The 54,860-nt window shown below is 70.8% G+C and carries 55 protein-coding genes (1 of these 55 running past the window's edge); 20 read left to right on the plus strand and 35 right to left on the minus strand.

Annotated elements, in window-relative coordinates; genetic code table 11:
- Positions 1-159: 159 nt before the first annotated feature.
- The 3 genes from ACZ5CR_RS24380 to ACZ5CR_RS24390 all read right to left on the minus strand — a co-directional run bounded on the left by ACZ5CR_RS24380 (position 160) and on the right by ACZ5CR_RS24390 (position 2,617).
- The gene (locus ACZ5CR_RS24380) at positions 160-639 is read right to left on the minus strand and encodes a nucleoside deaminase (protein WP_468861262.1); all 480 of its coding nucleotides are present in this window, start codon (positions 637-639) and stop codon (positions 160-162) included.
- Between the two features lie 148 nt (positions 640-787).
- The gene (locus ACZ5CR_RS24385; protein ID WP_468860763.1) at positions 788-1,624 is read right to left on the minus strand and encodes an LLM class flavin-dependent oxidoreductase; all 837 of its coding nucleotides are present in this window, start codon (positions 1,622-1,624) and stop codon (positions 788-790) included.
- A gap of 66 nt (positions 1,625-1,690) precedes the next feature.
- Positions 1,691-2,617: a bacteriocin fulvocin C-related protein gene (locus tag ACZ5CR_RS24390; protein WP_468860766.1), complete on the minus strand. Its 927-nt coding sequence runs from the start codon at positions 2,615-2,617 to the stop codon at positions 1,691-1,693.
- Positions 2,618-2,841: 224 nt separating this feature from the next.
- Here ACZ5CR_RS24390 and ACZ5CR_RS24395 point away from each other — a divergent pair, with 224 nt between their 5' ends.
- Positions 2,842-3,576 carry a maleylpyruvate isomerase family mycothiol-dependent enzyme gene (locus ACZ5CR_RS24395; RefSeq protein WP_468860768.1) on the plus strand — a complete coding sequence of 245 codons (735 nt, stop codon included), beginning with the start codon at positions 2,842-2,844 and terminating at the stop codon, positions 3,574-3,576.
- Between the two features lie 9 nt (positions 3,577-3,585).
- On the opposite strand, the gene ACZ5CR_RS24400 is transcribed toward ACZ5CR_RS24395, so the two are convergent.
- The 4 genes from ACZ5CR_RS24400 to ACZ5CR_RS24415 all read right to left on the minus strand — a co-directional run bounded on the left by ACZ5CR_RS24400 (position 3,586) and on the right by ACZ5CR_RS24415 (position 8,292).
- Complete coding sequence (locus tag ACZ5CR_RS24400; RefSeq protein ID WP_468860771.1) at positions 3,586-3,996, minus strand: MarR family winged helix-turn-helix transcriptional regulator; 411 nt, start codon at positions 3,994-3,996, stop codon at positions 3,586-3,588.
- A 134-nt stretch (positions 3,997-4,130) separates the two neighbouring features.
- Entirely contained in the window at positions 4,131-4,796 is a 666-nt protein-coding gene (locus tag ACZ5CR_RS24405) for a response regulator (RefSeq protein ID WP_468860788.1), read from the minus strand.
- A complete protein-coding gene (locus tag ACZ5CR_RS24410) occupies positions 4,793-6,049 on the minus strand; it encodes a sensor histidine kinase (RefSeq protein ID WP_468860791.1) in 1,257 nt (418 codons plus the stop codon). Before ACZ5CR_RS24410 ends, ACZ5CR_RS24405 begins: the two co-directional genes overlap by 4 nt.
- 53 nt (positions 6,050-6,102) lie before the next feature.
- Positions 6,103-8,292, minus strand: coding sequence for an MMPL family transporter (locus ACZ5CR_RS24415; protein ID WP_468860794.1), 2,190 nt, complete (start codon positions 8,290-8,292; stop codon positions 6,103-6,105).
- A 147-nt stretch (positions 8,293-8,439) separates the two neighbouring features.
- Here ACZ5CR_RS24415 and ACZ5CR_RS24420 point away from each other — a divergent pair, with 147 nt between their 5' ends.
- Positions 8,440-9,276 (plus strand): AfsR/SARP family transcriptional regulator, encoded by an 837-nt coding sequence (locus tag ACZ5CR_RS24420; protein ID WP_468860797.1) that lies wholly within the window; start codon positions 8,440-8,442, stop codon positions 9,274-9,276.
- 9 nt (positions 9,277-9,285) lie between these two features.
- Here ACZ5CR_RS24420 and ACZ5CR_RS24425 read toward each other — a convergent pair whose 3' ends face one another.
- Positions 9,286-9,987: a TetR/AcrR family transcriptional regulator gene (locus ACZ5CR_RS24425; protein WP_468860798.1), complete on the minus strand. Its 702-nt coding sequence runs from the start codon at positions 9,985-9,987 to the stop codon at positions 9,286-9,288.
- A gap of 212 nt (positions 9,988-10,199) precedes the next feature.
- On the opposite strand from ACZ5CR_RS24425, the gene ACZ5CR_RS24430 reads away from it, so the two are divergent.
- Positions 10,200-10,667 carry a nitroreductase family deazaflavin-dependent oxidoreductase gene (locus ACZ5CR_RS24430; protein WP_468860800.1) on the plus strand — a complete coding sequence of 156 codons (468 nt, stop codon included), beginning with the start codon at positions 10,200-10,202 and terminating at the stop codon, positions 10,665-10,667.
- Between the two features lie 73 nt (positions 10,668-10,740).
- Here ACZ5CR_RS24430 and ACZ5CR_RS24435 read toward each other — a convergent pair whose 3' ends face one another.
- Positions 10,741-11,967 carry a geranylgeranyl reductase family protein gene (locus tag ACZ5CR_RS24435; protein WP_468860803.1) on the minus strand — a complete coding sequence of 409 codons (1,227 nt, stop codon included), beginning with the start codon at positions 11,965-11,967 and terminating at the stop codon, positions 10,741-10,743.
- Between the two features lie 135 nt (positions 11,968-12,102).
- Here ACZ5CR_RS24435 and ACZ5CR_RS24440 point away from each other — a divergent pair, with 135 nt between their 5' ends.
- Complete coding sequence (locus ACZ5CR_RS24440) at positions 12,103-13,458, plus strand: M20/M25/M40 family metallo-hydrolase (protein ID WP_468860805.1); 1,356 nt, start codon at positions 12,103-12,105, stop codon at positions 13,456-13,458.
- A 63-nt stretch (positions 13,459-13,521) separates the two neighbouring features.
- Here ACZ5CR_RS24440 and ACZ5CR_RS24445 read toward each other — a convergent pair whose 3' ends face one another.
- Positions 13,522-14,565, minus strand: a complete 1,044-nt coding sequence (locus ACZ5CR_RS24445) for an NUDIX hydrolase (protein ID WP_468860807.1) — start codon at positions 14,563-14,565, stop codon at positions 13,522-13,524.
- Positions 14,566-14,868: 303 nt separating this feature from the next.
- Here ACZ5CR_RS24445 and ACZ5CR_RS24450 point away from each other — a divergent pair, with 303 nt between their 5' ends.
- Positions 14,869-15,246 carry an STAS domain-containing protein gene (locus ACZ5CR_RS24450; RefSeq protein WP_468860810.1) on the plus strand — a complete coding sequence of 126 codons (378 nt, stop codon included), beginning with the start codon at positions 14,869-14,871 and terminating at the stop codon, positions 15,244-15,246.
- Positions 15,247-15,730: 484 nt separating this feature from the next.
- Here ACZ5CR_RS24450 and ACZ5CR_RS24455 read toward each other — a convergent pair whose 3' ends face one another.
- Positions 15,731-16,081, minus strand: a complete 351-nt coding sequence (locus tag ACZ5CR_RS24455; RefSeq protein ID WP_468860813.1) for a DUF6415 family natural product biosynthesis protein — start codon at positions 16,079-16,081, stop codon at positions 15,731-15,733.
- Between the two features lie 441 nt (positions 16,082-16,522).
- On the opposite strand from ACZ5CR_RS24455, the gene ACZ5CR_RS24460 reads away from it, so the two are divergent.
- Together ACZ5CR_RS24460 and ACZ5CR_RS24465 are read left to right on the plus strand one after the other, a co-directional pair.
- Positions 16,523-16,717: a hypothetical protein gene (locus ACZ5CR_RS24460; RefSeq protein ID WP_389905740.1), complete on the plus strand. Its 195-nt coding sequence runs from the start codon at positions 16,523-16,525 to the stop codon at positions 16,715-16,717.
- A 172-nt stretch (positions 16,718-16,889) separates the two neighbouring features.
- On the plus strand, positions 16,890-17,015 hold the full coding sequence (locus ACZ5CR_RS24465; protein ID WP_383275677.1) for a hypothetical protein: 126 nt from the start codon (positions 16,890-16,892) through the stop codon (positions 17,013-17,015).
- Positions 17,016-17,044: 29 nt separating this feature from the next.
- Here ACZ5CR_RS24465 and ACZ5CR_RS24470 read toward each other — a convergent pair whose 3' ends face one another.
- Together ACZ5CR_RS24470 and ACZ5CR_RS24475 are read right to left on the minus strand one after the other, a co-directional pair.
- Positions 17,045-17,656, minus strand: coding sequence for a VanZ family protein (locus ACZ5CR_RS24470; protein ID WP_468860817.1), 612 nt, complete (start codon positions 17,654-17,656; stop codon positions 17,045-17,047).
- 36 nt (positions 17,657-17,692) lie between these two features.
- Entirely contained in the window at positions 17,693-17,830 is a 138-nt protein-coding gene (locus ACZ5CR_RS24475) for a hypothetical protein (RefSeq protein WP_468860820.1), read from the minus strand.
- A 269-nt stretch (positions 17,831-18,099) separates the two neighbouring features.
- Between ACZ5CR_RS24475 and ACZ5CR_RS24480 the strand changes: the two genes are divergently transcribed.
- Positions 18,100-20,226: an NPCBM/NEW2 domain-containing protein gene (locus tag ACZ5CR_RS24480; RefSeq protein ID WP_468860823.1), complete on the plus strand. Its 2,127-nt coding sequence runs from the start codon at positions 18,100-18,102 to the stop codon at positions 20,224-20,226.
- A gap of 101 nt (positions 20,227-20,327) precedes the next feature.
- On the opposite strand, the gene ACZ5CR_RS24485 is transcribed toward ACZ5CR_RS24480, so the two are convergent.
- Positions 20,328-21,293 (minus strand): ROK family protein, encoded by a 966-nt coding sequence (locus tag ACZ5CR_RS24485; RefSeq protein WP_468860826.1) that lies wholly within the window; start codon positions 21,291-21,293, stop codon positions 20,328-20,330.
- A 229-nt stretch (positions 21,294-21,522) separates the two neighbouring features.
- Between ACZ5CR_RS24485 and ACZ5CR_RS24490 the strand changes: the two genes are divergently transcribed.
- A complete protein-coding gene (locus ACZ5CR_RS24490) occupies positions 21,523-22,509 on the plus strand; it encodes a LacI family DNA-binding transcriptional regulator (protein ID WP_468861264.1) in 987 nt (328 codons plus the stop codon).
- A gap of 30 nt (positions 22,510-22,539) precedes the next feature.
- On the opposite strand, the gene ACZ5CR_RS24495 is transcribed toward ACZ5CR_RS24490, so the two are convergent.
- Positions 22,540-23,832 carry a DUF6986 family protein gene (locus tag ACZ5CR_RS24495; RefSeq protein WP_468860828.1) on the minus strand — a complete coding sequence of 431 codons (1,293 nt, stop codon included), beginning with the start codon at positions 23,830-23,832 and terminating at the stop codon, positions 22,540-22,542.
- 219 nt (positions 23,833-24,051) lie between these two features.
- Between ACZ5CR_RS24495 and ACZ5CR_RS24500 the strand changes: the two genes are divergently transcribed.
- Positions 24,052-24,948, plus strand: coding sequence for an endonuclease/exonuclease/phosphatase family protein (locus ACZ5CR_RS24500; RefSeq protein WP_468860831.1), 897 nt, complete (start codon positions 24,052-24,054; stop codon positions 24,946-24,948).
- A 58-nt stretch (positions 24,949-25,006) separates the two neighbouring features.
- Here ACZ5CR_RS24500 and ACZ5CR_RS24505 read toward each other — a convergent pair whose 3' ends face one another.
- The 4 genes from ACZ5CR_RS24505 to ACZ5CR_RS24520 form a co-directional block, all read right to left on the minus strand.
- Positions 25,007-25,969 (minus strand): electron transfer flavoprotein subunit alpha/FixB family protein, encoded by a 963-nt coding sequence (locus tag ACZ5CR_RS24505; RefSeq protein ID WP_468860585.1) that lies wholly within the window; start codon positions 25,967-25,969, stop codon positions 25,007-25,009.
- Positions 25,970-26,029: 60 nt separating this feature from the next.
- Positions 26,030-26,815, minus strand: a complete 786-nt coding sequence (locus tag ACZ5CR_RS24510) for an electron transfer flavoprotein subunit beta/FixA family protein (protein ID WP_468860582.1) — start codon at positions 26,813-26,815, stop codon at positions 26,030-26,032.
- A 230-nt stretch (positions 26,816-27,045) separates the two neighbouring features.
- Positions 27,046-27,555, minus strand: coding sequence for a flavin reductase family protein (locus tag ACZ5CR_RS24515; RefSeq protein WP_468860833.1), 510 nt, complete (start codon positions 27,553-27,555; stop codon positions 27,046-27,048).
- Between the two features lie 239 nt (positions 27,556-27,794).
- Positions 27,795-28,157, minus strand: coding sequence for a thioredoxin family protein (locus tag ACZ5CR_RS24520; protein ID WP_468860836.1), 363 nt, complete (start codon positions 28,155-28,157; stop codon positions 27,795-27,797).
- Positions 28,158-28,357: 200 nt separating this feature from the next.
- Between ACZ5CR_RS24520 and ACZ5CR_RS24525 the strand changes: the two genes are divergently transcribed.
- The gene (locus tag ACZ5CR_RS24525; RefSeq protein WP_468860838.1) at positions 28,358-29,086 is read left to right on the plus strand and encodes a lysophospholipid acyltransferase family protein; all 729 of its coding nucleotides are present in this window, start codon (positions 28,358-28,360) and stop codon (positions 29,084-29,086) included.
- A 60-nt stretch (positions 29,087-29,146) separates the two neighbouring features.
- On the opposite strand, the gene ACZ5CR_RS24530 is transcribed toward ACZ5CR_RS24525, so the two are convergent.
- The 8 genes from ACZ5CR_RS24530 to ACZ5CR_RS24565 all read right to left on the minus strand — a co-directional run bounded on the left by ACZ5CR_RS24530 (position 29,147) and on the right by ACZ5CR_RS24565 (position 36,805).
- On the minus strand, positions 29,147-29,857 hold the full coding sequence (locus ACZ5CR_RS24530; protein WP_468860841.1) for a B3/B4 domain-containing protein: 711 nt from the start codon (positions 29,855-29,857) through the stop codon (positions 29,147-29,149).
- Between the two features lie 27 nt (positions 29,858-29,884).
- Positions 29,885-30,481 carry a transglutaminase-like domain-containing protein gene (locus ACZ5CR_RS24535; RefSeq protein ID WP_468860843.1) on the minus strand — a complete coding sequence of 199 codons (597 nt, stop codon included), beginning with the start codon at positions 30,479-30,481 and terminating at the stop codon, positions 29,885-29,887.
- 96 nt (positions 30,482-30,577) lie between these two features.
- Positions 30,578-31,648 (minus strand): threonine aldolase family protein, encoded by a 1,071-nt coding sequence (locus ACZ5CR_RS24540; protein WP_468860845.1) that lies wholly within the window; start codon positions 31,646-31,648, stop codon positions 30,578-30,580.
- Between the two features lie 29 nt (positions 31,649-31,677).
- Positions 31,678-32,427: an SDR family NAD(P)-dependent oxidoreductase gene (locus ACZ5CR_RS24545; RefSeq protein WP_468860848.1), complete on the minus strand. Its 750-nt coding sequence runs from the start codon at positions 32,425-32,427 to the stop codon at positions 31,678-31,680.
- A gap of 26 nt (positions 32,428-32,453) precedes the next feature.
- Positions 32,454-33,869 carry a DUF6421 family protein gene (locus ACZ5CR_RS24550; protein ID WP_468860850.1) on the minus strand — a complete coding sequence of 472 codons (1,416 nt, stop codon included), beginning with the start codon at positions 33,867-33,869 and terminating at the stop codon, positions 32,454-32,456.
- An 80-nt stretch (positions 33,870-33,949) separates the two neighbouring features.
- Positions 33,950-34,957 (minus strand): alpha/beta hydrolase, encoded by a 1,008-nt coding sequence (locus tag ACZ5CR_RS24555; RefSeq protein ID WP_468860852.1) that lies wholly within the window; start codon positions 34,955-34,957, stop codon positions 33,950-33,952.
- Entirely contained in the window at positions 34,954-36,084 is a 1,131-nt protein-coding gene (locus tag ACZ5CR_RS24560) for an LLM class flavin-dependent oxidoreductase (protein WP_468860855.1), read from the minus strand. The genes ACZ5CR_RS24555 and ACZ5CR_RS24560 overlap by 4 nt, the downstream gene beginning before the upstream one ends.
- Before the next feature lie 148 nt (positions 36,085-36,232).
- Entirely contained in the window at positions 36,233-36,805 is a 573-nt protein-coding gene (locus ACZ5CR_RS24565) for a CGNR zinc finger domain-containing protein (RefSeq protein WP_468860857.1), read from the minus strand.
- 55 nt (positions 36,806-36,860) lie between these two features.
- Between ACZ5CR_RS24565 and ACZ5CR_RS24570 the strand changes: the two genes are divergently transcribed.
- Positions 36,861-38,093 (plus strand): MFS transporter, encoded by a 1,233-nt coding sequence (locus ACZ5CR_RS24570; RefSeq protein ID WP_468860859.1) that lies wholly within the window; start codon positions 36,861-36,863, stop codon positions 38,091-38,093.
- Positions 38,094-38,182: 89 nt separating this feature from the next.
- Here the strand turns inward: ACZ5CR_RS24570 and ACZ5CR_RS24575 are convergent, their stop codons facing one another.
- On the minus strand, positions 38,183-38,734 hold the full coding sequence (locus ACZ5CR_RS24575; protein ID WP_468860861.1) for a tellurite resistance TerB family protein: 552 nt from the start codon (positions 38,732-38,734) through the stop codon (positions 38,183-38,185).
- A 143-nt stretch (positions 38,735-38,877) separates the two neighbouring features.
- On the minus strand, positions 38,878-39,417 hold the full coding sequence (locus tag ACZ5CR_RS24580; RefSeq protein ID WP_468860863.1) for a GNAT family N-acetyltransferase: 540 nt from the start codon (positions 39,415-39,417) through the stop codon (positions 38,878-38,880).
- A gap of 121 nt (positions 39,418-39,538) precedes the next feature.
- Here ACZ5CR_RS24580 and ACZ5CR_RS24585 point away from each other — a divergent pair, with 121 nt between their 5' ends.
- Both ACZ5CR_RS24585 and rox read left to right on the plus strand, forming a co-directional pair.
- Entirely contained in the window at positions 39,539-40,174 is a 636-nt protein-coding gene (locus ACZ5CR_RS24585; protein ID WP_468860866.1) for a glyoxalase, read from the plus strand.
- 288 nt (positions 40,175-40,462) lie between these two features.
- The gene (rox, locus tag ACZ5CR_RS24590) at positions 40,463-41,947 is read left to right on the plus strand and encodes a rifampin monooxygenase (protein WP_468860868.1); all 1,485 of its coding nucleotides are present in this window, start codon (positions 40,463-40,465) and stop codon (positions 41,945-41,947) included.
- A gap of 8 nt (positions 41,948-41,955) precedes the next feature.
- On the opposite strand, the gene ACZ5CR_RS24595 is transcribed toward rox, so the two are convergent.
- Positions 41,956-43,158 carry a hypothetical protein gene (locus ACZ5CR_RS24595; protein ID WP_468861266.1) on the minus strand — a complete coding sequence of 401 codons (1,203 nt, stop codon included), beginning with the start codon at positions 43,156-43,158 and terminating at the stop codon, positions 41,956-41,958.
- A gap of 726 nt (positions 43,159-43,884) precedes the next feature.
- Between ACZ5CR_RS24595 and ACZ5CR_RS24600 the strand changes: the two genes are divergently transcribed.
- Positions 43,885-44,457, plus strand: coding sequence for a dihydrofolate reductase family protein (locus tag ACZ5CR_RS24600; RefSeq protein ID WP_468860871.1), 573 nt, complete (start codon positions 43,885-43,887; stop codon positions 44,455-44,457).
- A gap of 50 nt (positions 44,458-44,507) precedes the next feature.
- On the opposite strand, the gene ACZ5CR_RS24605 is transcribed toward ACZ5CR_RS24600, so the two are convergent.
- Both ACZ5CR_RS24605 and ACZ5CR_RS24610 read right to left on the minus strand, forming a co-directional pair.
- Positions 44,508-46,145 carry an ABC transporter substrate-binding protein gene (locus ACZ5CR_RS24605; RefSeq protein WP_468860873.1) on the minus strand — a complete coding sequence of 546 codons (1,638 nt, stop codon included), beginning with the start codon at positions 46,143-46,145 and terminating at the stop codon, positions 44,508-44,510.
- Between the two features lie 4 nt (positions 46,146-46,149).
- Positions 46,150-48,288: a hypothetical protein gene (locus ACZ5CR_RS24610; RefSeq protein ID WP_468860876.1), complete on the minus strand. Its 2,139-nt coding sequence runs from the start codon at positions 48,286-48,288 to the stop codon at positions 46,150-46,152.
- Positions 48,289-48,542: 254 nt separating this feature from the next.
- Here ACZ5CR_RS24610 and ACZ5CR_RS24615 point away from each other — a divergent pair, with 254 nt between their 5' ends.
- Positions 48,543-49,808: an amidohydrolase gene (locus ACZ5CR_RS24615; protein WP_468860878.1), complete on the plus strand. Its 1,266-nt coding sequence runs from the start codon at positions 48,543-48,545 to the stop codon at positions 49,806-49,808.
- Positions 49,809-49,875: 67 nt separating this feature from the next.
- Entirely contained in the window at positions 49,876-51,096 is a 1,221-nt protein-coding gene (locus ACZ5CR_RS24620) for a metallophosphoesterase (RefSeq protein WP_468860879.1), read from the plus strand.
- Here ACZ5CR_RS24620 and ACZ5CR_RS24625 read toward each other — a convergent pair.
- The 3 genes from ACZ5CR_RS24625 to ACZ5CR_RS24635 form a co-directional block, all read right to left on the minus strand.
- A complete protein-coding gene (locus tag ACZ5CR_RS24625; protein WP_468860882.1) occupies positions 51,093-51,482 on the minus strand; it encodes a DoxX family protein in 390 nt (129 codons plus the stop codon). The genes ACZ5CR_RS24620 and ACZ5CR_RS24625 overlap by 4 nt on opposite strands.
- A gap of 75 nt (positions 51,483-51,557) precedes the next feature.
- The gene (locus ACZ5CR_RS24630) at positions 51,558-52,241 is read right to left on the minus strand and encodes a M23 family metallopeptidase (RefSeq protein ID WP_468860884.1); all 684 of its coding nucleotides are present in this window, start codon (positions 52,239-52,241) and stop codon (positions 51,558-51,560) included.
- Positions 52,242-52,289: 48 nt separating this feature from the next.
- A complete protein-coding gene (locus tag ACZ5CR_RS24635) occupies positions 52,290-53,813 on the minus strand; it encodes a phosphatase PAP2 family protein (protein ID WP_468860887.1) in 1,524 nt (507 codons plus the stop codon).
- 79 nt (positions 53,814-53,892) lie between these two features.
- On the opposite strand from ACZ5CR_RS24635, the gene ACZ5CR_RS24640 reads away from it, so the two are divergent.
- The 3 genes from ACZ5CR_RS24640 to ACZ5CR_RS24650 all read left to right on the plus strand — a co-directional run.
- A complete protein-coding gene (locus ACZ5CR_RS24640; protein WP_468860889.1) occupies positions 53,893-54,528 on the plus strand; it encodes a helix-turn-helix transcriptional regulator in 636 nt (211 codons plus the stop codon).
- 77 nt (positions 54,529-54,605) lie between these two features.
- Positions 54,606-54,740 carry a hypothetical protein gene (locus tag ACZ5CR_RS24645; RefSeq protein ID WP_453541481.1) on the plus strand — a complete coding sequence of 45 codons (135 nt, stop codon included), beginning with the start codon at positions 54,606-54,608 and terminating at the stop codon, positions 54,738-54,740.
- 76 nt (positions 54,741-54,816) lie between these two features.
- On the plus strand, positions 54,817-54,860 hold the 5' portion of the coding sequence (locus tag ACZ5CR_RS24650; RefSeq protein ID WP_389905678.1) for a glycerophosphodiester phosphodiesterase. It continues 640 nt past the right edge of the window; 44 of the gene's 684 nt are visible here — the first part of the coding sequence; it begins with the start codon at positions 54,817-54,819; the stop codon falls past the right edge of the window.

The following is a 54,860-nucleotide window of genomic DNA, read 5'->3' on the forward strand; positions in this document are numbered from 1 at the left end:
AGCGTTTGTTGGGGGGGGGGGGGAGAAGTGGGGGGGGCGGGGCGGGTAGCGGGTCGTGGTGCGGGGGGGGAGAGAGAAGGGGGGAGACAGGGGGGGGGGGGGGGGATGCGGCCACCCCCCCCCCCCCCCCCCCCCCCCCCCCCCGCCACGGTCCCGCCGTCAGTCGTCCGCCTTCTTCCCGGTACGGAAGCGCCACTGCAACTCGCGTACCCGCTCGGCGAGTTCGGGCACGGGACCGGCCACCTCCACATCCGGCACGACGTCCCGCACCGTCAGCGGACTCAAGGGCGAGGTGGCGGGCAGGCCCCACTCGGCCTTCCAGTCCCTGGCCTGCTGCGACGAGCTGGCGTACACGATGCGGCCGAGGCCCACCCACCCGTGCGCGGCGGCGCACATCGGGCAGTGCTCACCCGAGGTGTACACGGTCGCCGTGGCCCTCTCCTCGGGGGTCAGATGGGCCGCGGCCCACCGGGCGAGTGCGAACTCCGGGTGTGCCGTCGGGTCCCCCGTGGTGGACTCGCGGTTGCGGTCCTCGGCCCTGATCCTGCCGTCCGCGTCGACGAGCACGGACCCGAACGGCCAGTCGCCGTCTTCGGTCGCCTCGGCCGCCAGTTCGATGCAGCGGCGCAGGTAGGGCAGATCGGCTTCACTGACTGCGGCGGGAACGCTTCGCGCGGCGCCGGTCCCGGGAAGGTCGTGGTCCTGGTCGTGGTCCTGGTCGTGGGGTGCCACTGGCTGCTCCGTCTCTGTAGAGGTGCCTCTGGAGAGGTGCCGGAGAGGTGCCCGGCTACGTCCGGTGGGCGGCCACGGTGGCCAGCGCCTGCCACGCCGCCTCGGGCCGCAGGGTCTCGTCCGGATCGCCGTGGTACGGGTCGAGCAGCACGGTGTCCGCACCGGCCAGGCGCAGTTCCTCGACGTCCTCGAAGAGCTGCTCGACGGTGCCTTCTCCGGCGCGGCGATCCGGGTGGTCGACCGGCTTCTCCGTCAGTCCGAGACGAATCCGCGGCGCCAGAGCGGGCACGGGCCGATCGAGCCGGGCGGAAATTCCCTTCAGTCGCACCAACGTGTCCCTGAACCAGGGCATCGTGAACCGCAGCGGATGCCACGGAGCGCCGAAACGCACGGCCCGGCGCATGGCCGCGTCGCTGTTTCCACCGATCCAGATCGGAATCTGCCCGGATCGATAGTCGGCTTCGTTCTCCCATGCGGCGCGCAGCGTCCGCAGATGGTCGTCGGTCAGCGCCCCACGTCGCTCGAAGGGGACACCGAGTGCCTCGAACTCCTCCCGGGCCCAGCCGACCCCGACACCCAGAATCAGTCGGCCGCCGCTGAGTTGATGCAGGTTGGCGGCCATGCGGGCGACCAGCAGAGGGTGCCGGTAGGGAGTGATGAGAACGGTCGTCCCCAGTTTTATCCCGGTCGTGATCCCGGCCATCCAGGCGAGCGTGGTGAAGGGCTCGTAGAAGGGAGCGGGATATTGCTCGGCCACATCCGGCGTGATCGCCACGTGATCGGACATCATCAGCAGATCGAAGCCGAGCTCCTCCACGGTTCCGGCCCAACGAGCGAGGTGATCGGGGTTCGCCCCGGGCCCGAAGTTGGGGACGTTCACACCTATCCGCATCGGTGTCACCTCCGCATGGGTGTCACCCTAGCGCCGGGCGCTTCCCGGCCGGGGGCTTCGTAGCCCTCAGTTGCAAAGCCCGCTGCACGGTCCCAGCCACAGGGGACCGCAGCCGTAATCGGTCCAGTTGCACCCGCCGTAGCACGTCGTGTCGCAGCTTCCGGTCCCCGCGCACTGGGAGTTGCAGTCCACGGCCTGGCTGCTCCGATCGCTCCGAGCCGCGGCGCCCTGCGTGTCGGCAGGGCCAAGGTCCCTGAGAATCGCCCGCGCCTCGCTCCCGCCGAACGCCGCCACAGCCGCCGTCTCCAGCTCGTCGACGGCTGCTTCCTGCCGACGTCCCGCGATGATCCGCGGTGCAAGCCGCGTGGCGTCGTCCAGGACGAGGGACTGCTCGGCCGACAGACCGGGGTGTGTCTTTTGGTAGTTCGCGAAGTGCGCCACCCACAGATCGCTCCGGGCCGAGGCGGACAGCGCGCCGTAGACAGCGCGCCGATAGTCCGCGGGGTAGGAGACGAACTCGGAGTAGCCGGTGGGCAGCCGGTCGAGGTTGGCCCTCACCCATCGCGACGCCTTACTGGCCTTGACGCGGGTCACAGCCTGCGCGGGTGAGGTCGCCAGGCCGCCGGTGACCAGAAACGTTCCCAGGGCAAGACCCGGCACGGCCTTGAGGATTCCTCGACGGCTCGGGGGCCGCAGCGCATCGAGGTCGCGGAGCGCACGCACCACCCGCAGCGAGTCCGACGGCCCCAACAACCGCGCCAGGCGGAGGGAGAGCGCGGTTCCCGTCCAGGCCCGCACCTGGTCGCCGTCGACCGCCAACAGGGTCGGGGCCCACGCGGCCCCCTCCCCCAGGGCACGCGCGCGCAGGCCGCGAATACGGGGTTCCGTCAGGCCCGCGGTGGTCAACGTGCCGTCGACGGACACGCGAACCCGCTCCACGACTTCTTCGCAGAACCGGCAGTCGGCGTCGAATGCCACAATCCACTCGGTCACAAGCTTCTCCCCACGTTCGCGCGACAGACCGTCCCATCATGCCCATCAGGCGTGATTTTTCACGTCGAGCGTCAGTCATTTCGACGAGGACCAAGAGGCGGCGAAGAGCGAGGAGCGCGTGCCTCGATGGCCTGCGCCGCGTCGTGGACGCGCTCCTGTCACCGAGCTCAGCCCGGCCGAGGCCCACGCGCAGGCGAGCACACCCCGTACGGCACAATCCCCGCATGGAGATTGCCGAGCACATCGAAGTTCTCGACACCGAAGGCCAGTTGCTTGCCCGCGCCGCCGAAACGGCCGGTTCTGGCGCCAAGGTGGCCACCTGCCCCGACTGGACCGTCCGCGATCTGCTGCGGCACACGGGGGCAGTGCACCTGTGGGCCGCGACGATCGTCGCCGAGGGGGACACCTCGCCGCGGCCTCCGGGGGACGCGCCGGACCTGGACGGCGCCGCCCTGATCGACTGGTATCGGCAGGCGCACGGCGACCTGGTCACCACGCTTCGTGCCGCCGCGCCGGACGTCCGGTGTTTCGCGTTCCTGCCCGCGCCGTCCCCGCTCGCGTTCTGGGCGCGGCGACAGGCGAACGAGACGGCGATCCACCGCGTGGACGCCGAGTCCGCGCGCGCGGGTGCGCCGTCCCCGATCGGTACGGAGTTCGCGGCGGACGGGATCGACGAGCTGCTGCGGGGGTTTCACGCGCGCTCGCGCAGCAGGGTGCGTACACAGGAGCCCCGCGTCCTGCGCGTGCGGGCGACCGACGCCGACGCCGACGCCGTGTGGACCGTACGCCTCTCGCAGGAGCCGGCCGCCACGGAGCGGGGCGACGACGGGCGGGCCGACTGCGAGCTTTCGGGTCCCGCGGAGCACCTCTACCTCGCGCTGTGGAACCGCGGGCCGTTCCCGCACGTCACCGGCGACACCGCGCTGAGTGCGCTGTGGAGCGAGACGTCGGGCGTGTGAGTCGATCAGCTATTCGGCGGCGGTCCCCACGAGCATCCGCTCGAGGACCGCGCGCTGGAGCGGCCGCACCTGCGCGTGCAGTCGGCGCCCCTTGTCGGTGAGCACGACCCGCACCCCGCGCCGGTCCTCGTTGCACATGGCCCGCTCCACGAGACCGTCCTTCTCCAGGCGGCCGATGAGACGGGACAGCGCGCTCTGGCTCAGATGAATTCGGCCCGCGATGTCCTGCACGCGGTAGCCGCAGTCGCCGTCACCGTCGGCCTCGGCGCCCTCGGACAGCACGTCGAGGACTTCGAAGTCGCTCGCCCCGAGCCCGTGTTCACGCAGGGCGTTGTCGAGTTCACACAGGGTGCGCGCGTGCACCGCGAGGATGTCGCGCCATTGGTCCACGAGCCCTTGCTCGGCCTTCTTCGCCGCCATGACATCGCACGGTAGCAGAGAATGCCTTGTTCGTTGCATCGACATTAAATGCGCGTGCATGTAATGCGTGCGCATGCGTTGTCCCCCGCCAGGGGCCGATCAGGGGTGGGTGGAGTGCGCCGCCGGTCGGCCCGTCAGCCCATCCAGCCGGGGCGCACCAAGCCCGACTCGTAGGCCAGGACGACCAGTTGGGCGCGGTCGCGGGCGCCCAGCTTCACCATGGTCCGGCTGACGTGCGTCTTCGCGGTCAGCGGGCTGACGAACAGGCGGCGGGCGATCTCCTCGTTCGACAGGCCGATACCGACGAGCGCCATCACCTCCCGCTCCCGTTCGGTCAGTTCGCCCAGCGTCTCGGCGTCCGCGGGCTCCTTGGAGCGGGCCGCGAACTCGGCGATGAGGCGGCGCGTCACGCCGGGCGAGAGCAGTGCGTCGCCGTCGACGACCGCGCGGACGGCGCGCAGCAGTTCCTCGGGCTCGGTGTCCTTGACGAGGAAGCCCGACGCCCCGGAACGGATAGCCTCGAAGACGTACTCGTCCAGCTCGAAGGTGGTGAGCATGACCACCTTGACGTCACCGAGGTCCGGCTCGTCGGTGATCCTGCGGGTCGCCGCGAGCCCGTCGAGCAGCGGCATGCGGATGTCCATCAGGACGACGTCGGGGCGCAGCTCACGCACCAGGCGCACCGCCTCCTCGCCGTCCGCCGCCTCCCCCGCGACCTCGATGTCCCGCTGGGCGCCGAGCAGCGCCTTGAAACCGGCCCTCACCAACGACTGGTCGTCGGCGAGCAGTACGCGGATCACTGGTCCTCCTGAAGTGCCGTGCGGGTGGGCAGTACCGCGGTGACCCTGAATCCCCCGTCCGGGCGCGAGCCCGCCTCGATCGTGCCATTCAGGGCGGCGGCGCGCTCACGCATCCCGGCGAGACCGTTCCCGCTGCCGCCCGCGTCGGCGCCGGTGGCGGGGCCGTCGTCGTCCACGCGCAGCGTGAGCTCCGCGCCCTCGTACCGCACGAGCACGCGCGCCTGGCGCGATCCGGAGTGCCGTACGACGTTGGTCAGGGCCTCCTGGACGATGCGGAAGGCGGCGAGGTCCACGCCGGTCGCCAGCTTCTGGCGCCTCCCCCGGGTGTCGACGTCGACGGTGAGTCCCGTGCCGGCGGCCTGCTGCACGAGCTCGGGCAGCCGGTCGAGCCCGGGAGCGGGGGCGCGTGGCGCGTCCCCGGGGGTACGGAGGGTATCCAGCACCTGGCGGACCTCCCCCAGCGCCTCCTTGCTCGCGGCCTTGATGGTGGTCAGTGCCGTACGGGCCTGCTCGGGGTCGGAGTCGAGCAGCGCGAGGCCGACGCCCGCCTGGACGTTGATCACGGAGATGCTGTGCGCGAGGACGTCGTGCAGCTCGCGCGCCATGCGCAGGCGCTCCTCGTCGGCCCGCCGCTTGGCGGCCTGCGCACGCTCCGCGCTCTCCTTCAGCCACTGCTCACGCTTTACACGGGCCAGTTCGGACACGGCGATGATGGCGACGACCCAGACGGCGACGATGATCTCCTCGCCCCAGGTCCTCGGCGCGTCGCCGTCCGGCGGCAGCCACCGGTAGAGCCAGTGCGCGACCAGCACATGCCCCGCCCACAGCATCGCGACGGCGCCCCACGCCGCGCGCCGGTACCCCGCGACGACCGCGGCGAAGCAGCCGACGGCGACGGTGAGCAGGACCGGACCGTACGCGTACCCGGCGCCGAGATAGACCAGCGCGGTCCCGGCCGTGAAGTACGCGACCGTGAGCGGGAAGCGGTGGCGCAGCAGGAGCGAGGCCGTGCCCGCGAGGAGGAGCAGCCGGGCCGGGATGCCCAGGTCCACCCGGTCGAGCTGGCTGTGGGCCGCGTACCCCGAGCCGATCTGTACGAACACGGTGATCGCGAGGGTCGTCGGCCAGGGCAGCCTCCGTACGTCCCCCACACCGTCCTGCCGGTTCCGCCAGGGCGGCCCGTGCCGCCACACCGGCACTCCGCCCCAGGGCAGGGACGGACCGCCTCGCCCGTGTTCGCGCTGCTCGTCCATGGCGGCAACGCTAGACCGCGCGGTGGGCGCCGGGCGTCAGCCGGACGGGGCGATCACGCGTACTCCCGCTGGAGTACCTCGGGGGTTTCACCGTGCTCCCTGCCTTCGTGCGGACCGAAGCGGCGGTGCAGCCGGCGCAGCGGACCGGGCGCCCACCAGTTGGCGCGGCCCGCGAGCCGCATGGCGACGGGCAGCAGGACGACACGGATGAGGGTGGCGTCCACGAGGATCGTCAGGGCCGTGCCGACGCCGAGTTCCTTGAGGAACACGACGCCCCCGGTCGCGTACGTGAGGAACGAGAGCGCGAGGATCCCGGCCGCCGCGGTGATCAGCGGGGCGCTCCGCCGGATCCCGGTGGCCACCGCCGCTTCCGTGTCGCCCACCCGCTCGTACTCCTCCTTGATCCGGGCCAGCATGAACACCTCGTAGTCCATCGACAGGCCGTAGGCGACGCAGAACATCAGCACCGGGATGCTCGGCTCGATGGACCCGGTGGGCGTGAAGCCGAGGAGCCCCGCGAGGTGCCCGTCCTGGAAGACCCACACCAGGCATCCGAACATCACCGACAGGCTGAGCAGATTGAGCACGGTCGCCTTGGCGGGCAGGAGCAGGCTGCCGGTCATCAGGAAGAGGATGGCGAAGGTGGCGATGAGGACCAGGCCGACGGCGTACGGGAGGCGGTCCAGGAGGGTGGCGCGGAAGTCGGTCGTCTCGGCCGGATAGCCGCCGACCAGGGCGGTCGCGGGGGCTCGGATGTCGCGGACCTCCGCGACGAAGGCGGGTACGTCGCCCCGCATCGCCGCCTGGGTCGGGACGACGGCGAGGCGGGAACCGCCGTCGTCTCGCCCAGAGGCGCCGAGGGTGATCGCCGAAGGCCCGGTGCGGCGGCCGTCCTGGTAGCTGCCGGTGAGGGCGTCCACCTGGAACACGCCCTCGACACGGGAGAGTTCGGCGGCGTACCGCTGCGTCTGCCGGTTGCTCGCCGCTTCCCGGAGCACGACGTGGACGGTGTCGGTGGGCTCGGCGGGGAATTCTCTGTGGATGGCCTCGGAGGTGGTGCGGGACGATGTGCCCGTGGGCAGGGTCCGTTCGTCGGGCAGCCCGAACCGCAGGCCGAGCAGCGGTGACGCGGCGAGCAGCAGGACACCGACCACGGCCGCGCCCGCGGCGACCGGTCGGCGCATCGCGGCGAGCGCGATCCGCTGCCAGACGCCGCTCGCCGTGCTCTGCGGGCGCTCCACGCGGTGGCCCCAGCGGGCGAGCGCGGCGGGCAGCAGAAGCAGCGCTCCGGCCACCGCGGTCACCACGACGAGGACCCCCGCGTAGGCGAAGGAGCTCAGGAAGAAGAACGGGAACACGAGCAGCGCGCAGAGCGATACGGCCACGGTGACCCCGCTGAAGATCACGGTGCGTCCTGCGGCGGCGGTCGCGCGGACCACGGCGTCCGGCTGGGTGTGGCCCGCGTGCCGCTCCTCGCGGTAGCGGCTGATGACGAAGAGGCTGTAGTCGATGCCGAGCCCAAGGCCCAGGACGAGAGCGAGATTCGCCGCGAACGTCGACACCTCGGTGACCTGCGCGATCGCCCGGAGCCCGGCGAGCGTGCCGACGACCGAGAGCAGCCCGACGCCGACGGTGAGCAGGGCCGCCACCGTCCGCCGGTAGACGAGGATCAGCAGGAGCAGTACGGCGGGCAGGGCGAACATCTCGGCGCGCAGGAAATCGGTGCGCGCCTGCTCGCCGACCTGGCGGGAGATCTCCTCCTGGCCGCCGACGGATACCTCCAACTGAGCTGTGGTGCGGGCGAGTTGAGGCGAGAGCGTGGCGAGCCGCTCGCGGGTTTCGGTGGCGCCACCCTCCAGGCGGGCGAGGATGAGGCCGCTTTCGCCGTCGGAGGCGCGCAGGGCCCGGCTCTCGCCGTTCCAGTAGGCGCCGACATCCGTGACCCCAGGTATGTCCCTTACCTCTGCGGCCAGTTGGCGGGCGGCAGCCGTCGTACGCGGTGAGTCGACGTCGCCGTCGCGGGCCGTGACGAGGAGCGCGAGGTTGGGGTTCCCCGTGCCGTACTCCTCGCGCAGGATGTCGGCCGCGCGCACGGACTCGGTGCCGGGCGCGTCCCAGCGCGCGAGGTCGAGGTCGGCCTGGGCGCCGGCCCCGTAGGCGCCGAGGCCGAGGAAGGCCAGTACCACGCCGATCAGTACGGCGCGGCTGTGCCGCACCACGAAACGGCCGAGCCGGGTCAGCATCGCTGTCTGCCTCTCTCCCGGCTCCCCGTGCGGGATCCGGTGCCGCCACGGTCGCGGTCACCGCTGGAAGGGCCGCTGGAAGACCCGCTGGAAGATCCACTGGAACGCGTGAATCCCGGTGGGCGGACGCCGGGTTAGGCTCGGCCCATGGGGGATGCGGAGATGTCCACGGGGATGCGCTTCGAACTGCTGGGACCGCTGAGGGCGTTGCGCGACGGCGAGGGCTGCGGTGAGGGCCGCGGCGAGGAGATTGCGCTCGGGCCGCCGAAGCAGCGCGCGGTTCTCGCCGTACTGCTCCTCCAGGAGGGACGCCCCCTCTCGTACGAGGGTCTCGTCGACGCGGTGTGGGGCGACGAACACCCGGTTCATGTACGCAACCTCGTGCAGAAGTATGTCTCCGGGGTGCGGCGCGCCTTCGCGTCCGCGGGTACGGCGGGGCCTGCACTCACGTGGACCGGCAGCGGTTATCGGCTCTCCGGTGCCGCGGCCGACGATCTGCGGGAGCGGCGGCAGTTGGTCGACGCGGCCCTCGCGGCGCGTGCCGCGGGGCAGTTGCGGCACGCGGGCGAACTCATCGACCGGGCCGAGGCGTTGTGGCGCGGCGAATTCGCGGAGGGCCTCAACGCCCCTTATCTGGCGGCGGAACGGCTCCGGTGGCGCGAGAAGCGGCTCACCGTGCTTGAGGCCCGGATCTCCGGAGAGATCGAACTCGGCCGCTCCTTCGAGTACGTCCACGAACTCATCCGGCTCGTCGCCGCGCACCCCCTGCGCGAGCGCCCGGTCGAGCTTCTGATGAACGCCCTTTACCGCACCGGCCGTTCCTCGGACGCGCTGCTCGCCTTCGAGGACGCGCGACACCGGATCGCCGACGCCATGGGCGCGGATCCGGGCCCCGCGCTGCGGTCCCTGCACGAACGGATACTGCGCCAGGACCCGGAACTCCTCACGACGGCGCTCACGCCCGCTCCCGTGTCGGCGGCGTGAGCGGGCGGGCTACTTCTGCTCCAACAGCCCTACTCCGTGGGCCAGTTGCGTGATCGCGTACGAGAAGAACGCCGAACGGTCCTCGACGACACGGTTGAACTGCCCGAACACCTCGAAGCCCACGAGCCCGAACAGCTGGGCCCACGCCGCGACCATCGCCATGACCACCGCCGGCGGCAGATCGGGCGCGAGATCCGCGGCGATCCGCTCGGCCTCGGCACGCAGCCCGCCCGGCAGCGGCTGCACGGCGACACCACGCCCCCGATGGGCGTCGCGCACGATCCCGACGAGCAGCCGCCCGACGCGCTCCGCGGATTCGACCGTGGAGTCGGGCGCGCTGTAGCCCGGGACGGGCGAGCCGTAGATGAGGGCGTACTCGTGGGGATGCGCGAGCGCCCAGGACCGTACGGCCTCGCACGCGACCGTCCAGCGCCGCACGGGGTCGGCCGACGACGCGACCTCGGCGTGCGCGTCCTCGGCGGCGGCACCGAGGGAGTCATAGGCGTCGATGATGAGCGCGGTCAGGAGTTCGTCGCGGCTGGGGAAGTAGCGGTAGAGGGCGGAGGACACCATGCCGAGCTCGCGGGCCACGGCGCGCAGCGAGAGCTTGGCGGCGCCGTCGGCCGCCAGCTGCCTGCGGGCCTCGTCCTTGATGGCGGCGGTGACTTCGACTCGGGCGCGGGCCCTGGCCCCGCTGGTAGCGCTGCTCATGCAGGCAGTGTGCCATGACTTCGGAGCAGTGCGCTGAAACGAGAGCGGTGCACTGGGAGGAGAGCGGCGCACCGAGGAGAGAGTGGCGCGCCGAATCGAGAGCACCGAACCATTTCGAGAGCACCGCTCTTGCATTGGGGCACCGCTCTCGTGCACACTGCTCTTAAGCGAGAGCAGTGCTCTCGGAAACCCTCCCGACTCTGGCGGTCACCATGTCTGCACCCTCCTCCTCCACCACCCCGTACTACCTCAAGGGCAGTCCCCTCAACGTGCGGTTCAACAGCATGGTCGGCTGGCTGGCTCGGCGCGGCATCAGCCTGATGGGGTCGGCCGAGCTCTCCGTACGCGGACGCAAGAGCGGCCAGCTGCAGCGCGTCCCGGTCAACCCGTTCACGTACCAAGGCGGCCAGTACCTGATCTCGGCGCGTGGGCACTCGCAGTGGGTGCGCAATATGCGCGTGGCGGGCGGTGGCGAGCTGCGCGTCGGGCGGAAGGTCCACGCCTTCACGGTCGAGGAGGTCCCGGACGCCGAGAAGCTGCCGGTGTTGCGCGGCTACCTGAAGAAGTGGGGCTGGGAGGTCAACCAGTACTTCAACGGCGTCACCGCCAAGTCCACGGACGCGGAGATCGAGGCGGCCGCGGGCGACCACCCCGTCTTCCGCGTCACCATCACGAAGTGAGGACGCCACGAAGTGAGGCCGCCCGACGCCCACCGCCCAACACCCACCGCCCGCGGTCAGATCACCATCGGGCCTACCGGTCGATCGTGTTCAGCGCCCGTCCCGCCAGCGGATGGTTCCGCACCAGCTCGCCGAGCGTCGTGGAGCCACGGGTGATCCTCGCGAACGCGTTCCACGCGGGCCTGAACCCGGTGATCGCCGCGTGCAGCATGCCCGGACGGCGCTCGAAGGCCGTGAGCATGCGCCGCCCGACGCTCATCTCGACGCCGAGTCCCGCCTTGATGGCGAAGGCGTAGTTCAGGGCCTGGCGGCGGGCGTCGACCGCGTCGTGCGCCTCGCCGATCCGCACCGCCCACTCCCCCGCGAGCCGGCCCGAGCGCAGCGCGAAGGAGATGCCTTCGCGGGTCCACGGCTCAAGGAGCCCCGCCGCGTCACCGCACACCACGACCCGGCCGCGCGAGAGCGGCGAGTCGTCGCTGCGGCAGCGCGTCAGATGGCCCGAGGAGATGCTCGGCTCGAAGCCCGCGAGCCCGAGGCGGGCGATGAAGTCCTCCAAGTACCGCTTGGTGGCCGAGCCTTCGCCGCGCGCGGAGATGACCCCGACCGTGAGGGTGTCGCCCTTGGGGAACACCCATCCGTAACTGCCGGGCATCGGCCCCCAGTCGATGAGTACCCGGCCCGCCCAGTCCTCGGCGACGCTCTGCGGCACCGGGATCTCGGCCTCCAGACCGAGATCCACCTGGTCGAGCTTCACACCGACATGTGCCCCTATGCGGCTCGCACTGCCGTCGGCTCCGACGACCGCGCGGGCGAGCACCGTCTCGCCGCCCTGCAGGACCACGGCGACCGTCCGCCGGTCGGGCACCGCTGAGCCGTGCTGCTCCACGCGCGCGACGGTGACGCCGGTGCGCACCTCGGCGCCCGCCTTCTGTGCGTGCTCGACCAGTTGCTGGTCGAACTCGGGGCGGTTGATCAGCCCGAAGAGCATCTGCTTCGAGCGGCGGGTGCGGGCGAACTTGCCGTCCAGGGAGAACGTCACCGCGTGCACCCGGTCCCTGAAGGGCAGTTCGAACCCGGGCGGGAGCGCGTCGCGCGAGGGGCCGATGATGCCGCCGCCACACGTCTTGTACCGGGGCAGTTCGGCTTTCTCCAGGACGAGGACGCTGCGTCCCGCGACGGCTGCCGCATACGCCGCCGACGCCCCTGCGGGCCCTGCTCCCACCACGACGACGTCCCACACGTACTGCGCGTCATCCGCTGGTACGTACTGCGCGTCGTCCGCTGAGTTCTCGCTGCTCACGTTGGTCTACCGCTCCCGATCCAGCTGTTGGCCGCGCTTTCCAAGGCATCCTACGGCGGGCACCTCCGGCACCCTCCTGTGGGAGGATCACAACACCCACATACGTATAACGTCGCACCTACGAGGAGCGTGCCCATGTCGCCGAATCCGATCGCCGAGACCGTCGCCTCACTCATGCCGAAGGCGAAGGCGGAGCTCACTGAACTGGTGGCCTTCAAGTCGGTGGCGGACTTCGATCAGTTCCCCAAGAGCGAGAGCGCCGCCGCCGCGAACTGGGTGGCGGACGCGCTGCGCGCCGAGGGGTTCCAGGACGTGGCCCTGCTCGACACCCCGGACGGCACGCAGTCGGTGTACGGCCTCCTTCCGGGCCCCGAGGGCGCTCCCACCGTGCTGCTCTACGCGCACTACGACGTGCAGCCGCCGCTCGACGAGGCGGCGTGGACCACCCCGCCGTTCGAGCTGACGGAGCGCGAAGGACGCTGGTACGGACGCGGGAGCGCCGACTGCAAGGGCGGGGTCCTCATGCACCTGCTCGCGCTGCGCGCCCTGAAGGCGAACGGCGGTGTCCCGGTGAGCGTCAAGGTGATCGCCGAGGGCTCCGAGGAGCAGGGCACGGGCGGCCTCGAGCGGTACGCCGAGGAGCACCCCGACCTTCTGACGGCCGACACGATCGTCATCGGCGACGCGGGCAACTTCCGGGTGGGCCTTCCGACGGTCACCGCGACGCTTCGCGGCATGACTCTCCTTCGCGTGCGCATCGACACCCTTGAGGGCAACCTGCACTCCGGACAGTTCGGCGGCGCGGCCCCGGACGCGCTCGCCGCGCTGGTGCGGGTGCTCGACTCGCTGCGCGCGGACGACGGCTCGACGACGGTCGACGGGCTCACGGGCGACGAGGTCTGGGACGGGCTTCAGTACGAAGAGGCCGACTTCCGCAAGGACGCCAAGGTCCTCGACGGTGTCCAGCTGGTCGGCAGGGGCACGGTCGCCGACCGCATCTGGGCGCGCCCCGCGGTCACGGTGCTCGGCATCGACTGCCCGCCGGTGGTCGGCGCGACGCCGTCCGTGCAGGCGGGCGCGCGGGCGCTGGTCAGCCTGCGGGTGCCGCCGGGCGTGGACGCGGCCGAGGCCACCAAGCTCCTTCAGGCGCACCTGGAGGCGCACACCCCGTGGGGCGCGCAGGTGACCACCGAGCAGATCGGGCAGGGCCAGCCGTTCCGCGCGGACACCACGAGCCCGGCGTACGCGGCCATGGCGGAGGCGATGGGTGAGGCGTACCCGGGCGAGGAGATGCAGTACGCGGGCCAGGGCGGCTCGATTCCGCTGTGCAACACCCTCGCCGCGCTCTACCCCCGGGCGGAGATCCTGCTGATCGGCCTGAGCGAGCCCGAGGCCCAGATCCACGCGGTCGACGAAAGCGTGTCGCCGCAGGAGTTGGAGCGGCTCTCGGTCGCGGAGGCGCTGTTCCTCCAGAAGTACGCGGCGAGCTGAGCCACCGGGCGGGCGGGACGGGTATGCGCCGACGCGGAGCGGGCTCCCTGCCGACTCCCGTGGTCACTGGTCGCCGACGGGGATCCCGGCCTCCAGGTACAGGGCGACCCCGCGCTCCCGCGCCCGCAGGGCCCAGCGAAGCCGCTCGTAGCGTACGGAGGGCAGCAACCTGGCCGCCTCCTCCTCGGTGACGAAGCGGCAGTCGCGGAGTTCGGGGCCCGGCAGCAGCATCTGCCGGGCCGCACCGCTGTCGAGTCTCCCGCCGTCGAAGAGGAACCGCATCCCTCCGTAGCCGGGCGGTACGGGCGGCTCCCAGTCGACGACGAGGAGCCGCGGGGCGTCGGCGAGTTGGATGCCGGTCTCCTCGGCCACCTCGCGCATGCCCGCGCGAGCGGGCGCCTCACCCGGTTCGACGACACCGCCCGGGAACTCCCAGCCGGCCTTGTACGTCGGGTCGACGAGCAGCACCCGGTCCCGCTCGTCGAAGAGCAGCACCCCGGCCGCGAGCGTCTCCGCGGTGGGCTGCGGGGTCTGCACGATGTCGCAGACGGACGCGGCCCCGGTGCGTACGGCGTCGGCGATGCGCTCGGCGGTCTCGCAGGGGGTCAGCGCGCCGGTGTCGACGCGGTGTGCGTCGGTGCCGAGCCAGCCCGCGAGTGCGGCGCGGTACGGCTCGATGTGGTCGAACGACCACTGCCGTACGCGCATCTCGCCGTCCGGGAGATCGGGGACGGGGCGTTCGGCTATGCGTTCCCGCAGGATCGTTTCATCCGGGGTCAGGACGACGTGGCGTACGGCGATTCTGCGCGAGGCGAGGCCGCCGAAGATCTCGTCGCGGTAGTCCTGCCGCAGCAGGGTCATCGGCACCACGAGGACGCCACCGACCTCGGCGAGCAGGGCCGCCGCGGTGTCCACGACGAGTCGCCTCCAGATCGGCAGATCCTGGAAGTCGCTCACCTCGGCGAGGCGCTTGGGAGGCAGCAGGTGCGGCAGTCCACCGCCGATGACCTCGGGGTCGAAGAGTGTGCTGTTCGGGATCAGCTCGATCAGTTCCTGTGCGGCGCTGGTCTTGCCCGCACCGAACGCGCCGTTGATCCAGACGATCACGGTTCCCCCTCTTCCGTCGGCCCTCTGTGGCTTGCCCGGAACACCCCGCTGCGGAAACCAGCCCCTGATGAGGCCGTCACAGCCCGAACCTCAAGACGCCATCCAATGTCAAGCGATTCGCTTTCACTTCACCCCATCGGGTGGCAGTCGCCGCGCATGAATCGTTCCCTCACTCCAAGCGACGCTCTCCCCCGCTAGCGTGATCCGCCAGGCGCCCCAGCCCCTGGTGACCTCATGAATCCGGCTCTCCCGATGCACCCCGCTGCCGCGTGGATCCGGCCGAACGTCGCTACTGGGGGACACGTGCAACTCGATGCCCTGAACGAATTCGCCTTCGAGGACTCCGACCAGCAGCCCTACGTGTACGACCGCAACGGCGCGGTCATCATCGAACTGCGCGGCGAGATCGACCTGCTGGCCTACCAGCGGATGGCACCACTCATCGACCCCATCACCGGTGGCACCGCGCCAACAGTGGTCATCGACCTGACCCGGACCACGTTCTTCGACTGCTCCGGAATCGCCATGCTGGCCCGCGCGCACCGCCGCACGACGGCACGTGGCGGCCACCTCTCCGTGGTCTGCACCCACCGCCTGACGCTCCGCATCCTGCGTCTCACGGGCCTGACTCCCACGCTGTTACCGGTTTCCACCCTGGCGAAAGCGCTGGAGGAGGAGTGAGCCCGCAACAGGGGCAGCACGGGCTCGCCGGAGTGCTGCGGGGTCCAGGCAGCTTCATGAGAGTGCCCCGCACATGCCGCTGACGGGAGTGTGCGCACCCCGTGCATATATGCACTCCGTTCGCACCCCGTGTGAACTCGCCTCCCCACTCGCCTCCCCACTCGCCCTCACCGTCGCCGCGTCGCGGACCGGACGGCGCGGGCACGGTTGGGCCACGTGGTTCTGGTGTAGGCGTGGAAGTGGTCGCCGGCATGGTCTTGCTCAAGGGTGCAGTGAAGAGCGTCACCAGGCCTCTCGTCCCAGCACAGGCCGGGAATGTCACGTACGTACTTCGGGGCTTTCACGCGGAGCGCTCCGTCTGCCGAGGGTTGTCGGTGGCCACGCTCCGACGATCTCAATCCCGCCGTCCGGTGCGGGATATGACAGCCCATGACACGGAGCGGATCATGCGGACGGACGCCATCACACCCACTCGTCACACCGGTCAGGACTGGCCACCGCCCGTCACGTAGTTGCTGAGTTCGTTGAGACGTCGGCCGAGTTCGGCGACGGCCATCGACGCGATGAGCGGGTTGCCGCTCAGGTCGTCGGCGAGCGCGTTGCGGGTCGCGTCGACGGCGCGCCGCCTGCCGTACCAGTCGGTCGTACCGCGGTTCATCCCGTCGGCCTGGGCCTGCACTGTCGGCGTGAGGCGGGCGAGTTCGGTCCGCAGCTGTTCGTTCAGCCTGTCGAGGCGCTCGCGAGGCGGCAGCTTTCGGCAGACTGCGATCGACTCGTCGATGAGGGCGGTCAGGTCCTCGCCGCTGATGTGGCGGGGCTCCGTAGGCTGGTACATGTCGACGCTCCGGGGGTTTTGCATGCCGGTCAGCGCACTCTGGCCCGACAGGTGAACTAGGAGTGATAGGTGAGATGGGCACACTCGTCTCGCCAGGTGGAGCGAGTCGACTTGGCGTTCGATCATGAGGCGAGAACCGATATCTGCCCAGGTCGCGGCAGGTGTACGCGGCCATGGCGGAACGGATTGCCGACGGCACGTACCCGCCCTGCGAGCGGCCGCCGTCGGTGGTGGTGGATGTGTGCGGTGGATTCGGGATCTCCAGATGACGGCGCGGCGTGTTCTGAAGGAACTTCGCCCCGAAGGGCCCGTGGAGATGCAGCCGCGTGGGACCTTTCGCGCCGGAGGCGCCGCAGCCGTGAACACGCGATCGCGTGATCGTCATATGCCGTTCTCGCCGCATCCTCGGCCGCACCGAACCCGGCACCTAGAATGGACACCATGCCTCCCACTCCCCACTCGCCTGGTACCGCACGGTCTGCGGCCGTGGTGAACGACGAGATCAGGGAGCTCCTCATCGAGACGGGCGGCTGGCTGTACGGGCAGACGCGGGCCCGGTACGAGGGACTCGTCGCCGAGTGGACGACCGTCTCGCGGGCGGAGTCGACGCCTGCGGAGATCGTGGAGGCGGCGTAGCGGCTCCGGTCCGCACGAGGGCGACGATGTGGAGTGCGTTCACGGCCGATTGGCTCTGCCTCTATGTCACGATGACTTGGAGGCAGACGACAAAAGGGGCAGGGGTGGACGACTCGAACGCCGACCACTGGACGGTCGCGGACATCGCCGACAGCCGGCGGTGGCGCCCGTGATGCCGCTCGCCCTGTATCTCCCCGGAGCGGGCGCCCTTCCGCGCTGGCTGCAGATCGCGGTCGGCGTCCTGGTCATCGGCTCGATGGCCGCCCGCATCTGGTTGTTCCTCCGCCGCCGGAAGTGACCGTCCTGGCCGATGGGGCGGGCGAGGCGTCAGACTCTGAACTGGTCCAGCAGCCATACGCGCAGAGGACGCTCCCGCCGGGCGTGCCGCCTCACGTCACTCTCGGCGCCTCGCCCCGTCGCCGCCCAGGCCGCCCTCGCCAGCAGGCAGCCGATCAGCCCGCCGACGGTGTTGAACACGACATCGTCGATGTCGACGACCCGGCCCGCGTTCATGACGAACTGCACCGCCTCGATGGTCACGCTCAAGGTGAGGCAGCACAGGACGATTCCCGTGGACGAGGGGCGCCGCGCGGCTGCGTAGGCGAAGAGCCCCAGGGGCACGAACATGGCGGCGTTGGCGACCTGCAGGACGACGATCATGTGCCGTTCAGAGGCGTACATGTAGTCGAAGGTGTTTCCCCACAAGCCCTCGCCCGGGATCATCACCACGTAGGGGACGCCGGAACCGATCGGCCGGTCCGGGATCACGGTGGCCGCCAGCGTCACGGCCAGGCACGTCAGCCATAGCACCCGGGCGACGCGGCGTTGACGGCGAGGCGAGGAGCGACGCCACACGCCGAGACCGACGGCCAGTACCGTGACGGCGGCGAGGAACAGGGACACCGTCCACACGTTCACGTAGAAGACGATGCGCCACACGCCAGGCTCCCTGACCGGTTCGAGAGTGCTGGGAGTCTACGTGCTCGACCCCAGCGTCAGCCCCGCGATGAAGCGCCGCCGCAGGAGCAGGAAGGCCAGGACCGTGAGCAGGGCCGGAAGGGTGACGGCTCCGGCTCCGGAGGCCGCACCACGCGGGACATTCCGCCGTGACATCCGATGTCCTGACATGCTTCGAGGCGCGGCAGGACCCATGAGCGATGGCTGTGCCGTGTCCCCTCTCCTCGGGGTGCAACCGAACACAACCGAACGCAGGGGGTTGGATGTCACTCTCAACTGCCCACGCTGTCAAGGGTTTTGACGCCAGGGGCTCGAACCGCTACAGCCCCTCTTCCAACAGAGTCCAACACGGCCTACCGTAAGCGCGCACCTCTGACACGTACATGCAGCCCCCCCCAACTCTGCGAGTACGGAGGAACGTAACGATGCGTCACATCTCACCCCTCACCACACGTCGAAGAGTCGTCGGGTCGCTGGCCGCCGCACTGCTGTGCGCCGCGGGGATCGCCGCACCGGCGGCGGCACGTGACACGGGCGGCGCGAGCCAGGCGGACGGCGTGAGCAAGACGGACGGCGTGAGCAAGGCGGGCAGTGCGAGCGAGACGAGCGGCGCAGGAGTCCAGAGCGCGGTCGAGAGGCCATCGGCACCCGGTGCCAAGCTCCCCGACGGCCTCGCCCTCACCCCGCCCATGGGCTTCAACAACTGGAACTCCACCCACTGCAGGGCCGAGTTCGACGAGGCGATGGTCAAGGGGATCGCGGATCTCTTCGTCGAGAAGGGCCTCAAGGACGCCGGCTACAGGTACGTCAATCTCGACGACTGCTGGGCGCTGCCCGAGCGGGACGCGAACGGCAAGCTGGTGCCCGACCCCGAGCGATTTCCCAACGGCATCAAGGGAGTCGCGGACTATGTGCACAGCAAGGGTCTGAAGCTCGGCATCTACACCAGTGCCGGGACAAAGACCTGTAGCGACGTGGGGTTCCCCGGCGCACTGGGCCATGAGGTCAGCGACGCACGGCAGTTCGCCGACTGGGGCGTCGACTATCTCAAGTACGACAACTGCAACAACCAAGGCGTCGACGCCAAGAAGCGGTACATCGCGATGCGCGACGCGCTGAAGGCCACCGGGCGCCCCATCGTCTACAGCCTCTGCGAGTGGGGCGAGAACAAACCCTGGGAGTGGGCAGCCGACGTAGGGCATCTGTGGCGCACCACCGGCGACATCAGCGACAACTGGAGCTCGATGCTCTCGATCATGAAGCAGAACCTGCCGCTCGACGAGCACGCGGGCCCGGGCCGCTGGAACGACCCGGACATGCTCGAGGTCGGCAACGGCGGCATGACGGACACGGAGTACCGCACGCACTTCTCGATGTGGTCGATCATGGCCTCGCCGCTGCTCATCGGCTCCGACCTGCGCAAGGCGACGCCCGAGACCTTCGAGATCATCGGCAACAAGGAAGTCATCGCCGTCGACCAGGACCCCCTGGGCAAGCAGGGCAAGGTCCTCTCGTCGGACGGCGGCCGCTGGGTCGTCGCCAAGGAGATGAAGGACGGCAGCCGGACGGTCGCGCTCTTCAACGAGACGGGCACGGCCCGGTCCATCGCCACGTCGGCGAAGGCCCTCGGGCTCCCCGACGCCGACGGCTACACCCTGCGGGACCTGTGGCAGCACAAGAGCTACAACACGGCGGGCAGGATCTCGGCGACCGTCCCGGCGCACGGCACCGTCCTGCTGCGCGTCGCGGCGGACGGCAAGTGGGCCAACAATCCGCCTGCCGTCGAACTCGGCCTGGACGGCGACCCGTTGGTGGAGCCGGGCAAGTCCGAGAAGCTGACGTCGAAGGTCACCGACCTCGGCCGCACCTCCGCGCAGGAGGTGTCCGCCACCTTCACGGGCCCCTCCGGATGGCGGATCCGGGCGACCTCGCCCTCGACCGCGAAATCCCTGCGTACGGGCAAGTCGCTGAGTACGTCGTGGTCGGTCACCGCACCTCGGGACGCGGCCCCGGGAGCGTACGACCTGACGCTCAGGACCACCTACCGCTCCCCCGGCGGCACCCGCGCCGAGAACGTGCTGCCGCTGACGGCCCATGTCGTCGTGGCGCCGCCCGCGGGCGACTCGGCGGTGAGTGATCTGCCGTGGATGTCGGCGGTCAACGGCTGGGGCCCTGTCGAGAAGGACACCAGCAACGGCGAGAGCGCCGCGGGTGACGGCCGTCCGATCACCATCGGCGGGGCGGTCCACGCCAAGGGGCTCGGGGTGCACGCCGACAGCGCCGTCGAGTACTACACCGGCGGATCCTGCGAGAAGGTCGCCGCGCAGGTGGGCGTCGACGACGAGAAGGATCCCAAGGGAACGGTCACCTTCGAGATCTGGGCCGACGGCGAGAAGGCCGCGTCGACCGGCGTCCTCTCCAACGCCGATGCCGCGCGGAGCCTTTCGGCCGACGTGACCGGCGCCCAGGTCGTACGCCTCGTGGTCACGGACGGCGGCGACGGCCGGGACTCCGACCACGCGGACTGGGCTGAGCCGGTGCTCAGCTGCTGACCTGAGCTGCGGGGACAGTCAACTGCGGTCCGGTCCAGGGACGTTGAGGCCGGACCGCAGTTGACAGCCGCCTCGCCCGCAGGAGGAGCGCCCGGAATCCGTCAACTCCCCACAGCAGGGCGCAAGTCCGCCGCGCTGGTCTCCTGGCTGAGCGCGGCCGCCGCGGCCCCCACCAACCCCGCGTCCGTCCCCATCAAGGCCGGGCCCACGGTCAATTGACGTACGAACGAGAGCGTGGCGTAGTCCCGCAGGGACCGGCGCAGCGGATCGAAGAGTACGTCCCCCGCCTTCGCCACCCCGCCCCCGATCACGGCGATGTCGATCTCGACGAGCGTCGCCGTGGCGGCGATCCCCGCGGCCAGCGCCTGCGCCGCCCGCTCGAAGGAGGCGACGGCGACCGGGTCCCCGGCGCGTGCGGCGAGGGCCACCGCGGCGGCGGACGTATCGCCGTCGGGCCCCGGACGCCAGCCGTCCTCCACCGCACGCCGCGCGATGTTCGGCCCGCTCGCTATGCGCTCCACGCAGCCACGCGCGCCGCACGGGCAGGGATCGCCGTCCAGATCGACGCTGATGTGCCCGATGTGCCCCGCGTTCCCGGTGGGGCCCGGGTGCAGCTTGCCCCCGAGGATCAGTCCGCCGCCGACTCCGGTGGACACCACCATGCACAGCGCGTTGTCGTGCCCGCGGGCCGCGCCCTGCCAGTGCTCGGCCGCCGTCATCGCGACGCCGTCCCCGACCAGCTCGACCGGCAGTCCTCCGGTGGCCGCGCGCACCCGCTCGACCAGCGGGTAGCCGCGCCAGCCAGGGACGTTGACGGGGCTGACCGTCCCCGCCGACGCGTCGACGGGGCCCGCGCTGCCGATACCGACCGCGCGCGCCCTGCCCCACAGCGGGGAACGCGTGAGCTCACCGATGACCTCCTCGACCGCCCGCATCACGGTGTCGCCGTCCTCGCGCGCGGGCGTGGGCCGCTGGGCGCGCAGCAGGATCCGGCCGCGGCCGTCCACCAGGGCGCCGGCGATCTTGGTGCCGCCGATGTCGAGTGCGGCGACGAGGTCCGTGTGCATCAGTGTCAGATCTCCAGGTGAAAGGGCAGGCCGCCCATTTTGTGAAGGGGCAGGCCGGAGAATGCGATGGACAGTCTCTCTCGCATCTGACAACGTTGTCCAGGTTCTATGCTCGACGCCACATCACTTACGCACCACTTTCAGCTCACCATCGTCGACGACAGGACAGCGCACCGTGGCCGAGACCACCAGCCGACGACCCGAACCCCGCTACGGCAACCGTCCGACCATGAAGGACGTCGCGGCCCGCGCCGGAGTAGGCCTCAAGACGGTCTCCCGCGTGGTGAACGGAGAGCCGGGCGTCACCCCGGACACCGAACGCCGCGTCCAGGAGGCCATCGACGCCCTGGGCTTCCGCCGCAACGACAGCGCGCGCGTCCTGCGCAAGGGCCGCACGGCCAGCATCGGCCTCGTGCTCGAAGACCTCGCCGACCCCTTCTACGGGCCGCTCAGCCGCGCCGTGGAGGAAGTGGCCCGCGCGCACGGCGCGCTCCTCATCAACGGTTCGAGTGCCGAAGACCCGGACCGCGAGCAGGAGTTGGTGCTCGCGCTGTGCGCACGCAGGGTCGACGGTCTTGTCGTCATCCCTGCCGGTGACGACCACCGCTATCTGGAGCCGGAGATCGCCGCCGGTGTCGCCACGGTCTTCGTCGACCGTCCCCCGGGGAAGATCGACGCCGATGTCGTGCTCTCCGACAGCTTCGGCGGCGCGCGTGACGGCGTCGCCCATCTGATCGCCCACGGCCACCGCCGCATCGGCTTCATCGGCGACCAGCCGCGCATCCACACCGCGATAGAGCGCCTGCGCGGCTACCGCGCGGCCATGGAGGACGCGGGCATCCCCGTGGAGGACGAGTGGATGTCCCTGGGCCTCACCGCCCCGGACCGCGTCGACCAGGCCACCAAGACGATGCTGAGCGGCCCGGACCCGGTCACGGCGATCTTCGCGGGCAACAACCGTGTGACGGTGACGGTCGTCCGTGTCCTCGCCGCACTCACCCGCCCGGTGGCCCTCGTCGGCTTCGACGACATCGAGCTCGCGGACCTGCTCCAGCCGGGCGTGACCGTCGTGGCACAGGACGCCGCACAGCTGGGCAGGACCGCCGCGGAGCGCCTGTTCCGTCAGCTCGACGGCGCCTCGGACGCCCCGGAGCGCATCGAACTCCCGACGCGCCTCATCAAGCGCGGATCCGGCGAACTGCCGCCCGCGGGCTGACGGTTGGCGGCGCGTCGGCAGTCGCTCGCGTTACTTGGCGGAGGGCGTGAGGTCGCCGCGGCGCGGGCCCGAGAAGCTCTGCAGGCGGGCCAGCGTCAGGCCGGTGAGCCGGGTGACCTCGCCCGCGTCGAGGGCGCCGCAGTCCAGGCCGCGCAGGAGGTATCCGGCGAGCGCCTTGGCCGATGCGGGCTCGTCCGCCACGTCGCCGCCCTCGCGGTGGGCCGCGTACGCGGAGAGGCGCGCGGCGGCCTGCTCGAAGCCCTCGCGGTAGAACGCGAACACGGCGGCGTAACGCGTGGGGATGTGGCCGGGGTGCATGTCCCAGCCCTGGTAGTAGGCGCGGGCCAGGGCGCGGCGCGTGAGGCCGAAGTGCAGCCGCCAGGCGTCGTGGACCTTCTCGGTGCTCCCGATGGGCAGGACGTTGGTGGAGCCGTCCGAGACGCGTACGCCGGTGCCCGCCGCCGCGACCTGCATGATCGCCTTGGCGTGGTCGGCCGCCGGGTGGTCGCTCGTCTGGTAGGCGGCGCTGACACCGAGGCAGGCGCTGTAGTCGAAGGTGCCGTAGTGAAGGCCTGTGGCGCGGCCCTCGGCGGCGCCGATCATGCGGGCCACGGTGGCGGTGCCGTCGGTGGCGAGGATGGACTGGCTGGTCTCGATCTGGATCTCGAAGCCGATCCGCCCGGCCTCCAGGCCACGCACCTTCTCGAACTCCTCCAGGAGCCGCACCATCGCGGTGACCTGCTCGGGGTAGGTCACCTTGGGCAGCGTCAGGACGAGGCCCTCCGGCAGACCGCCCGCCTCCATGAGGCCGGACAGGAAGATGTCGAGGGTGCGGATGGCGCGGTCGCGCACCGCCTCCTCCATGCACTTCATGCGGATGCCCATGTACGGGGCTGCCGTGCCGTTCTTGTAGGCCTCGGCGACGAGGCGGGCCGCGCGGGCGGCGTCCTGGTCCTCGTCGGCGCCCTTGTAGCCGTCCTCGAAGTCGATGCGCAGGTCCTCGATCGGCTCGCGCTCCAGCTTGGCGCGCACGCGGTCGTAGACGGGCACCGCCAGGTCGTCGGCGAGACCGAGGACAGCCGCGAAGGACGCGGCGTCCGGGGCGTGCTCGTCGAGCGCCTTCAGCGCCTGGTCGCCCCACGTACGGATGGTCTCGGCGCCGAAGAGCTCACCGGGGACGTACACGGTGTGGACCGGCTGGCGGGTGCCGGGGTCGCCGGGGTAGCGGCGCTCGAGCTCCGCGTCCACCGGGGCGAGGGAAGCGCTGATGCCCTCGCCGACCGCGCCCGCGAGACTCGTTGCCACCTTCTCTTGCTGACCCATTCCTGCACCCTCCACACGCTCGGGACCACACACTCAGGACACTCGATGTTTCCGCTTCACGGAATCAACAATCCGTATGGCGAAGTTATCCGTCGACCTTCCCGCTGGTCAACACCCTCTCGTCTGCCGGACCCCGCCCGTTCACCCGTGTCTCAGATCCTGCTTCCGCACTCGCGTTCCCGCACCTCATCCTGACCGTCACCCACTGAAGGAGATCGCGTGCCGAACGACACCCGAGTAACGCGCCGCCTCGGCCTGCAGACCGCGCTCGCCGCGGTCGCGGTGCCCTTGTTCACCACCGCACTGGCCGCGTCGCCCGCCCACGCGGTGGAACGGGCGGGGCGCCGCCTGGAGGTCATGTCGTTCAACCTCCGCTACGCGGGCACCACGCCGCCCAACACCTGGGCCGACCGCCGCCCGGTGACCCGGGAGCTCCTTCGCCGCGCGCGCCCTCATGTCATCGGCACCCAGGAAGGCCTCTACCAGCAGGTACGGGACATCGCAGAGGACCTGGGCCCGCACTACGACTGGATCGGCACCGGCCGGGCGGGCGGCAGCCGCGACGAGTTCATGACCGTCTTCTACGACACCCGCAGACTGGCCCCGGTCGAGTACGACCACTTCTGGCTCTCCGACACCCCGGACGTCATCGGATCGAACACCTGGGGCGGCGGCTCCATCCGCATGGTCACCCGGGTCCGCTTCCACGACCTGCGCACGGACACCGAGTTCTACGTCCTCAACACCCACCTCGACAACGCCAGCCAGTACGCACGCACGCGCGCCGCGAGTCTGATCTCCGAACGGATCTCCGCCCTCGACCCGTCCCTGCCGCTCCTGGTCACGGGTGACTTCAACGTCGCGGCCCACAAGAACCAGGTCTACGACACGCTGCTGGGCGCCGGTCTCGTCGACACGTGGGACGCGGCGGCCGAGCGCAGCAAGGCGTACGCCACCTTCCACGGCTACAAGCCGCTGGTGCCGGACGGCGACCGGATCGACTGGATCCTGGCGAGGCCCGAGGCGCGTGTCCACTCGGCGGTGATCAACACCTTCGCGCTGGGCGGGCAGTTCCCGAGCGACCATCTGCCGGTGCAGGCGAGTCTGACCCTGTGACGCGCCGAGGCCCGCACCCCGCGCTGCGCGGGGTGCGGGCCTCGTACGGTCGATGAGATCAGCCCTTGCGGGTGTTGACCTCTTCGGTGAGGGCGGGGACGACGTCGAAGAGGTCGCCGACCACGCCGTAGTCGACGAGCTCGAAGATCGGGGCCTCGGCGTCCTTGTTGATCGCCACGATGGTCTTGGAGGTCTGCATGCCCGCCCGGTGCTGGATCGCGCCGGAGATACCCGAGGCGATGTACAGCTGCGGCGAGACACTCTTGCCGGTCTGGCCGACCTGGTTGGAGTGCGGGTACCAGCCCGCGTCCACCGCGGCGCGCGAGGCACCCACGGCCGCACCCAGGGAATCGGCGAGCGACTCGATGAGGTGGAAGTTCTCCGACCCGTTCACACCACGGCCGCCGGAGACCACGATGGCCGCCTCGGTCAGCTCCGGACGCCCGGTGGACTCCCGCGGGGTGCGCGCGGTCACCTTGGTGCCGGTGGCCTGCTCCGAGAAGGAGACGGCCAGGGCCTCGACGGCGCCGGCGGCCGGGGCGGCCTCCACGGCGACCGAGTTCGGCTTGACCGTGATGACCGGAGTGCCGCTGGTGATACGGGACTTGGTCGTGTACGAGGCGGCGAACGCGGACTGCGTGGCGAGCGGGCCCTCGTCGGAGGCCTCCAGGTCGACGGCGTCGGTGATGATGCCGGACTTGATGCGCACCGCCAGACGCGCCGCGATCTCCTTGCCCTCCGCGGAGGAGGGCACCAGCACGGCGGCCGGGGACACCGCGTCGTAGGCGGCCTGCAGCGCATCCACCTTCGGCACGACCAGATAGTCGGCGAACTCCGGGGCATCGGCGGTCAGCACCTTGACCGCGCCGTGCTCGGCCAGCGCGGCCGCGGTGTCGGCGGCGCCGGCACCCAGCGCGACGGCGACGGGCTCACCGAGACGGCGGGCCAGCGTCAGCAGCTCCAGGGTGGGCTTGCGGACGGCACCGTCCACGTGGTCGACGTAGACCAGAACTTCAGCCATGGGACTTCAATCTCCTGCGGTTACGAAGAAGTGGGGCGGATTTTCGGGGGTGGCTGAAGCTCAGATGAACTTCTGGCCCGCGAGGAACTCGGCGAGCTGCTTGCCGCCCTCGCCCTCGTCCTTGACGATCGTGCCCGCGGTGCGCGCGGGCCGCTCGGTGGCCGACTCGACCTTCGTCCAGGCACCCTCCAGGCCCACCTGCCCGGCCTCCAGATCCAGGTCCGAGAGGTCCCAGGCCTGCACCGGCTTCTTCTTGGCGGCCATGATGCCCTTGAAGGACGGGTAACGGGCCTCGCCCGACTGGTCGGTCACCGACACCACGGCCGGCAGCGAGGCCTCCAGCTGCTCGGAGGCGGCATCGCCGTCACGGCGGCCCTTGACGACACCGCCCTCGACGGACACCTCGGAGAGCAGCGTGACCTGCGGGACACCCAGCCGCTCGGCGAGCAGCGCCGGAACCACACCCGCGGTGCCGTCCGTGGACGCCATCCCGGAGATCACCAGGTCGTAACCGGCCTTCTCGATCGCCTTGGCCAGCACCAGCGAGGTCCCGATGATGTCACTGCCGTGCAGATCCTCGTCCTCCACATGGATAGCCTTGTCCGCACCCATCGACAGCGCCTTGCGCAACGCGTCCTTGGCGTCCTCGGGACCCACCGTCAACACGGTGATCTCCGCGTCGTCGGCCCCGTCCGCGATCTGCAACGCCTGCTCCACCGCGTACTCGTCCAGCTCCGACAGCAGGCCATCGACGTCATCCCGGTCGACGGTCAGGTCATCGGCGAAGTGCCGGTCGCCGGTGGCGTCGGGCACGTACTTCACGGTGACAACGATCCTCAAGCTCACGCCGGCTCTCCTACTGCATCGTCTTTACTGGGCTGCTGCCTTGCTCTGGCCACTGCCTTCTTGCAGGCAGCATAGGCGCCTGAAGGGGCGGATCCCGGTCGGGGCGGCCCGCGCTCCGACCAGAATATTACTCGCCAGTACACCCAGTACGTTCCCACTAAGCAAGCGCTTTGAACTGTGACCTTCCCAACGCGCTGTCATCGGGCGTCAGGAGGGTCATCCGGGAACTCTCAGTCGCGCAGCGCGTTGAAGCGCCCCTGGTGGTAGAGCAGGGGCCGCCCCGCGCCGGCGGGGTCGCCGAGGACGGCCTCCGCGAGGACGATGCGGTGGTCACCGGCGGGAACCCGCGCCGCGACCTTGCAGACGAGCCAGGCCAGCGTGCCGTCGAGCACGGGCACACCCTCGGGCCCCTCGTACCACCGCGTGCCCGCGCCGAAGCGGTCGGCGCCGCTGCGCGCGAACGTCGTGGCGAGGTCGAGCTGGTGCTCACCGAGTATGTGGACGCCGACGTGTTCGGCCTCCGAGACCGCGGGCCAGCTGGACGCCCCCGTACCGATGCCGAACGAGAGCATCGGGGGCTCGGCGGAGACCGAGACGAGCGAGGTGGCGGTGAAGCCGACGGGCCCGGCGGGGCCCTGGGCGGTGATCACCGCGACCCCCGCCGCGTGCTGCCGGAAAACGGAGCGCAGGAGATCGGGGGAGGCGAGTCGGGGTGTGCGGAGTTCGGGCGTGGCCGTCATGGAATTGTCCTTCTGCAGGAGGTACGAGCGGTTCCGTGGCTGCTCAGCAGCCCGGACAGCGCGCACTTGCATGACGGGCGAGGTCCACGTGGACGCGCTCGAAGAGAAGGAGCTCCGGAGGCATGGGAGCAGGCTCGCGACAGGTGGCGGGTGCAGTCAAGTCCGTTCCGCGATGTGGAAGACGGCTCCGCAAGCCCTGGACCTGTGTCATCGCGTTCTCCTCCCCCTCACACGGCGCCTCACACGGCCTCACCGAGGGCGGCGATCACGTCGACCTTGCGCGGCTGCCCTGTCGCGCGCCGTACGACCTGTCCGTCCGCGTCGAGCACCAGCACGGTCGGCGTCTTGAGGATGCGCAGTTCACGTACGAGTTCGAGTTCGGCCTCGGCGTCGATCTCCACATGGCAGACGCCGGGAACCATTTCGGCCACGTCCGCGAGGACGCGGCGGGTGGCCCGGCAGGGCTGGCAGAAGGCGCTGGAGAACTGCACGAGCGTGGCCCGCTCCCCCAGTTCGTACCCCGCCCACGCGCCCGGCCCCGGCACGTCGAGCCGTTCCCCCGCATCACGTTTGTGCACGTCAGCCTCCCGCCCCTGCGCCATGATCCAACCGTCCCCGTCTTCAGCGTTCCCGCGTCCGCAAACATTCCCAACGTGACGAGAATCTCGCGCCCGCGGGGCACGATGGGTGGTCAGCCGTCCGTTCTTGGGGCACGATCTGCGCAACGCCGAAAAACCTACGGCTGCGTAACTTCCCGCCGGGAGCCCCCTCCCAAGGCAGACACGAAGGGCCCTCCCCACCCATGGCAGAGCTTGTCTACCGTCCGGTCATCGGTGCCGCGAAAACGCTGTTCAAGGCATGGGACCTGAAGATCGACTGCAAAGGGTCGGAGAACATCCCGCTCACCGGCGGCGCGGTGCTGGTCAGCAACCACATCAGTTATCTCGACTTCATCTTCGACGGCCTCGCAGCGCTGCCGCAGAAGCGGCTCGTGCGCTTCATGGCCAAGGAGTCGGTGTTCCGGCACCGGATCGGCGGCCCGCTGATGCGCGGGATGAAGCACATCCCCGTCGACCGCAAGCAGGGCGAGACGGCCTACCAGCACGCGCTGGAATCGCTGCGCTCCGGAGAGATCATCGGGGTCTTCCCCGAGGCGACGATCTCCCCGTCGTTCACGCTCAAGAGCTTCAAGTCGGGCGCCGCGCGCATGGCCCAGGAGGCCGGGGTCCCGCTGATCCCGATGGCGCTGTGGGGCACGCAGCGGCTGTGGACCAAGGGGCAGCCGCGCAACTTCAAGCGCAGCCACATCCCGATCACGATCCGCGTCGGCGAGCCCATGGACGCCCCGAAGGACCAGTTCGCGGGCGCGATCACCCGGCGCCTTCGCGAGCGCTGCCAGGAGCTCCTCGAGGCCGCTCAGCGCGCCTATCCCGTACGCCCCAAGGGCCCGGACGACACGTGGTGGATGCCGGCGCACCTCGGCGGCACCGCGCCGACTCCGGCCGAGGTGAAGGCCGCCGAGGCGAGCTGAATCGATTACTCCGGGGGTTTACTCCCGGTGCTTGCTCCGGGAGCTCGCTCCGAGCACCTCCTACGGGCGCTCGGACGACGCCCGCTCCGGCGCGTGGACCGTGAGTCGCACGCCGGGGCTGAACTTTTCGAGCAGCTCGGCCAGTTCCGCGCCCGCGGCCTCGGCGCCGGAGTCCGGCCCCATCCCCTCCAGCAGGAAGATGGCGTTGACGGACTCTTCCGTGAGGCGGGTGCGCGGCCCCTGGCGCCAGTTCCAGCGGCGGCACGTGACGCCCTCGTCGTCGCACCAGACGACCTCGCCCGCGTCGGGGTACTCGACGACCTGCTCGCCCCCGGCCATGGTGACGAAGTCCTCGCTACCGGTGGCCCGCACCAGGCGCATGCCGCCCTTGATGTGGTCCAGGTCCTCACCGCCGACCGGGATCAGGTGGGCGACGCTGATCGCGTTGTAGATGTCGACGAGGGTGTTGATCCTCGGCAGACCGCTGTCGGCCAGGGCCCGCTTGGCGAGCGCCTCGGCGGAGTTGCGCGTGCGGGAGGGCTTGGCGCCGAAGGCGGTGTACGCCGCGCGCCAGGCCACCATGTGCGGCTCCTCGTGCGGGGCACGGCCCTGGAGCCGCTCGGCGAGGCGGCGCGCGGCCTCGTCGAGGAGGACCGAGCTCTCGTCGGTGCTGGGTCCGTTGACGAGTCCGTGGGCCTCGATGGCGACGTGGGTGAAGCCGGGCGCGAGGGCGCGCACATCGTCGGAGACGCTCAGGTCGATGGTGGTCATGGTCCGTCATGCCTCACAGTTCGTGCGTCACAGTTCTGAGGGGTAGATCTGCCAGAGGTGCAGCCGGTCGCGGGCTTCCTTGAGCACACGGAGCGCCACTGGACTCGGTTCAGCATACAGGACTCCATAGTCCACTTCATTGAACTCCGGATCCACGGACCAGGCCAGCCGCTCCTCGCCAAGACGGAACTGCGCGTCGACCCCGGCGGGGATGTTCCCGCGCGGGTCCTGCCGGTGCCAGGCGCCGTCGAGGCGTACGGCGACCAGGCCGTGCAGGGAGTAGCCACTGGTGTTGCCATCGCGCAGCCGCTGGTAGCAGAACGCCGTCGGGATGTCCTCGGCGCGCAGCAGGGCGGCCAGGGCGTGGGACTTGGCGGTACAGATGCCGGTGCGCTCCCGAAGGACGTCGGAAGCACGCCAGGTGACCTCCATGCGGCCCGAGTCCTGCGAGTGCGGGATGGCGTCCCGCACGAACTCGTAGGCAGCGTGTGCGTATGCATATGAATCCGCGGCATCGGCGGCGAGGTGCGCCGCCGTCTCGCGGACGAGCGGGTGATGGTGATCGACGGCCTCGCCTGCGGCCAAATAGGCGGACAGGTCTGGGGTTTCCTGGATCAGCTGCATGCGACGGGAGCATAGAAATGCGATCGACCGCACGTCAATGCCTTTACGGTCGACCGCATACCTATGCAGCAATCAGGATCAGGAGATGCCAGTCGGCTAGCGCGCCATCTCTTCCTTGAGCGCCGCCACGAATCCGTCCACGTCCTCCTCGCGCGTGTCGAACGCGCACATCCAGCGGACGTCGCCCGCCGCCTCGTCCCAGAAGTAGAAGCGGTACAGCTTCTGCAGCCGCTCGCTCACGTCGTGCGGCAGCCGCGCGAAGACCGCGTTGGCCTGCACCGGGTAGAGGATCTCCACGCCGTGGACCGCGCGCACGCCCTCCGCGAGGCGCTGCGCCATCTCGTTCGCGTGCCGGGCGTTGCGCAGCCAGAGGTCCTTGGCGAGCAGGGCCTCCAGCTGCACCGACACGAAGCGCATCTTGGAGGCGAGCTGCATGGACAGCTTGCGCAGGTGCTTCATGTGCTTGACGGCGTCCTGGTTGAGGACGACGACGGCCTCTCCGAAGAGCGCGCCGTTCTTCGTGCCGCCCAGGGACAGGATGTCCACGCCGACCGCGTTCGTGAAGGTCCGCATGGGGACGTCGAGCGACGCGGCGGCGTTCGATATGCGCGAGCCGTCGAGGTGCACCTTCATTCCGAGCCCGTGCGCGTGGTCGCAGATGGCGCGGATCTCGTCGGGCGTGTAGAGCGTGCCCAGTTCGGTGTTCTGCGCGATCGAGACGACCTGCGGCATCGCCCGGTGTTCGTCGTCCCAGCCGAACGCCTGCTTGTCGATCAGCTCGGGCGTGAGCTTGCCGTCGGGCGTGGGCACCGTGAGCAGCTTGAGGCCGCCCATGCGCTCGGGGGCGCCGCCCTCGTCGACGTGGATGTGCGCCGACTCGGCGCAGATCACCGCGCCCCAGCGGTCGGTGATCGCCTGGAGCGCGACGACGTTCGCTCCCGTGCCGTTGAAGACAGGGAACGCCTCGGCCGTGGGGCCGAAGTGACCGCGGATGATCTGCTGGAGGTTGGCCGTGTAGTCGTCCTCGCCGTACGCGATCTGGTGACCGCCGTTGGCGAGGGCGAGGGCGGCGAGCACCTCCGGGTGGGCGCCCGCGTAGTTGTCGCTGGCGAAGCCCCGTACATCCGGGTCGTGGTGACGGCGCGCGTCGGTCTTCGGAGGGTTCACGGGGTCTCGGTCACGGGTGTCGCGAGCGGTCACGGCTTCTCGGTCAGCCACAGGCGGGTTCCGTTCACTTCTCCGGCGGGCCGCTCCCAGACTCCGGCGATGGCCTCGGCCAGCTCCTTGACGTCCGTGAAACCCGCGAACTTCGCGTTGGGCCGCTCCGCGCGCATCGCGTCGTGCACCAGCGCCTTGACCACCAGGATCGCAGCCGCCGATGTCAGGCCCTGCTCGCCCTCCGCCTTCCCCGCCTTGCGGAAGGCGTCGCCGAGGGCGAGTGTCCAGGCCTCGGCTGCGGCCTTCGACGCGGAGTACGCGGCGTTGCCCGCCGTCGGCTTGGAGGCGCCGGCCGCGCTGATCAGGAGATAACGGCCGCGGTCGCTGCGCTGCAGGCCCTCCTGGAAGGCGAGGGAGGTGTGCTGCACCGTACGGATCAGGAGCTTCTCGAGGAGGTCCCAGTCGGTGAGGTCGGTCTCGGCGAAGGTGGCGCTGCCGCGCCAGCCGCCGACGAGGTGGACCAGGCCGTCGATCCGCCCGAACTCCTTCTCCGTGCGGGTGGCCCACTCCCGGGTCGCGCCCAGGTCGAGGAGGTCGACCGTGTCCCCTATGACGGTGGACCCGCCGTGCGCGTACCGCGCGGCGTCCACCGCCTCCGCCAGACGCGCCGCGTCGGCGTCGGACGCCACGACCGTGGCTCCGGCCTCGGCGAGCCTCAGCAGCGTGGCTCGGCCCGCGGGACCGCCTGCCCCCGCGACCGCGACCACGGCTCCATCAAGTGCGGACATCGTCCTCGCCTCCTCGGTGCGGGCGCTCACGCGGCGACCTGCTCGGCGCTCGACGCGGTGATCCCCTTGGTGGAGGCGATCACGTGCTTGAGCTTCTTGGAGAGCGCCTCATAGAACATGCTGAGCGGAAACTCGTCAGGAAGCACGTCGTCGACGAGTTTACGGGGCGGAAGCTGCACGTCCAGGGCGTCCGGGCCCTTGGCCCAGCGCGATCCGGGGTGCGGGGCGAGGTACTGGGACACCAGGTCGTACGCGGCGAACCAGTGGACGAGCTTGGGGCGGTCGATGCCCGCGCGGTAGAGCTCCTCGATCTCGGAGCACAGCTGGTTGGTGACCTGCGGCGCGCGCTCCCAGTCGATCCGCAGCTTGTTGTCGGTCCAGCGGACGACGTCGTGCTTGTGGAGGTACGCGAAGAGCAGCTGGCCGCCGAGCCCGTCGTAGTTCTTGACGCGGTCGCCCGTGACCGGGAAGCGGAACATCCGGTCGAAGAGGACGGCGTACTGCACGTCGCGCGCCTGCGGGACGCCCTCGGCCTCCAGTTTCACGGCCTCCTTGAAGGCGGTGAGGTCGCAGCGCAGCTCCTCCAGGCCGTACATCCAGAACGGCTGGCGCTGCTTGATCATGAAGGGGTCGAACGGCAGGTCGCCGTGGCTGTGGGTGCGGTCGTGGACCATGTCCCACAGGACGAACGCCTGCTGGCAGCGGTCCTGGTCGCCGATCATCTCGCGGATGTCGTCGGGCAGTTCGAGCCCGAGGATGTCGACGGAGGCCTCGGTGACGCGGCGGAAGCGGGCGGCCTCGCGGTCGCAGAAGATGCCGCCCCAGCTGAAGCGCTCGGGGGCTTCGCGCACGGCGATGGTCTCAGGGAAGAGCACGGCCGAGTTCGTGTCGTACCCGGCGGTGAAGTCCTCGAAGGCGATGCCGCAGAACAGCGGGTTGTCGTAACGCGTGCGCTCCAGGTCGGCCAGCCAATCCGGCCAGACCATGCGCAGCACGACCGCTTCCAGATTGCGGTCCGGATTGCCGTTCTGCGTGTACATCGGGAAGACCACGAGGTGCTGCAGGCCGTCCTCGCGGTCGGCCGCGGGCTGGAAGGCGAGCAGCGAGTCGAGGAAGTCCGGCACCTTGAACCCGCCGTCCGCCCAGCGCCGCAGGTCCGCTCCGAGTGCCTGGTGGTACGCGGCGTCGTGCGGCAGGAGCGGGGCGAGCTGCTCGATCGCGGACAGCGCGCGATCGACGGCGAGTTCGGCCACGGACTTCGCCGGAGCGCCTTCCGCGTCGAAGTCGATCGAACCGTCCGCGGACTGCCACGGGCGGATCTCTTCCACGGCGTCCTTGAGCATCGGCCACGCCGGGTGCTCCACGACCCTTCCCAGGGGGGCACCCCCACTCACGGGAGGAACCACACCTTCCGTCACCTTCTGCACAAGAATTTCCGTCACTTGTCAACCTCCACGGGAGAACCTCGCGTAAGGACACCGTATGCGTGCGAGGTTCCCGCCACAAGGGGAGGCTCGGGAGATTATCCTGTGACACCCCCAACATCACCGCTGATTTTCCTGCCGCGTGCCGCCGAGGCGACTACTTCTGCCACATCTGCTACCGCGGCCCGCGCATCGCTCAGAATTCGCGGGAAGCCCAGGAAGCCGTGGAACATCTCCGGATAGTGCCCCCGCGTCACCGGAACCCCCGCCAGCCGCAGCTTGACCGCGTACTCCGCGCCCTCGTCGCGGAGTGGATCGCAGCCCGCGGTGACGATGTGCGCGGGCGGCAGCGCGGCGACGTCGGCGCGCAGAGGTGAGGCGTAGGGGTGCGTGCCGTCGCCGTCCGGGCCCAGGTACTGCTCCCAGAACCAGCGCATGTGCGCGGCGGTGAGGAAGTAGCCGGTCGCGTTCGACGTATACGAGTCGCTGCCCTGCCCCGCGTCGAGCACGGGATAGATCAGCACCTGGAGCGCCACGGCGGGCCCTCGGCGATCCCGCGCCAGCAGAGCGGCGACGGCGGCCAGGCCGCCCCCGCTGCTGTCCCCCGCCGTCACCACGGCGCCCGGATCGCCGCCGAGGCCGCCCGCCCGGGTCTGGGCCGCGGCCCAGCACAGCGCCGCGTACGCGTCCTCGGTGGCCGCGGGGAAGCGGTGCTCGGGGGCGAGACGGTAGGCGACGGAGACCACGACGGCGCCGGACTCGGCGCAGAGGGTGCGGGCCGTGGCGTCGTGGGTGTCGAGGTCGCAGAGGGTGTAGCCGCCGCCGTGGAAGAAGACCACGGTGGGGCGGGGGTGGCTCGCGCGTTCGGGGCTGTAGACGCGCACGGCCAAATCAGGCGCACCGGCCGGACCGGGGATGATCCGCTCCTCGACCGCCCCCACGGGCGGCGCGGATGTGGCAGAAGTGGAGGTCGCGGCCAGGATGCGGCGGGCCTCGGCCGCGTCGGTGACGGTGCCGCCGAGGTCGGGGAAGGCGGCGCTCAGCGCGTCGACGAGAGGCCGCGCGCCCGGGGCGAGGCGGTCGCCGTCCGTGTCGGCCGTCCTCACCCCGTCTCCTGGGCGCGGAAGTACGGGATGACCTTCTCGCCCCACTGCCGCAGGGTCTCCATGCACGCCTCCTGCGGGACGGTGCCCATCTGGATGAGGCACATGATCTCGTCGGCCCCGGCGTCGCGGAGGCGTTCCACGTACGCGATGGCGTCGTCGGCGGTCCCATAGGCGTGATCGGCGTTGAAGGTGGCCGTGGACGTGGGCCGCACGGGGATGTCGTGCTCGTGCAGCCGCGCGACGACCTGCTCGGCGGCCTCGCGCATCGCGGCCGCCTCGTCGGCCCCTTCGACCACGGCCTCGTCGGGGATGCCCGCGCCGCCGTACCAGTGCCCGATGGACTGGGCGAAGAACCGCTGCCCGCGGATGCCCACGCGCCGGGCCGCTTCCCTGTCGTCGAGCACGATGGTCGGACAGAGCACGGAGAAGTGGTCGTTGACGACGCTGGACACGAAGCGCGCGTCGCTGCGGCCCGCGATCGCCGCGTCGTACGCCGCGCGCATCTCGGCGATCGCATCGGGCCCCGCGAAGCCCATCACCAGTGCGCCGATGCCGAGTTCGGCGGCCTGTGTCAAGGTCTCGGACCTGCTGCAGGCGAGGAAGAGCGGTGGGTGCGGGGTCTGGTGCGGCCGGGGCAGGATCGGATGGGGGGCGATGTCGAGCAGCGCGCCGTGATGCTCCAACTCCTCGCTCTCCCAGGCCTTTCCGATGATCTGCAGCGCTTCCTCGACCTCCTGGGTCGTACGTTCCTTGTCGACGCCGCAGAGCGACGTCTCCTGGAGCGTTCCGCCACGCCCTGCCCCGAGGTCGAGCCGCCCCCCGGACAGCAGATCGAGCATGGCGGCGCGCTCGGCGACCCGCGCCGGGTGATTGAAGCGGAACGGCATGCAGACCACGCCGTGTCCGATGCGAATGGTGCTTGTGCGCGCGGCGACCCAGGTCAGGAAGATCTCCGGGGCGCTCATGTGGGCGTACCACTTGAGGGAGTGGTGCTCGACCGCCCAGACGCGGTCGAACCCCATCTCCTCGGCCAGGACGGCCTGTTCGACGCTGTCGCGGATGAGTTGATGCTCGCGCTCGACGGTGGGGTCGGCGAGCTGTGCTTCGAATATGACGGAGAACTTCACGTGGCCTCCAGGGGGTTGGGCCCCGGGCACACGGGTTCCTCGTGCGCCCCTCTTTCGATTAGCCATATGACTAGTCGTCAGGTCGCAAGGAAACAAGGCCTGTACGTGGGGTAGTTGCGGCCCGCCGAGGCGGGTCGGCCGGGCTCGCCTACCGGGCCGGGCGCGTACGGCGGTGGCTTGCCACGCGCTCCCGTGTGGCGCAGCGACCCGAGCAGTAGCGGCGGGGCGGCCCGCCGCTCGCGACAAAGACGTCGGTGCAGCGCCGCGCGGCACACACTCCGCCGGGAGGACGCTGCCGGTCCCAGACAAGGACGGTCATCGCCATGCAGGAGGAGGCGAGGAACCACTCCGCCCACGGTGCGTCGTCGCCGCTGTCGAGATGGATGTGCCACGGGGTCCGACCCTCGTGCGAGGTGAGACGTGCCGGTCCGGATCCCCCGGCCAGGAGCCCGTTCAACCGGGTCGCCGCCGCGTCGACATCAGGGGAGGCGAACACATCGCGCAGGGAAGCCGCCACAGGCCGCATCTGCCGTACGTCCTCGCGGGACACGTCCAGCGGGTCGGCCTCGCCGTACTCGCGCAGCACGGCCGCGACGTCCTCCGGCGTGGGCGTTTCGACGGCCGTCAGGACGTTGACGAGTGCGGCGGCGCGCTGGGCTGTCCGCAGGACGGAGTGGCGGGTGCACCAGTCGTCGTCCTCGGGCGCACGGTTGGAGGGCATAGGGAGAGCGTAACGCTTATATCGGAGTTCTCCGTTACCACGTAACGTAATACCTATGCTGAGGCGTTACGGATTGCCGCTCTATGTCGCCGGGGCCGCCACCGCCCGCGCCGGCGACGAAATGTCAGGCCCCGCCCTGCTCCTGGTGGGCATCGCGGCCACCGATTCCGCCTCGGCGGGGTCCGCGCTCCTGTCAGGGATCACGATCTCGGCCGCGGTCGGCGGGCCCGTGTTCGGAGCCATGCTCGACAGGGCCGTGGCTCCGGGACGACTACTGGCCGGTGCGCTGGCCACGTACTCCGCGGCGCTCATAGTGATCCTGTTGATCCTGGGGCGACTTCCCCTCCCCGTCGCCATCGCGACGGCTGTGCTCGGCGGGCTTCTCGGCCCCGCCCTGGCCGGTGGGTGGACCTCACAGCTTCCCCGGGTCGTCGAGCCGGACGGACTGCCGCGGGCCACCGCGCTCGATGCGATGACGTACAACTTCGCCAGCCTTGCGGGACCGGCCCTCGCCGGGGTGGTCGCCGTGCTCGCCGGTGCCGAGACCGGCGTCGTCGCGGCCGTGGCGCTGATCGCACTGGCTCTGCCGGTCGCGTGGACGCTGCCCGCGGACCCCGCGGCCTCCTCGCGGCGCCGCCGGACCTCGGTCGTCGGTGACTTGGCCGCCGGCTTCCGAGCCATCGTTCGCGCCAGGTTCCTGGCCCGCGCCACGGTCACCTCCGTGATCTCGTACATCGGCGTCGGCATGCTGGTCACCTGCAGCCCCCTTCTCGGTGAGGAGGCGTTGGGCACCACGAACGCCGGGACCTTCTTCCTCGCCGCTCTCGCGGTCGCGTCACTCGCCGCGAACGTGCTCGTGGCCAGGCGGCCCGACGTGCTGCTCCCCGACACGACGGTGCTCGGCAGCACGCTGGTGCTCGCCGTCGCGTTCCTCCTTGCCGCCACGGTCTCGCCCGTACCGCTCTTCGTCGCCATGGCGCTCGCGGGGGCCGCCGCCGGACCGCAGTTGACCGCACTGTTCGCCGTGCGTCATCGCGAGGCGCCCGAGCGGCTGCGCGGCCAGATCTTCACCACGGGAGCGAGTCTGAAGATCACCGGCTACGCGATCGGAGCGGGTATCGGCGGCCCGATCGCCACGTGGTCGCTCTCCGGCGCCCTGGTGGTGGCCGCCGGTTTCGAGGTTCTCGCCGCCGCGACTTATGTGGCCGTCACGGCAGTTGGGCGCAGAGGGGAAGCGCGGACGCCGGATGGGGCAGACGCGCGGAAGCAGTTGGGGCCCGCACCATGAGGTGCGGGCCCCAACTGCACAGACACCGCACGGAAGCGCACCCCGTCATACGGTCGACGGGGGTCGATGTGCGGTCATCGAGCTCCTGATCAGAGGCCGAACTCCTGCGGAGAGACGCCGAGCGCCGCGCACGCTTCCCGCAGGACCTGCTCCTCGGCCGGGGCGATGTACCCGTCCGCTCCGGCGACGACGAACCCGGTCTGCACGACCGCCTTGGCCTCCACCGGCTTCTTCGCCGCCTTGGCGATCTCCTGCATGGCCTCGGTCTTGCCCTGCTGGAAGTTGAACGTCAACTGGTCGGCGTGCTTGTTGAACCGCTGCCGCAGCTGCTCGGGCGGGAAGTTCTTCAGGACGTCGTTCTGCATGATCAGCGACTCCACATGCTGCCGCTCGGCCGGGTCGACCGTCCCGTCGGCTGCCGCGACCAGGGCGCACATGGCCATGCTCGCGTCACGGTAGGCGCCGCTCTTCAGCTCCGTCTTGAGGGAGGTGAGCTGGGACTTGAGCACGCCCACGAGCTGCTTCTTCGACCCCCCTCCGGATCCTGACCCCGGCCGCCCGTGCCCACCGGAGCCGCGTGTCCCCTGCGACTGCTGCTGCAGTCCCTTGGCCTGGTCCTTGATCCGGTCCCACATCGCCATCCGTGCCACCTCGGCTGCCTGTTCGCTTCGTCCGTACGCGTTCCGCACGTCCCTCTGCCAACCTGCCAACGCCTCCCCACCCAGCGAAGTTCCACGACGGACACAGGGGTGAGCACGGTGCCGCTGAGCAGGCCCGTGCGAGGTCAGTCCTTCGTGCAGGCGAACACAACCGTCGCGGGCCGACCTTCACCGCTCGCCCCGGCCAGACCGTCGTTCCGCCGGAACCCGCACTTCTCGGCGACCCGGACCGAGGACGTGTTCTCCGCGGCGGCCTCGAGCAGGAGTTGAGTCAGACCGAGGTCGCCCAGGGCCCACCCCGCGAGCAGCCGCACGGCCCGCGGGGCGATGCCCCGGCCGCGATGGGCGGGAAAGACGCTGTAGGCGACGGTCGCCACCTCGTCGTCACGGAACTGCAGGTTGATGATCCCGACCGGCTCGTCCGTCGCGGCATCCGCGATCAGCAGCGGGGCCGCCCGGCCGCTCCGCCATGCTTCCTCGACCTTCGCCATGCTCGTGCCGAGAGCCGCCTCGTCCATGGGTTCGTCGTCGAGCCAGCGACGCGTCTCGGGGTCGTGGCTCGCCGCCCCGATGGCAGGAAGATCCGACTCGCGCCGCGGTCTCACGGCGACCACTCCATCCGCGAGTGGTTCGGACAGCGGTTCGATCGGTATGGAGCGCCCCATGAAGTTGATCATATCCCGGTCAGAGAATCCCGGTCAGAGAATCCGGTCGGAAATACCGCTCGGGAATACCGGTCAGGAATGGAGAAGCGCCGGTGGCCGACCCCTGACTAGCGTGTTCGTCATGGCATCCATCGAATCCGTCACCCTCGACGTGGCCGACACCACGGCCGCGCAGCGCTTCTACTCCGCCGCCTTCGGTTTGGACACACAGCTGCGGCTGCGTGCCTCTCAGGAACCCAGCACCGGCTTTCGCGGGTTCACGCTGGCGCTCACCGTGTCCCAGCCCGCCGACGTCAATAGCTTCATCGACACCGCCATCGACGCCGGCGCCACCTCGCTGAAGCCCGCCACGAAGTCGCTCTGGGGGTACGGCGGTGTCGTACAGGCCCCTGACGGGGCGATCTGGAAGGTCGCGACCTCGGCTAAGAAGGACACCGGCCCCGCCACCCGGCGGATCGACGAGATGGTGCTCCTGCTGGGAGTCGCGGACATGAGCGCGAGCAAGCGGTTCTACGTCGGCCAGGGCCTCGCCGTGTCGAAGAGCTTCGGCCCCGTGTACTGCGAGTTCGAGAGTGGGTCGGGCCCCTTCAAGCTGGCGCTGTACCGGCACCGGGCCCTTGCCAAGGACGTCGGTGTCCCGCCCGAGGGCACCGGATCCCACCGGCTGATGATCGGCGGCGGCGCCGGGGCCTTCACCGACCTGGACGGTTTCGCCTGGGAGGCCGAAGCGCCCGCACCGCGGGCCCACTCCGTGTGACAAGTGGCGTGTGACGAGTGGCGCGTGGCGGGCACCGGGTGAACCGGTACCGGAGAGCGCCGATCGTGGCCGAACGCGACAATGGCAAGGAGCGCGCGCTCCTTGCCACTCTCAACATATAGCGCATGGGGGGCCTTGCGGCAAGACCCGGGTATTCCCGCAGAATCATCGGCCTGAGCAAGAGCCGACGAAATCAGAGCCACGAAGTGCGTGTGTTGTTTTCGCGATTTCAGCACGTCATCGAAGACGTCGCGGTCAACGTCACGAACGTCGTGAACGGGGGTCTCCATGTTTGATGTGATCGTGGTCGGCGGCGGGCCGACCGGTTTGATGCTGGCAAGTGAGCTGCGTCTGCACGGCGTGGGCGTGGCCGTCCTTGAGAAGTCGGTGAGGCCGACCGAGCAGTCCCGCGGTCAGGGCCTGCACGCACGCAGCGTCGAGGTGATGGACCAGCGCGGTCTCCTCGACCGGTTCCTCGCTGTCAATGAGAAGTTCCAGGTCGGCGGTCTCTTCGGCGGCATCGTGAAGGCGTGGCCCGACCGGCTGGACACGGCGCACCCGTACGGCGTCGCCACCCCGCAGCCGGTCACCGAGCGGCTGCTCGACGAACGTGCCGTCGAGCTCGGTACGGAGATCCGGCGCGGCTGCGAAGTGGTCGGGCTGAGCCAGATCGAGGGGAGGACCGGCGACGGGGCAGCGGCCGGCGTGCGAGTCGAGCTGGCGGACGGCACGCACCTGCGCTCGCGCTACCTTGTCGGGTGCGACGGCGGCCGCAGTACCGTGCGCAAGCTGCTCGGCGTCGATTTCCCCGGGCAGCCCGCGACCGTCGAGACGCTCCTCGGCGAGATGGAGGTGACCGAGGATCCGGCGACGATCGCCTCCGTCGTCGAGGAAGTCCGCAGGACCCAACTGCGGTTCGGGGTGGCCCCCAGCGAGAACGGGCTGTACCGCGTGGTCGTACCCGCCGACGGAGTGACCGAGGACCGTGCGGCCGAGCCGACCCTCGACGACTTCAAACGGCAGCTGCGGGCCCACGCGGGCACCGACTTCGGCGTGCACGCGCCGCGCTGGCTCTCGCGGTTCGGCGACGCGAGCCGACAGGCCGAGCGCTATCGGGTCGGTCGGGTGTTCCTCGCCGGCGACGCGGCGCACATCCACCCGCCGACCGGCGGGCAGGGGCTCAACCTCGGCGTGCAGGACGCGTTCAACCTGGGCTGGAAGCTGGCCGCCGCCGTCCAAGGCTGGGCGCCTGAGGGGCTCCTCGACACCTACCACGCCGAACGGCACCCGGTGGGGGCCCGTGTCCTTGAGAACACCCGGGCGCAGATCACGCTGCTCGGGACGGATCCGGGTGCGACCGCGCTGCGGGAGCTGTTCTCCAAGCTGATGGACTTCGAGGAGGTGAACCGGTACGTGACCGGGATGATCACCGCCATCGACGTCCGCTACGACTTCGCTGAGGGCCACGGTGAGGGCCACGAAATGCTCGGGCGGCGGATGCGGGACGTGGAGCTGAAGCAGAGCCGTCTCTACGAGCTGATGCACGAAGGCCGCGGGCTGCTGCTCGACCAGACCGGCCGGCTCTCGGTCGCCGGGTGGGCCGACCGGATCGATCACGTCGTCGACGTCAGCGAGGAACTGGACGTACCCGCCGTGCTGTTGCGGCCGGACGGTCACGTGGCCTGGGTCGGTGAGGATCAGCGGGATCTGGTCGGCCAGTTGCCGAGGTGGTTCGGCGCACCGAACCACGACGGGCCGCCGTCCCGGCCGTAGCGGGGAGTTCAGCCGACCTGTGTGTGGAACTGCACGAGTCGCTGCTGGACGAGGTTCACCGTGCCGCGCTGACGGCCCGGCACGCGGCGGCGCAACGCTACGAGGGCCGGGCCGAGTTCTCGCACGGTGTCCGGGTCGCGCACCTGCTCCCACTGGTGGTGGGCCAGATCCGCGGCGGCCTCGACATCGGGGGCGTCGAGGGCTTGGCCCGCCGCGAGCCTCGCGGAGACCACGGCAAGCCAGATCTGGCAGCTGCGGCCCGGGTCCTTGGCGAAGATCGCCAGATGTCCGCGGACCTCCATCCAGTGCACCACCTCGGGCGAGGACGCCCCGTACGTACGCAGTGCCTCCTGCTCCCACGCCGCCGCCATGGCCGCGGCCTCGCCGTGCCGCCCCGCCTCCACGGCCTTGGTGATCGCCGCGTGCGGATCCGCACCCGCGGTCGCCGGCGCCGCGGAAGGTGGTGCGTCGAGGGTGGAGCCTTGCTGTTGGGCCGGCACCGGCACCCGGCTGGGCATGCCTCCGAGGCCACCGCCGAGGCCGCCGCCCAGGCCTCCTCCAAGACCGCCTGGCACGGCGACGGCAGGGTCGGCGAACAGCACGATGTCGGTCGCACCCTCCTCCAACGCCTGGGCGACGACGTGCTGGTGCAGGTCCGGCAGCGGCGGCCGGTGCCCGCTGCGCAGGACCGTCGCCAGCGCCTTCATGTACGCGGGCGTCGCGACGGCACGCCGACCGGGCTGCGGAGCGACCCGGCCGTACAGCGCCACGCCTGTCCCCACGTCCAGAGGACGCTGCGCCAACTGCTGCCAGCTGTCCGTATCGGCATGCAGATCGGCGATGACGGTCGTGCTGCCCGGCGGGCGCAGCCGTAGCTCCTGGGCGATCCAGTGCCAGGGGAACCCGGTGTAGCGCACCGTCGCCGCCGTGGTCCGCGCGAGCGCCACATGTTGCAGTTGCTGTCGGCGATCGATGTGCAACTGCCCGACCAGATACACCGTCAAAGGCCCCGGCGCCATCGCGGCCGCACGCAGCCGGGTGAGCACTGTCTGCGGATCCAGCGGGTCCGCGAGCTCCACGACACTCGCTGTCGCGGTCCCGGCGAGCACCGCCGGTGACACCGCAGCGAGCACGGGCAGCACGGAGGCCGCGTCCACCATACGGGCCTTGCCGACCGGCGCCGCCGCAATCAGCAGCGCGGTCCCGGGCACCGTCCCCTCCCCATCAGTCACCAGAGCACCGTATCCGCTGCTCACTCCGCGTGCGGCAGCGGGAAGACGATCTGCACGAGTTGAAGGGCGCCGAACACGACACCGAACGCCGCGCCGATCCCCCCACGTCCTCCCCGGCGGCCCTCCTCAACACCCCATCACGCTTGCCGGTTGCGGCGGCGGCGACAGCGGTGCGGAGAAGGCTTCCGGCATCCCGCCCGTGACGTGTCGGCGCGTGGAGGCCGGGTAGAAGAGGTGGGTTCCAGGCAGTGGACAGTCCTGTCGGAGCCTGCGGCCGCCGCCGAATTCGGCGGCGACGGCCGCGGCGCTCCTGGGGGCAGGCTCCCCCTGGCGCCCCAGGAGCAGGTGTCCGCACCAGCTGGTGACCGAGGGGCCGCGGGAGTGGCCCTCCTGATCCCACAGCCGGCGGGACAGGCCGGTGTCCGTGCGTCCGCTGCAAGGAAGTACGGACCCGGCGGCCTGGGTTACCGACGTGCCTTCCGCTCGGCGCCGGAGCGCGAGCGGAACGGTCGGGCCGTTCCGGGGGCTGGGGGCGGGCCTCGGCGCCAGGGTAGAACGAGCAGGCGGGGACGGACAACGCCTTTCCGAACTCCGGGATGACCAAGCCCGACTCCACCGATGAGTTCCCGCGTCTGCCGCGGTCAACAACTCCGTAGCCGCGAGGATGGAGCGGCACCCCTCGACGACCGACCAGGAGATCTTGAAATGCGTACATTGATCAGCACCGCTTTCGTCTCGCTCGACGGTGTCGTGGAGGCACCGGGTGGCGAGCCCGGCTACCGGAACTCCGGATGGACCTTCAAGGACGTGGAGTTCGTCCCGGAGGCGTTCGAGATCAAGGGCCGGGAGCAGCAGGAGGCCGCGGCGATGATGCTGGGCCGGGTCAGTTATGAAGCGTTCAGCCCGGTCTGGCCCGGCATGGAGGAGTTCGCGGAGTACAAGGTGATGCCCAAGTACGTCGTCTCCACCAGCCTCAGCGAAGGCGATCTGGTGTCGGACTGGGGAGAGACCACGATCCTGCGCTCCCTGGACGACGTGGCCACGCTGAAGAAGACCGAGGGCGGGCCGATCATCGTGCACGGCAGTGCGACGCTGAACCGGAGCCTCTCCGACGCCGGTCTCATCGACCGCTACCACCTGCTCGTCTTCCCGCTGCTGCTCGGCGCGGGCAAGCGGCTGTTCAGCGACACGGACAAGGACACCCAGAAGCTGAAGCTCGTCGAGCACGAGGCGTACGCCAACGGCCTTCAGAAGAGCGTCTTCGACGTCATCCACTGACGCCTGCTCCCCGGCCCCCTCCGTCCTTCCCCCCCTCGCCCCCTCCACCCTCACCCGCTCCGTACGACGCAGTCCTCCGGCTGCCGCTTGCCGGTGGGCCAGGCCAGGCCCACGAAGTCCAGCGTGCCCGGGCCCGCCTTCGTGCCCGGTCTCAGCTCGACGACCGCGAGCGGCTTGTCGTACGGGTTGCCCGCTTTGGTGAGGCAGATACGGCCGCTGGTGCCGTTCACGCGGTTCTTCGACTGCATCGTGGCCCACCGGTTGCCCACCTGTTCGGCGGAGGGCGCGGCCTCCCCGGTGGGCTTCGCGCCGCGGATCGCCTCGACCGCTGTGCGTACTCCGTCGTGCACCATCATGGTGCGGGAGTCGCCCAGTTCCACGTCGCCGATGTCGCGTCCCGCCGCCTTCAGCGCGGCCACCGTGTCCTCAAGTCGCTGCAGCTCGGCCAACGGGTCGCGCAGCGATCCGGGGGCCTTCGACTCGGGTGGCTTCTTGCCGGTCCGCTTCTCCTCGTCCGCCTGCCACTTCCGCACCTCGGCGAGCCAGGCGTCGGGATGGGCCGGCGCGGCGTACTGCACGGTCAGGCGCGGCTTGCCCGAGCCGTCCCGGAGCTCGGCCCAGTCCTCGTCGGTCATCCGGTTGTTCAGCGAGGCCGCGTCCGAACCGGACACCACGGTGAACTTCCGTTCCGCGCACGCCTCCTTGGCGAGGCTCTTCAGGAACAGCCGCAGATGGGTCGAGCGGCCCGCGAAGTAGACGGTGTCCGCGCCCGAGTTGCAGATCGTGTTGACCGTCGGCCTGAACTGGTTGTCGACGTCACCCGGATCGGCGACCCCGGGCGACGTGAAGGTCATGTCGTCGGGGCCTGCCGGGCCGTCCTCCGGCAGCTTCTGGAAGGCGCGGGCGAGGGAGCGGACGTACGGGTCGGGCCGGGTGTCGCGGACCAGGACGGTCTGCCGGTCCTTGCGGCTGCCGTTGTAGGCGGCGAGGGCCCTGGCCTGCTGCTCGTTGGTGGGGATGATCCGGGCGAGACCCTTGAAGTCGTACGTCCCGTCCTTGCTCTCCGCGTTGGCGAGTGAACTCGCCGACGCCCGCGCCACGAGCACCGGCACCTGCTGCTCGGTGAGGCTGCGCACCGCCTTCTTCGTGGCGTCCAGGGAGAGGTTGAACCCGGTCACGGCGCGGAGGTTGTCGCTCCCGGAGCGCGACATCCGCACCAGATCCGGCACCACCTCGTCCTGGCGGAGGTAGTCCTTGCCCGGATTGGCGAGCACAAGGCGCACCACCGGCTTCCCCGGCTCCCGGTTGGCGCGGTACTGCGCGAGGAAGGCACCCTGAAGTTCGCTGCGCAGCTGCCGCCGTTCGGCCCTCGACTCCGGTTGCAGCGGGAGCATCATCGCCACCGTGACATGCGGCTGCTTGTCGATGCGGCGGTTCTCCTCGGCGATCCGGGCCGCGACCGGGGCGATCTGCGGCTCCCCGAAGTCGTAGCCGGAGCCGTTGACTCCGACGCACTCGCCGCCGGACTTGGTCACGCCCTCGGCGCAGCTGCCCGCCTGCTCGGTGAGCCGCGAGACGAGGCCGTACGCCCCCACGGCGAGAAGGGCGGCGAGGACGCACGTGATGATCTTCTTCAGCAGCGTGCTCCACAGGTGCTCGTGCAGCCAGTCGGCGGCGGTCTGGAACATCCCCTCAGCTCCCTTCTCCGATGTGGGCCGTGCAGGAACAGGACTGCAGCGGCTGCCGGTTGCGGGCGCGGCGCTCCCACCGTCCGGCCCTGGCCGTGAGCACGGGCGCCGCCTCCGCGTACTCCCTGGCCAGCTCCTGCATGAGGTGCGTCATCCGGTCGGCCGCCACGATGTCCGGCGGCCGGGTGCGCTCCTCGCAGAGCCATACGGCGTGCAGCAGCTCGTCCAGCTGGCGCTCCAGCTTGGTGCCTTCGACGCGGGCCACCGTCATACGGCCGTGCCGCTCGTCGTCGCCGCCGGGTGAAGGCGCCTGGGCCAGCGCGAGCAGCTGGTCGCACCACTCCTCGGCGCCCTCGCCGTACACCGGGAACTTGACGGCGAGGTGGCGTATGGCGCGCTCGGGGCCGTGGGCGACCAGGTCGTGGTTGAGTCCGTGGGCCGCGGTGGTGCCGAAGGCGCGGTCGGGGGTCTCGGCGCGTCTGTGGTAGTGGGCGTGCAGCAGGCCGTGGTTGCGGCGCCATTCGTCGCCCGCGTCCGGCGGCCCGTGCAGTCTGCTCATGAGTAGCTGCCGGAGGCCGAAGTCGCCGATGAAGTGCCGCTCGCAGGCGGGCCAGCCGCTCTCCAGGAGGTATCGCCCCACCTCGTCCGCGGTGAGCCCGCCCGCCGTCCGTTCCAGTTGCGGTATGCGCAGCAGGGCGCGGGCGCAGTCACCGGTGTGCGCGACCGAAAGCTGGGTCAGCAGGTCGAGCCAGCTGTCGGTGTGCTCGACGGGCAGCCGCTCGGGGAGCTGCCCGAGCACCAACTCGGCGAGCAGGACGTCACGGACGGCGAGGGACTCCCCGTCGAGCACCGCGGACTGGTCGAGGAGCTCACGGTCGTTGCCCAGCTCCGGCAGGTCTCCCGCCGACTCGACGAGGCGCTGCACCGTCCGGGGGCGGCGGCCGGAGAGCCGGTGCACCGCGCTCTGCGCCCGGCGCAGCCGAGCCGCCTCCGGCGCACCGCCGGTGTGCCGTTGCAGCTCCTTGTTGATGTGCTCGGTGGTGAGCAGCGGCATCCGCAGGAGCAGCACGCCCTGTCCGAGACGGCCGCGCGCGGGCAGCCGCTGCCAGTGGGGCGGCTCCTCCTGGTCCGGCCGGTAGCCCGCGAGTTCCTCGGTGCGCGGCTCGTCGGCCAGGAAGAGGGGTACCGCCGCCCGTTCGCTCGCGACGAGCACCGTGCGCTCACGGTGGCCGTGGGCCCGGTCGGCGAGCGCCGCCGCGAGGAGTCCGCGGCCCACCGGCCAGTTGGCGTGCTGCAGCAGCACCGCGGGGCGGCCGACCCGGGTGAGTGCGGCGCCGAATCCGGTGTAGGCGGCGTCCAGGTCCTCGCGCAGGGCGCGGAAGAGGAAACCTTCCGCGAAGCTCCGCTCGTCGGCGCTCTGTTGGAAGTCGTGGGCGAGCAGCCGCAGCCCGGTGCCGGCGCTGCCCGCGGCGCCGGGATAGTCCCCGTAGGTGGCGCGCACCGGTTCGGCGCCGGTGCTCGCCAGATTCTCCAGGAACTCCGTGAGGGCGGCGCCCACCAGCGGCGCCGCCGCGGGGGCGACCACTCCGGCGAGGGCGGACAGATAGCCGGTCACCAGATTGCGCATGAACCTGCCGAGCGCCCTGCGCGGCTGCAACAGGACGCGGTAGCGGGCCAGTTCCTCCTCGAGGCCGCGGCGACGCAGCCGTGCGCCCGCCGCCACCGCCGCCATCCCGGCGAAGAAGCGAGGCGTGGGCAGCGCCCCACCGGGGCCCTCCCACTCGCTCATCCGCAGCGCGATGTCGTACATCGTCTCCGTGGCCTCCGAGCGGCAGGCCGGACGCCACGCCGCCTCCTCGGCGTACCGTGCGTCCGCGCAGTCCACGTACGCCACCGGAACCTTCCGCCCGAACCGGTCCCGCAGCAGTTCGAGGAGCCGCTGCTTGCCCATGCCGGGACCGCCGGTGAGCAGCACGACGGGCAGGTCGGGCCCGTACAGGACCTTCTCGTCGCGGCCCCGGGCGCTACGCCCGAGCAGCCGGGGGAAGAAACCTTCGTCCTCGATGAGCCCTTCGAATCCCAGCTCCCGGCTCATCCGGCGCACCCCCGTGCCGTACGTGACCGCCGTGCGGCGGGTGGTCAATGTTGCACGGAGCGTACTTGAGCATGTCTCCGGAATACATCAACTTTCCTGCATAGGAAGTCAGTTGATCCAATTGACGCATTCCCCGGACCAGGCGGTCGTCAGCGTTCGAGCATCTGGCGGGCGCCTTCCGGGTGGCTCTCCCCTCGCACCGAGGCCCCCTCGTTCGCCACAAGGCCCGTGCACGTCACCAAGGACCGGCTGCGCACCTTGTGCGAGGGTGAATACGACCGTCTCGAAACGCGAGGAGCCGCATGCCCAAGGCAGCAACCGCAGCGAGCCAGACCCTGGACGTCACCTCGGGGCTGAGGGCGAGTGACATCGAGGGCTACTACCAGGACCTGCACCGCCACCCCGAGCTCTCCTTCCAGGAACACCGCACGGCCGGGATCCTCGCCGAACGGCTGCGCGGCGCCGGGTACGCGGTGACCACCGGTGTGGGCGGCACCGGCGTCGTGGGCGTCCTGGCGAACGGCGACGGGCCTGTGGTGTGGCTGCGCGGGGACATGGACGCACTGCCCGTCACGGAGACCACAGGCCTTCCGTACGCCTCCACCGTCGACGGTGTCATGCACGCCTGCGGCCACGACATGCACGTCACCTGGCTGACGTTCGCCGCCGAGGCGCTCGCGGCGGCCCGTGAGACCTGGTCGGGCACCCTCGTGGTGATCGGGCAGCCCGCCGAGGAAGCGGGCGGCGGAGCGAACGCGATGGTCGCCGACGGGCTCCAGGAGCGCTTCCCCCGGCCCGACGCGGTCTTCGGCCAGCATGTCGCCCCCGGGCCCGTCGGCCTGGTCTCCCACACGCCGGGGCTGATCATGTCGTCCGCCGACAACGTGGAGATCGTGGTGCACGGCGTCGGCGGCCACGGCTCACGGCCCGAGGCCACCGTCGATCCGGTGGTGACGGCCGCGTACATCGTGACCCGGCTGCAGACCGTGGTGTCCCGTGAGGTGTCCGCGTCGGACGCGGTGGTGCTCACCACCGGCCAGTTCAACGCCGGGCAGCGGCCCAACATCATCCCCGCGCAGGCCCGGCTCGGCCTCAACCTCCGTACGCAGGACATGGCGGTGCGCGAGCGGGTCCTGTCGGCGATCCGCCGCATCGCCGAGGGAGAGTGCCAGGCCGCCGGGTGCCCGACGCCGCCCGAGGTGACCATCGGTGCGAGCTTCCCTGCCACCGTCAACGACGCCGCGCTCGACGCGGATATCGCGTCCGTGCACCGCGAACTGTTCGGCAAGGCGAGCGTGTTCGACTTCGGCCCCGCGATGGGCAGCGAGGACTTCTCCCTCCTCGTGCCCGCCGGGGTGCCCTACGACTTCTGGTTCGTGCCCTCGACATCGGGGGCGACTTGGCAGGCCGCTCCGGGACAGGAGCTCAGCGAGAAGATCACCGGCGTGCCGGGCAACCACAGCCCCCTGTTCGCCCCGGACCTCGCGGTCCTGCTGCCGGGAGTGCAGACGCTGGTGGGCGCCGCGCTGCACGAGCTCGGCACCACCGGAAGTCCGCGCGACCGGTGATCGGACCGCCACCGGCAGTTCGCCTGATCGTCTTCCCCTGTCCGCGCCGATATGGGAGAACGCTCGGATGTGCGATGACGAGCTGATCCCGCCGAGCGCGGACTTGACCGAGAAGCAGTGGCTGCGGGCCGACGCACCGCTCGCCCGGAGCCTTGCCGCCACGTGGGGGCCGCAGGCCCTCGTACTGGGCCGGCGCACACTGCTCGGCGGTGCGGCCGCCGGAGCCGCCCTCGCGGTGCTGCCGTCCGGTGCGCGGCAGGCGACGGCGGCGCAGGGCGTCGCGAAGTTCCCGTTCCCCGAGGAACCCAACCGGCAGGGGGAGTTCGCCGTTCTGGTGACCGGGGACTCGGGCACCGGTGGCGAGGAGCAGCTCGCCGTGACCGAGGCCGCCCGGCGGGTCTGCCGCGACGAGGGGATTTCGCTGGCCGTCGGCCTGGGCGACAACATCTACGAGAACGGGCCCGAGTCCGACCACGACTCCGAGTTCCGGGACAAGTTCGAGACGCCGAACACCGGCATCGACGTCCCCTGGCTCATGGTCCTCGGCAACCACGACTGCTCGGGTCTCATCCCGGGCAGCGGCGGTGATCCCTCGCGCGGCGACCGCGAGGTCTCCTACGCGGTCTCCTCACCGCGCTGGTACATGCCGAGCCGCTACTACAACGTCGTGCTGCCGGCGTCCGAGGGGCCCGGCCGGGGCGACCCGGTCGTGGAGTTCTTCGCCCTCGACACCAACCCGGTCGCCTCGACGGTCGCCCAGACGTCGTCCCGCTACCGGTGGGACGGCCCCTACATGCGCGCCCAGCGCCAGTGGCTCGACGCCGCGCTCACCGCGTCACGGGCCCGCTGGAAGGTGGTTCTGGGCCACCATCCCTACCTGAACAACGGGAAGCACGGCAGCGCGGGTTCGTACGACGGATTCGTCATCGGCCACTACACGAGCGGGATCCACCTCAAGGAGCTGTACGAGCAGGTGGTGTGCGGCCGGGCCGATCTGATCCTGTCCGGGCACGACCACACCCTCCAGGTCCTTGAGCCCACGACCCGTACGGCGGGCACACGGCAGATCGTCTGCGGGGCTGCCGCCAAGTCCGGTGACGGCCGGGCACACTTCGACCACCCCGCCGCCTGGCAGAACTTCTCCGACGTGGGGTTCATGGTGCTCAAGGTCTCCGAGCGGGCCATGACCGTGGACACCTACACGGTCGACGTCCCCACGCGGACCGCGCGCCTGGCCCACACCACGACGACCTCCACGGCGGTCGCGGGCCGCAGCGGTGTGAGCTAGGACCCGTCGTCGGTGCGACGCGCCGCCCCCGCCACGTTCCTGGCCCACAGCACGAGCGGCACCTGGAGCGGGAGTCGGCCTATCGCCGCGGCCTTGAGCGGGGCGGGGCGGTGGCGCCAGTCCACCGCCATCTGCACGTTGGCGGGGAACACGCCCACGAAGAAGGCCGCCGTGGCCAGCGCCGCGGGCCGCCGGGTGCGGGGCAGCGCCACTGAGGCCGCGAGGCCGAGCTCGACCACGGCGCTGGAGTACGTCCAGGTGCGCGGCGATCCGGGCAGGACGCGCGGCACGGTGTGGTCGAACAGTCTCGGGGCCGCGAAGTGAGCGATTCCCGCACCGGCCAGCAGACCGGCCAGGAGCATGGGGGAACGGGATGCCGACGACATGCTGCCTCCTGAGGTGGCGACGGGAGGCCGACCTTACTCGACAGTAAGTATCGAGTCACCCGAACCCCGTGCGCCTCACAGCAGCCGGGCTCCGCGCCTCGCGAGATAGGTGACCGGATTGATGTCCGATCCATAGCCCCGCTTGGCGCGGATCTCCAGGTGGAGGTGGGGCCCTGTGGCACGCCCTGTGGCCCCGCTGCTGCCGATCCGGTCCCCGGTGCCGATCCGGGCCCCTTGGCGTACCGAGATGCGGGAGAGGTGCCCGTACACGGAGTAGTGCCCGTCCCGCAGCCGCACCGTCACCGCCTTGCCGTACGCGCCCGACCAGCGCGCCAGGACGACGGTGCCCCCGCCGACGGCGTGCACCGGGGTTCCCTGCGGGACTGCGAGGTCGATGCCGGTGTGGTGCCCCGCGATCCAGTTGCCGCGCACGCCGTAGCGGGCGGTGACGCGAAAGCCCCGGCGCAGCGGCAGGGCGAATCTGCCGGGCGGTCGTTCAGGGGCGAGCGCGCGGGTCTCCGGGATCGCCTCGTCCGCCTCGGCGAGAGCCGCCTCGAACTCCTCGTCGTAGCCGACGCCGCAACCGCCGTCGGATTCCGCGGCTGCGTGCGGCGCCGGTCCCGCCACCGTGAAGGCGCCGCCGGCCATGAGGACCGCGGCGACGCTCAGTACGTCACGTCGTGTCGTGCCCGCTTCACGCGGGCTGTCTATGTCGTAGCCCATGAGGGCCAGCACACCGGCGACGGGCCCGGGGCGCACGCCGAGTGTGCGCCGCTTGGCGTAATGCCTTCCGGGCCCGCGTCGCGGTCAGTCGGCGATCGGCCGGTACACGGTGAGGGCCTCGGGGAGCTTGTCGATGAGCAGGGCGGCGGGCGCGGGGGCGAGTTCGCCGTCGTACGCCATCTGGGTGTTCTCGGGCAGGCCGGAGATCACCAGGCGCTGGGACTTGGCGGCCGCGTACAGGCGGGTTTTGGCCAACTGGCCTGCCACCGCCGCGGCGAGGAGGCGGCTGCGCGCGAAGCGCCCGCCGTGCGCGATGCGGATGTCGAGAAGACCGTCGGCCAGGTCGTGCCTGCGCACCGGGGCGATGCCGGTGCTGCGGTAGGCGCCGTTGCCCGCGAAGAGCAGCCACATCGAGCGGGCCTTGCCGTTCACCACCGCGCGCAGCGGCCGCCCCGTGTGGATGATCTGGGCGACGCCGAGCAGGGCGGCGGGCGGACCGCCGACCTTCGGCGACCACTCCTCCCTGATGCGTACGAGTTCGGGGTAGGCGCCGAGGCTGAAGGTGTTCAGGAAGTACACCGGCTCGGAGTACGACCGGCCGTCGGGACCGATCCCGGCCAGGGGCTTGATCCGGCCGACGTCGGCCCGTACGGCACTGCCCACGGCGAGGGCGGCGCAGGCGTCCGCGACCGTGTCGACGCCCAGGTCCGCGGCGAAGTGGTTGAACGTTCCGCCGGGAAGGACCATCAGCGGCACGTCGAACTGCAGGGCCGGTGTCACGGCGGCGTTCACCGTGCCGTCTCCCCCGCACACGCCGAAGACTCCGCCGCGCCGGGCCGCGTCCCTTGCCGCCTCCTCCAGGACCTTGGGCAGGGGCCCCGCTTCCTCCTCGTAGAGGATCACCTCCGCCCGGGGCAGGGCGGTCTTCAACTGCCTGACCGGGTCGAGGAGTTGCGGCTGGGCCCCGGAAGAGGGGTTCACCACGACGACAAGGCCCTCACCGTCCGGCAGCGCGGGTGCGTCCGTGCGGGGCCGTGCGGGCGGTGGCAGCTGCGCCCGGGACGGCACCATGCCGCGCACCGCGTAGGCGGCGCCCACGCCAAGGGCCGCGCCGACCAGGACATCGCTGGGGTAGTGCACTCCGGTGTAGACGCGGGAGAAGGCCACCGAAGCCGCGACCGGGGCCACGGCCACGCCCATCCCCCGCGACTCCAGGGCCACACCGGCGGCGAAGGCCGCCGCCGAGGCCGCGTGCCCGGAGGGGAAGGAGCTGGTGATCGGCTGCCGGGAGAGGTGCCGTATCACCGGCACGGTGTCGAGGACCGGCCGGGAGCGGCGCACCGCGCTCTTGCCCAGGGTGTTGACCGTGGCCGACGCGAGTGCCAGGGAGGCGACACCGCGCACGGCCGCACGCCTGCCGCGCGCGCCGCCGAAGGCCCACATTCCGGCGGCGATGCCGAACCACAGCAGTCCGTGGTCGGCACTGCGGCTCAGCCGTGGCAGGACGGGCTGCGCCGCCGGCCAGGAGCGGGCGGCCACGCCTCGGAACGCGAAGCGGTCGGTGGCGCCGAGCAGTCTGCGGATGTGCGGCGTCGGGAGATCACTCATGAACCCCCTATACCCCCGCTCGCCCTTCGCACCGCACATGTCTTGCGCCGGCGATGTGACGTTCACTTCAATCAGCCATATGGCAGCCCCTCGCCCCACCTCACCCAAGCACCAGCGGCCCGCCGAGCTGCCGCCGACCGCGTGGGCCGTGCTCGGCCTGCTCTCCTTCCCCGGGGAGCGGACCGGGTACGAACTGAAGAAGTGGGCGGACGCCTCGCTCCGGCACTTCTACTGGGCGCCCGCCATCAGCCAGATCTACGCCGAACTGCGCCGCCTCGAAGCGCTCGGGTACGCCACGTCACGGCGCTCGGGACCCGAGGAGCCCCGCGCGAAGCGGTCGTACGCCATCACGGCGGAGGGCCGTGCCGCGCTCGTCGGATGGGCGGGGGGCGCCGAGGACGCGGGGCCGCCCGTCCTGAAGCATCCGCTGCTGCTCCGGGTCTGGCTGGGGCACCTGGCGGCGCCGGATCATCTGCGGGCCCTGGTGACCGAGCACATCGCGCACACGCGGGGCGAGCTGAAGGAGGTGCACGACGCGCTCGCCCGAGCGGACGGGCAGGAGGCGTGGACGCATCCGCAGATCGCGCTCCGCTGGAGCGGCCGTCGCCTTGCGGCGGAGATCGAACTGGCGGAGGCGATGCTTGCCGATCTGGCGGAAACGGACGACTTCACCGCCTCCGGTCAACCCACCGAGGACTCGCCCACCCACGGGTGACGTTGCTCGCGGCAGGGGGCCGTCCGCCGGTAGGACGGACGGTGTCCGCCGACCCCGCCGTATGGAGCAGTGCACCTGTGAGCACCCGCGCCGTCCTTGTCGCCGCCGTCATCACCGGGCTCCTGCTCGGGATCGTGGGAATGAGAGCGGACGACTCCGATTCTTCGGGGCACCCCCGAACGGGCGGTTCCTTCACCGAGGCGGGCCGTTAGGCTGCGACATTGCCGCGTGGCACCTCCGTCCTCGCCGCGTGGCCGCCGAGCCGCCGTCGACGGAAGCGAGTGAACCTTGAACTTCCTCACCATCGGTCACCGCGGGGTCATGGGTGTCGA

This window comes from Streptomyces sp. NPDC031274, from assembly GCF_055570235.1.

Coding starts and splice junctions, on each gene's coding strand:
- ACZ5CR_RS24385 (WP_468860763.1), bottom strand. CDS start 1,624: ATGCGGATAGGTGTGAACGTCCCCAACTTCGGGCCCGGGGCGAACCCC.
- ACZ5CR_RS24395 (WP_468860768.1), top strand. CDS start 2,842: ATGGAGATTGCCGAGCACATCGAAGTTCTCGACACCGAAGGCCAGTTG.
- ACZ5CR_RS24400 (WP_468860771.1), bottom strand. CDS start 3,996: ATGGCGGCGAAGAAGGCCGAGCAAGGGCTCGTGGACCAATGGCGCGAC.
- ACZ5CR_RS24410 (WP_468860791.1), bottom strand. CDS start 6,049: ATGGACGAGCAGCGCGAACACGGGCGAGGCGGTCCGTCCCTGCCCTGG.
- ACZ5CR_RS24415 (WP_468860794.1), bottom strand. CDS start 8,292: ATGCTGACCCGGCTCGGCCGTTTCGTGGTGCGGCACAGCCGCGCCGTA.
- ACZ5CR_RS24420 (WP_468860797.1), top strand. CDS start 8,440: ATGGGGGATGCGGAGATGTCCACGGGGATGCGCTTCGAACTGCTGGGA.
- ACZ5CR_RS24425 (WP_468860798.1), bottom strand. CDS start 9,987: ATGAGCAGCGCTACCAGCGGGGCCAGGGCCCGCGCCCGAGTCGAAGTC.
- ACZ5CR_RS24430 (WP_468860800.1), top strand. CDS start 10,200: ATGTCTGCACCCTCCTCCTCCACCACCCCGTACTACCTCAAGGGCAGT.
- ACZ5CR_RS24440 (WP_468860805.1), top strand. CDS start 12,103: ATGTCGCCGAATCCGATCGCCGAGACCGTCGCCTCACTCATGCCGAAG.
- ACZ5CR_RS24455 (WP_468860813.1), bottom strand. CDS start 16,081: ATGTACCAGCCTACGGAGCCCCGCCACATCAGCGGCGAGGACCTGACC.
- ACZ5CR_RS24460 (WP_389905740.1), top strand. CDS start 16,523: ATGCCTCCCACTCCCCACTCGCCTGGTACCGCACGGTCTGCGGCCGTG.
- ACZ5CR_RS24465 (WP_383275677.1), top strand. CDS start 16,890: ATGCCGCTCGCCCTGTATCTCCCCGGAGCGGGCGCCCTTCCGCGCTGG.
- ACZ5CR_RS24475 (WP_468860820.1), bottom strand. CDS start 17,830: ATGTCACGGCGGAATGTCCCGCGTGGTGCGGCCTCCGGAGCCGGAGCC.
- ACZ5CR_RS24480 (WP_468860823.1), top strand. CDS start 18,100: ATGCGTCACATCTCACCCCTCACCACACGTCGAAGAGTCGTCGGGTCG.
- ACZ5CR_RS24485 (WP_468860826.1), bottom strand. CDS start 21,293: ATGCACACGGACCTCGTCGCCGCACTCGACATCGGCGGCACCAAGATC.
- ACZ5CR_RS24490 (WP_468861264.1), top strand. CDS start 21,523: ATGAAGGACGTCGCGGCCCGCGCCGGAGTAGGCCTCAAGACGGTCTCC.
- ACZ5CR_RS24495 (WP_468860828.1), bottom strand. CDS start 23,832: ATGGGTCAGCAAGAGAAGGTGGCAACGAGTCTCGCGGGCGCGGTCGGC.
- ACZ5CR_RS24505 (WP_468860585.1), bottom strand. CDS start 25,969: ATGGCTGAAGTTCTGGTCTACGTCGACCACGTGGACGGTGCCGTCCGC.
- ACZ5CR_RS24515 (WP_468860833.1), bottom strand. CDS start 27,555: ATGACGGCCACGCCCGAACTCCGCACACCCCGACTCGCCTCCCCCGAT.
- ACZ5CR_RS24520 (WP_468860836.1), bottom strand. CDS start 28,157: ATGGCGCAGGGGCGGGAGGCTGACGTGCACAAACGTGATGCGGGGGAA.
- ACZ5CR_RS24525 (WP_468860838.1), top strand. CDS start 28,358: ATGGCAGAGCTTGTCTACCGTCCGGTCATCGGTGCCGCGAAAACGCTG.
- ACZ5CR_RS24530 (WP_468860841.1), bottom strand. CDS start 29,857: ATGACCACCATCGACCTGAGCGTCTCCGACGATGTGCGCGCCCTCGCG.
- ACZ5CR_RS24535 (WP_468860843.1), bottom strand. CDS start 30,481: ATGCAGCTGATCCAGGAAACCCCAGACCTGTCCGCCTATTTGGCCGCA.
- ACZ5CR_RS24545 (WP_468860848.1), bottom strand. CDS start 32,427: ATGTCCGCACTTGATGGAGCCGTGGTCGCGGTCGCGGGGGCAGGCGGT.
- ACZ5CR_RS24565 (WP_468860857.1), bottom strand. CDS start 36,805: ATGCCCTCCAACCGTGCGCCCGAGGACGACGACTGGTGCACCCGCCAC.
- ACZ5CR_RS24570 (WP_468860859.1), top strand. CDS start 36,861: ATGCTGAGGCGTTACGGATTGCCGCTCTATGTCGCCGGGGCCGCCACC.
- ACZ5CR_RS24575 (WP_468860861.1), bottom strand. CDS start 38,734: ATGGCGATGTGGGACCGGATCAAGGACCAGGCCAAGGGACTGCAGCAG.
- ACZ5CR_RS24580 (WP_468860863.1), bottom strand. CDS start 39,417: ATGGGGCGCTCCATACCGATCGAACCGCTGTCCGAACCACTCGCGGAT.
- ACZ5CR_RS24585 (WP_468860866.1), top strand. CDS start 39,539: ATGGCATCCATCGAATCCGTCACCCTCGACGTGGCCGACACCACGGCC.
- rox (WP_468860868.1), top strand. CDS start 40,463: ATGTTTGATGTGATCGTGGTCGGCGGCGGGCCGACCGGTTTGATGCTG.
- ACZ5CR_RS24600 (WP_468860871.1), top strand. CDS start 43,885: ATGCGTACATTGATCAGCACCGCTTTCGTCTCGCTCGACGGTGTCGTG.
- ACZ5CR_RS24605 (WP_468860873.1), bottom strand. CDS start 46,145: ATGTTCCAGACCGCCGCCGACTGGCTGCACGAGCACCTGTGGAGCACG.
- ACZ5CR_RS24615 (WP_468860878.1), top strand. CDS start 48,543: ATGCCCAAGGCAGCAACCGCAGCGAGCCAGACCCTGGACGTCACCTCG.
- ACZ5CR_RS24620 (WP_468860879.1), top strand. CDS start 49,876: ATGTGCGATGACGAGCTGATCCCGCCGAGCGCGGACTTGACCGAGAAG.
- ACZ5CR_RS24625 (WP_468860882.1), bottom strand. CDS start 51,482: ATGTCGTCGGCATCCCGTTCCCCCATGCTCCTGGCCGGTCTGCTGGCC.
- ACZ5CR_RS24635 (WP_468860887.1), bottom strand. CDS start 53,813: ATGAGTGATCTCCCGACGCCGCACATCCGCAGACTGCTCGGCGCCACC.
- ACZ5CR_RS24640 (WP_468860889.1), top strand. CDS start 53,893: ATGGCAGCCCCTCGCCCCACCTCACCCAAGCACCAGCGGCCCGCCGAG.